This is a genomic window from Paenibacillus sp. FSL H7-0350, assembly GCF_038593195.1.
In the GTDB taxonomy this organism is placed as follows: Bacteria; Bacillota; Bacilli; order Paenibacillales; family Paenibacillaceae; genus Paenibacillus_AQ.
In genome coordinates this window covers 865,074-922,744 of sequence record NZ_CP151972.1, presented here as the reverse complement: position 1 = coordinate 922,744, position 57,671 = coordinate 865,074, and the positions used below count along the sequence as shown (strand labels likewise).

The 57,671-nt window shown below is 46.0% G+C and carries 50 protein-coding genes, 1 pseudogene and 1 other annotated feature (2 of these 52 cut by a window edge); of the genes and pseudogenes, 15 read left to right on the top strand and 36 right to left on the bottom strand.

Going from position 1 to position 57,671, the window contains the following annotated elements; all coding sequences use genetic code 11:
• A protein-coding gene (locus tag NYE24_RS04255) for a cytochrome P450 (RefSeq protein WP_342479198.1) crosses the window boundary here: on the bottom strand, positions 1 to 808 show its 5' portion. Its footprint begins 413 nt before the window's first position; 808 of the gene's 1,221 nt are visible here — the first part of the coding sequence; its start codon is at positions 806 to 808; the stop codon falls past the left edge of the window.
• A gap of 89 nt (positions 809 to 897) precedes the next feature.
• Between NYE24_RS04255 and NYE24_RS04250 the strand changes: the two genes are divergently transcribed.
• Positions 898 to 1,143 (top strand): hypothetical protein, encoded by a 246-nt coding sequence (locus NYE24_RS04250; protein WP_342478136.1) that lies wholly within the window; start codon positions 898 to 900, stop codon positions 1,141 to 1,143.
• Positions 1,144 to 1,183: 40 nt separating this feature from the next.
• Here the strand turns inward: NYE24_RS04250 and NYE24_RS04245 are convergent, their stop codons facing one another.
• Both NYE24_RS04245 and NYE24_RS04240 read right to left on the bottom strand, forming a co-directional pair.
• Positions 1,184 to 2,614: a glycoside-pentoside-hexuronide (GPH):cation symporter gene (locus NYE24_RS04245; RefSeq protein ID WP_342478135.1), complete on the bottom strand. Its 1,431-nt coding sequence runs from the start codon at positions 2,612 to 2,614 to the stop codon at positions 1,184 to 1,186.
• 205 nt (positions 2,615 to 2,819) lie between these two features.
• The gene (locus NYE24_RS04240) at positions 2,820 to 5,540 is read right to left on the bottom strand and encodes a glycoside hydrolase family 78 protein (RefSeq protein WP_342478134.1); all 2,721 of its coding nucleotides are present in this window, start codon (positions 5,538 to 5,540) and stop codon (positions 2,820 to 2,822) included.
• Between the two features lie 170 nt (positions 5,541 to 5,710).
• On the opposite strand from NYE24_RS04240, the gene NYE24_RS04235 reads away from it, so the two are divergent.
• From NYE24_RS04235 to NYE24_RS04225, 3 genes are all read left to right on the top strand, one after another.
• Positions 5,711 to 5,917, top strand: a complete 207-nt coding sequence (locus tag NYE24_RS04235) for a hypothetical protein (RefSeq protein ID WP_342478133.1) — start codon at positions 5,711 to 5,713, stop codon at positions 5,915 to 5,917.
• Positions 5,918 to 5,997: 80 nt separating this feature from the next.
• A protein-coding gene (locus NYE24_RS04230) for an IS3 family transposase (RefSeq protein WP_342476556.1) occupies positions 5,998 to 7,139 on the top strand; the annotation gives its coding sequence in 2 pieces (ribosomal slippage) (positions 5,998 to 6,271 and positions 6,271 to 7,139; 1,143 coding nt in all).
• Positions 7,140 to 7,238: 99 nt separating this feature from the next.
• The gene (locus tag NYE24_RS04225) at positions 7,239 to 8,219 is read left to right on the top strand and encodes a helix-turn-helix domain-containing protein (protein WP_342478132.1); all 981 of its coding nucleotides are present in this window, start codon (positions 7,239 to 7,241) and stop codon (positions 8,217 to 8,219) included.
• Positions 8,220 to 8,256: 37 nt separating this feature from the next.
• On the opposite strand, the gene NYE24_RS04220 is transcribed toward NYE24_RS04225, so the two are convergent.
• The 11 genes from NYE24_RS04220 to NYE24_RS04170 form a co-directional block, all read right to left on the bottom strand.
• Positions 8,257 to 10,503 (bottom strand): glycoside hydrolase family 3 C-terminal domain-containing protein, encoded by a 2,247-nt coding sequence (locus tag NYE24_RS04220; RefSeq protein WP_342478131.1) that lies wholly within the window; start codon positions 10,501 to 10,503, stop codon positions 8,257 to 8,259.
• Positions 10,504 to 10,624: 121 nt separating this feature from the next.
• Positions 10,625 to 12,562 carry an FAD-dependent oxidoreductase gene (locus NYE24_RS04215; RefSeq protein ID WP_342478130.1) on the bottom strand — a complete coding sequence of 646 codons (1,938 nt, stop codon included), beginning with the start codon at positions 12,560 to 12,562 and terminating at the stop codon, positions 10,625 to 10,627.
• Between the two features lie 169 nt (positions 12,563 to 12,731).
• A complete protein-coding gene (locus NYE24_RS04210) occupies positions 12,732 to 13,316 on the bottom strand; it encodes a TetR/AcrR family transcriptional regulator (RefSeq protein WP_342478129.1) in 585 nt (194 codons plus the stop codon).
• Positions 13,317 to 13,415: 99 nt separating this feature from the next.
• Positions 13,416 to 14,879, bottom strand: coding sequence for a 4-hydroxyphenylacetate 3-hydroxylase N-terminal domain-containing protein (locus NYE24_RS04205; protein ID WP_036701427.1), 1,464 nt, complete (start codon positions 14,877 to 14,879; stop codon positions 13,416 to 13,418).
• A gap of 564 nt (positions 14,880 to 15,443) precedes the next feature.
• Positions 15,444 to 16,292 (bottom strand): hypothetical protein, encoded by an 849-nt coding sequence (locus NYE24_RS04200; RefSeq protein ID WP_342478128.1) that lies wholly within the window; start codon positions 16,290 to 16,292, stop codon positions 15,444 to 15,446.
• A 273-nt stretch (positions 16,293 to 16,565) separates the two neighbouring features.
• Positions 16,566 to 18,590, bottom strand: coding sequence for a serine hydrolase domain-containing protein (locus NYE24_RS04195; RefSeq protein WP_342478127.1), 2,025 nt, complete (start codon positions 18,588 to 18,590; stop codon positions 16,566 to 16,568).
• A 56-nt stretch (positions 18,591 to 18,646) separates the two neighbouring features.
• Positions 18,647 to 19,723, bottom strand: a complete 1,077-nt coding sequence (locus NYE24_RS04190) for a DUF5808 domain-containing protein (RefSeq protein ID WP_342478126.1) — start codon at positions 19,721 to 19,723, stop codon at positions 18,647 to 18,649.
• A complete protein-coding gene (locus tag NYE24_RS04185) occupies positions 19,720 to 20,121 on the bottom strand; it encodes a GntR family transcriptional regulator (protein ID WP_342478125.1) in 402 nt (133 codons plus the stop codon). Before NYE24_RS04185 ends, NYE24_RS04190 begins: the two co-directional genes overlap by 4 nt.
• A 193-nt stretch (positions 20,122 to 20,314) precedes the next feature.
• Positions 20,315 to 20,770 carry a GNAT family N-acetyltransferase gene (locus NYE24_RS04180; RefSeq protein ID WP_036701417.1) on the bottom strand — a complete coding sequence of 152 codons (456 nt, stop codon included), beginning with the start codon at positions 20,768 to 20,770 and terminating at the stop codon, positions 20,315 to 20,317.
• Positions 20,771 to 21,021: 251 nt separating this feature from the next.
• Positions 21,022 to 22,893, bottom strand: coding sequence for an alanine--tRNA ligase (locus NYE24_RS04175; RefSeq protein WP_342478124.1), 1,872 nt, complete (start codon positions 22,891 to 22,893; stop codon positions 21,022 to 21,024).
• Positions 22,894 to 22,962: 69 nt separating this feature from the next.
• Positions 22,963 to 23,206: a binding site (T-box leader), on the bottom strand.
• Between the two features lie 53 nt (positions 23,207 to 23,259).
• Entirely contained in the window at positions 23,260 to 23,841 is a 582-nt protein-coding gene (locus NYE24_RS04170; protein WP_076153767.1) for a TetR/AcrR family transcriptional regulator, read from the bottom strand.
• Between the two features lie 164 nt (positions 23,842 to 24,005).
• Here NYE24_RS04170 and lpdA point away from each other — a divergent pair, with 164 nt between their 5' ends.
• Positions 24,006 to 25,382 (top strand): dihydrolipoyl dehydrogenase, encoded by a 1,377-nt coding sequence (gene lpdA / locus NYE24_RS04165; RefSeq protein WP_342478123.1) that lies wholly within the window; start codon positions 24,006 to 24,008, stop codon positions 25,380 to 25,382.
• Positions 25,383 to 25,525: 143 nt separating this feature from the next.
• Here lpdA and NYE24_RS04160 read toward each other — a convergent pair whose 3' ends face one another.
• The 4 genes from NYE24_RS04160 to NYE24_RS04145 all read right to left on the bottom strand — a co-directional run bounded on the left by NYE24_RS04160 (position 25,526) and on the right by NYE24_RS04145 (position 29,065).
• On the bottom strand, positions 25,526 to 25,933 hold the full coding sequence (locus NYE24_RS04160; RefSeq protein ID WP_342478122.1) for a MerR family transcriptional regulator: 408 nt from the start codon (positions 25,931 to 25,933) through the stop codon (positions 25,526 to 25,528).
• Positions 25,934 to 25,955: 22 nt separating this feature from the next.
• A complete protein-coding gene (locus NYE24_RS04155) occupies positions 25,956 to 26,900 on the bottom strand; it encodes an aldo/keto reductase (RefSeq protein ID WP_342478121.1) in 945 nt (314 codons plus the stop codon).
• A gap of 180 nt (positions 26,901 to 27,080) precedes the next feature.
• Positions 27,081 to 27,764, bottom strand: coding sequence for an MBL fold metallo-hydrolase (locus NYE24_RS04150; protein ID WP_342478120.1), 684 nt, complete (start codon positions 27,762 to 27,764; stop codon positions 27,081 to 27,083).
• Positions 27,765 to 28,024: 260 nt separating this feature from the next.
• Entirely contained in the window at positions 28,025 to 29,065 is a 1,041-nt protein-coding gene (locus NYE24_RS04145) for a M23 family metallopeptidase (RefSeq protein WP_342478119.1), read from the bottom strand.
• 207 nt (positions 29,066 to 29,272) lie between these two features.
• Here NYE24_RS04145 and NYE24_RS04140 point away from each other — a divergent pair, with 207 nt between their 5' ends.
• From NYE24_RS04140 to NYE24_RS04105, 8 genes and pseudogenes are all read left to right on the top strand, one after another.
• Positions 29,273 to 29,998, top strand: a complete 726-nt coding sequence (locus NYE24_RS04140; protein ID WP_341025394.1) for a response regulator transcription factor — start codon at positions 29,273 to 29,275, stop codon at positions 29,996 to 29,998.
• Between the two features lie 17 nt (positions 29,999 to 30,015).
• Entirely contained in the window at positions 30,016 to 31,764 is a 1,749-nt protein-coding gene (locus NYE24_RS04135) for a HAMP domain-containing sensor histidine kinase (RefSeq protein ID WP_342478118.1), read from the top strand.
• Positions 31,765 to 32,021: 257 nt separating this feature from the next.
• Positions 32,022 to 32,333 (top strand): annotated as a pseudogene (locus tag NYE24_RS04130) (alpha-N-arabinofuranosidase); the annotation flags it as partial.
• Positions 32,306 to 32,506 carry a hypothetical protein gene (locus NYE24_RS04125; RefSeq protein ID WP_342478117.1) on the top strand — a complete coding sequence of 67 codons (201 nt, stop codon included), beginning with the start codon at positions 32,306 to 32,308 and terminating at the stop codon, positions 32,504 to 32,506. The pseudogene NYE24_RS04130 and the gene NYE24_RS04125, both read left to right, overlap by 28 nt.
• Before the next feature lie 356 nt (positions 32,507 to 32,862).
• Entirely contained in the window at positions 32,863 to 33,483 is a 621-nt protein-coding gene (locus tag NYE24_RS04120; RefSeq protein ID WP_341025392.1) for a TetR/AcrR family transcriptional regulator, read from the top strand.
• Complete coding sequence (locus NYE24_RS04115) at positions 33,476 to 34,330, top strand: ABC transporter ATP-binding protein (RefSeq protein WP_341025390.1); 855 nt, start codon at positions 33,476 to 33,478, stop codon at positions 34,328 to 34,330. The genes NYE24_RS04120 and NYE24_RS04115 overlap by 8 nt, the downstream gene beginning before the upstream one ends.
• Complete coding sequence (locus NYE24_RS04110) at positions 34,327 to 35,037, top strand: ABC transporter permease (protein ID WP_341025389.1); 711 nt, start codon at positions 34,327 to 34,329, stop codon at positions 35,035 to 35,037. Before NYE24_RS04115 ends, NYE24_RS04110 begins: the two co-directional genes overlap by 4 nt.
• A 10-nt stretch (positions 35,038 to 35,047) precedes the next feature.
• Positions 35,048 to 35,764 carry a hypothetical protein gene (locus tag NYE24_RS04105; RefSeq protein ID WP_342478116.1) on the top strand — a complete coding sequence of 239 codons (717 nt, stop codon included), beginning with the start codon at positions 35,048 to 35,050 and terminating at the stop codon, positions 35,762 to 35,764.
• A 247-nt stretch (positions 35,765 to 36,011) separates the two neighbouring features.
• Here NYE24_RS04105 and NYE24_RS04100 read toward each other — a convergent pair whose 3' ends face one another.
• The 3 genes from NYE24_RS04100 to NYE24_RS04090 all read right to left on the bottom strand — a co-directional run bounded on the left by NYE24_RS04100 (position 36,012) and on the right by NYE24_RS04090 (position 38,143).
• Complete coding sequence (locus tag NYE24_RS04100) at positions 36,012 to 36,146, bottom strand: hypothetical protein (protein ID WP_342478115.1); 135 nt, start codon at positions 36,144 to 36,146, stop codon at positions 36,012 to 36,014.
• A 95-nt stretch (positions 36,147 to 36,241) separates the two neighbouring features.
• On the bottom strand, positions 36,242 to 36,916 hold the full coding sequence (locus NYE24_RS04095) for a helix-turn-helix domain-containing protein (protein ID WP_342478114.1): 675 nt from the start codon (positions 36,914 to 36,916) through the stop codon (positions 36,242 to 36,244).
• Positions 36,917 to 36,970: 54 nt separating this feature from the next.
• Entirely contained in the window at positions 36,971 to 38,143 is a 1,173-nt protein-coding gene (locus NYE24_RS04090; protein ID WP_342478113.1) for an NAD(P)/FAD-dependent oxidoreductase, read from the bottom strand.
• A gap of 403 nt (positions 38,144 to 38,546) precedes the next feature.
• Here NYE24_RS04090 and NYE24_RS04085 point away from each other — a divergent pair, with 403 nt between their 5' ends.
• The gene (locus tag NYE24_RS04085) at positions 38,547 to 39,017 is read left to right on the top strand and encodes a GNAT family N-acetyltransferase (protein WP_076153797.1); all 471 of its coding nucleotides are present in this window, start codon (positions 38,547 to 38,549) and stop codon (positions 39,015 to 39,017) included.
• A gap of 122 nt (positions 39,018 to 39,139) precedes the next feature.
• Here NYE24_RS04085 and NYE24_RS04080 read toward each other — a convergent pair whose 3' ends face one another.
• Positions 39,140 to 39,550, bottom strand: a complete 411-nt coding sequence (locus NYE24_RS04080; RefSeq protein ID WP_342478112.1) for a hypothetical protein — start codon at positions 39,548 to 39,550, stop codon at positions 39,140 to 39,142.
• Positions 39,551 to 39,553: 3 nt separating this feature from the next.
• Positions 39,554 to 40,000, bottom strand: coding sequence for a hypothetical protein (locus tag NYE24_RS04075; RefSeq protein ID WP_342478111.1), 447 nt, complete (start codon positions 39,998 to 40,000; stop codon positions 39,554 to 39,556).
• Positions 40,001 to 40,229: 229 nt separating this feature from the next.
• Between NYE24_RS04075 and NYE24_RS04070 the strand changes: the two genes are divergently transcribed.
• Positions 40,230 to 41,129, top strand: a complete 900-nt coding sequence (locus NYE24_RS04070; protein WP_342478110.1) for an AraC family transcriptional regulator — start codon at positions 40,230 to 40,232, stop codon at positions 41,127 to 41,129.
• Here NYE24_RS04070 and NYE24_RS04065 read toward each other — a convergent pair.
• The 13 genes from NYE24_RS04065 to NYE24_RS04005 all read right to left on the bottom strand — a co-directional run.
• Positions 41,126 to 41,293 (bottom strand): hypothetical protein, encoded by a 168-nt coding sequence (locus NYE24_RS04065; RefSeq protein ID WP_342478109.1) that lies wholly within the window; start codon positions 41,291 to 41,293, stop codon positions 41,126 to 41,128. The genes NYE24_RS04070 and NYE24_RS04065 overlap by 4 nt on opposite strands.
• Before the next feature lie 103 nt (positions 41,294 to 41,396).
• Positions 41,397 to 42,860, bottom strand: a complete 1,464-nt coding sequence (locus NYE24_RS04060; protein ID WP_342478108.1) for an alpha/beta fold hydrolase — start codon at positions 42,858 to 42,860, stop codon at positions 41,397 to 41,399.
• 188 nt (positions 42,861 to 43,048) lie between these two features.
• Positions 43,049 to 44,263, bottom strand: coding sequence for a GDSL-type esterase/lipase family protein (locus NYE24_RS04055; protein ID WP_342478107.1), 1,215 nt, complete (start codon positions 44,261 to 44,263; stop codon positions 43,049 to 43,051).
• 17 nt (positions 44,264 to 44,280) lie between these two features.
• Positions 44,281 to 46,497: an FAD-dependent oxidoreductase gene (locus NYE24_RS04050; protein WP_342478106.1), complete on the bottom strand. Its 2,217-nt coding sequence runs from the start codon at positions 46,495 to 46,497 to the stop codon at positions 44,281 to 44,283.
• Positions 46,498 to 46,585: 88 nt separating this feature from the next.
• On the bottom strand, positions 46,586 to 48,211 hold the full coding sequence (locus NYE24_RS04045) for an AraC family transcriptional regulator (RefSeq protein ID WP_342478105.1): 1,626 nt from the start codon (positions 48,209 to 48,211) through the stop codon (positions 46,586 to 46,588).
• Positions 48,208 to 49,905 carry a histidine kinase gene (locus NYE24_RS04040; RefSeq protein ID WP_342478104.1) on the bottom strand — a complete coding sequence of 566 codons (1,698 nt, stop codon included), beginning with the start codon at positions 49,903 to 49,905 and terminating at the stop codon, positions 48,208 to 48,210. The genes NYE24_RS04045 and NYE24_RS04040 overlap by 4 nt, the downstream gene beginning before the upstream one ends.
• A 159-nt stretch (positions 49,906 to 50,064) precedes the next feature.
• Entirely contained in the window at positions 50,065 to 51,651 is a 1,587-nt protein-coding gene (locus NYE24_RS04035; protein WP_341025370.1) for an extracellular solute-binding protein, read from the bottom strand.
• Between the two features lie 64 nt (positions 51,652 to 51,715).
• Positions 51,716 to 52,585 carry a carbohydrate ABC transporter permease gene (locus NYE24_RS04030; RefSeq protein WP_076153806.1) on the bottom strand — a complete coding sequence of 290 codons (870 nt, stop codon included), beginning with the start codon at positions 52,583 to 52,585 and terminating at the stop codon, positions 51,716 to 51,718.
• Positions 52,586 to 52,598: 13 nt separating this feature from the next.
• On the bottom strand, positions 52,599 to 53,546 hold the full coding sequence (locus NYE24_RS04025; protein ID WP_076154114.1) for an ABC transporter permease subunit: 948 nt from the start codon (positions 53,544 to 53,546) through the stop codon (positions 52,599 to 52,601).
• Between the two features lie 177 nt (positions 53,547 to 53,723).
• Positions 53,724 to 55,280, bottom strand: a complete 1,557-nt coding sequence (locus NYE24_RS04020; protein WP_342478103.1) for a BCCT family transporter — start codon at positions 55,278 to 55,280, stop codon at positions 53,724 to 53,726.
• A 109-nt stretch (positions 55,281 to 55,389) separates the two neighbouring features.
• A complete protein-coding gene (locus NYE24_RS04015; protein ID WP_076153808.1) occupies positions 55,390 to 55,578 on the bottom strand; it encodes a hypothetical protein in 189 nt (62 codons plus the stop codon).
• Positions 55,579 to 55,810: 232 nt separating this feature from the next.
• Positions 55,811 to 57,259, bottom strand: a complete 1,449-nt coding sequence (locus tag NYE24_RS04010) for an MFS transporter (RefSeq protein WP_076153809.1) — start codon at positions 57,257 to 57,259, stop codon at positions 55,811 to 55,813.
• A 110-nt stretch (positions 57,260 to 57,369) separates the two neighbouring features.
• Positions 57,370 to 57,671 carry the 3' portion of a MazG-like family protein gene (locus NYE24_RS04005; protein ID WP_341025366.1) on the bottom strand. 1 nt of this gene lie beyond the right edge of the window, so only the last 302 of its 303 coding nucleotides appear in the window; only part of the start codon is in view: it crosses the right edge, with 2 bases visible at positions 57,670 to 57,671; the stop codon is at positions 57,370 to 57,372.

The window sequence follows — 57,671 nt, the reverse complement described above, 5'->3', positions numbered from 1 at the left end:
GCATTTGTTTCTGTTCCGGATGCTCCAACAGTGCCAGCACGCCATTTCCAATCAAGTTAACGGTTGTCTCATGACCAGCAATAATCAGCACAAATACAAGCGCGTACAATTCTTGCTCTGTCAGGGCTTCCCCTTCTTCCTCAACGCTGATTAAAGAACTGATAAGATCATTTTGTAAATGCTTGCGCCGCTCGGCAATAAGTTCCTGTAAATAATCCACGAAGGCCTTCATGACCTCATCGCTAGCCTGGTCAAGCTCCGGATTATTGAATCCTTCCATAATAACATCGGACCATCCTCTGAATCTATCCTGGTCCTCCAGAGGCACACCCAGCATTTCACAGATGACTATAATGGGGAGCGGGAAGGCATACTCTTCGATTAGATCCATTTTCCGGGTGCCTTTTCCAGCAATAGTATCCAACAACTCCTCGCTAATCTCCTCGATCCGCCCACGAAGTCCTTCAATCATCCGGGGTGTAAAAGCTTTTTGAATTAAACGCCGCAATCTGCGATGATCGTCAGGGCCAACGCTAATCAAATTTCGAGAAATAACTTCCTGGTGCGAAGGCAAAAAAGCTTCTTCATTACCGGCATTCGGGGGATTCGTCACAAAACGTGAGTCCTGCAAAACCTTAACCGCATCCTCATACCTGGAGACTAACCAGGCAAATTGCCCGCCCGGCAGCAGAAAACGATGTACCGGCTCCTCTTCGCGCAGCCGTTCATAAGCTGCAAAGGGCTGCTGGATAAAAGCCTTGTCCATAAAATCAACTTCAGGTCTGGTTGGGTTGGCATTCTCATTCATGGTCAATCGAGGCACCTCCAAAATGATAATATTGGTATCATTACAATAATAAGAAAATCGTTCGCGGCGAAGGAAACTGCTATGACAAGTTGAGCCGTATCTTTGACTCATTCATTTTTTTCGGTATTACCGGACACCAGCAGAGTTCAAAACTGATAGAAGCTTTTGAATGTTACGTGGCCTTATCAAAAGAGCCGTTGGAGGATATCGCTCTCTATCAAGCTCAATATAACCGGTTAGTCGCCTTGTTTAGCGAATTGGCTGACCTTGGAGTTAAGGAAGCGGAGCAGCTTAATATTCTGAAAAAGATGTTTTTAAGTCAGATAAAAGCATAAGAAGGACACCGTCCTCATTGGTTAACAGAACCAATTCAGTTTATTGTTGACTACGGCGTTCTTCCAGTTCCTTTACAATCTGAGGATACTTCGCATCCAGGTCATACTTGCGCAGGCAGAGATACGTAAGCACGAGTATTGCCACAGGAAGATATACAGTAAGAACAAGAATACTGGTTATTGCGGAATCCGGCTGTGTGGTTAATGTTCCATCATAATCCCCCATGGCCAGAATCCACCCAATCATCGCTGCGGCTAGGCCCATACCAATTTTAACGCCAAAGCTGTTTGCACTATTGACCATCCCCACCAGACGCTTACCTGTCTTCCATTCACCGTACTCTACAGTATTATTGACGAGCACCCCGCCCACAGCCATCATGGGGATGGTTGCCAGAGTTGTTATTCCACCGAGCACTAATGCAGCGACAAAGCTATATGGCATGAAACAGCGGATACCCAAGGCAGCGATTCCGACGATCAGCCCGATACGTGCAGTGCTGGAAAGGCCAAACTTTTTAATCATTGGTCCCACAAGAGCGAAGCCGAGAAATACCGGAATCAAACCAATAGCACCCATGATTCCGATCAGATCCTCATTACCTAAAATATATTTGGTATAATAGATCCCCGTTGAGCCGTTAAGCGTATACATCATATTAATAAATAATTGAGCAAACAACATGATGATCCAATATTTGTTCTGTAGCAGGAGCTTTATACTTTCCCAGAAGGGTACGTTATCGCTTTCATTCAAATTGACGTTAGCATTGTTCTCTTTGGAGGAAAGGAAGGTCAGGACCAGTGCAATGGCTGATAATAATCCAAGCACGACGGCAACGATGATCCAAGCCTTCTGATCTCCACCCAGCATATTGGTAACCGGAATTAATACAACAGAGACAACGATTCCAATCATGTATCCGAAGATGGTACGGGTAAGGCCCATCTTACCGCGTTCTTCTACGCTTTTCGTACGAATGGCCATTAAGCTTCCGTACGGAATAGCAATTCCCGTGTAGACAATGGCAGAAGCGAATATTACTGTAGCCAATGCATAGATCGTTTTCACCGTGTTAGATGCATCGGCAGGAACTGTAAATAGCAAAATGATAGCGGCCAGTGCCGGGAGAGCCATCCACAGCATCCAAGGCCGTGCTTTCCCGTACTTCGATTTAGTACCATCAACGATACGGCCCATTAGCAGGTCCGTGAATGCATTAACTAACTTGGTGATCAGCATAATTGTGCCTACTGTTGCAGCTGCAATACCCACCTTATCTGTATAAAAGTAAGTAACCATCCCAATAAGTCCGCTAATGGAGTTCAGTGCAATTTGTGCTACACCGTCACCTAAGTAATGATGAGGCCGCATCGTTTTCTGGATACCCTGGGCATCAGTACCTAATGGTTTCGATTTTTTGGTTGGTGTTACAACCTCTGTACTATAAAGATCCGTTGTTTCATTCATTATTTTACCCCCGTTTGCCTTATAATGATAACGCTTTCTATTCCTTATTTTAATCCTCTATTATAAATAGATATGGTATCGTAATTGTTTTTTTGGAAATATGATTGCTATCTCAACATTTATTTCAAGCGCTTTCATCCCTGCAGTTTCTAGGTTACATTAAAATAAAAAGGGCATTGCAGTTATCCTGCAACGCCCTCTTGTTTCAACGCATAGCCCCCTGCTTTTTCGGTTCATTTAATGTTTTCAAAACCAGTTTAAACAACATTGCTGTTTCCTCAGGGGTATTGGTCAACAATTCGCTTATAGAGAAATCATATGCATATTTAATCATCGGATGATCCAGCATACCGGGTGCGTGTTCTTCAATCATCAGAAGAGCTATCGGCTCTTCGATGACTTCCTTAAGCGTGGAGTCCAAAGTAAACCGCTCTATGTCCAGATTGGTCTGTGTAGGATATCTAAAACAGTAATCTCCAGAACCGACTTCAATCGGGTCTTCCTGCTCAGGCAATATAATGACCGCAGCAGTATTGGCAGGGATCGTCACATTGACGATAATTTCCCCATTCCGGCAAGACCATGAGCTCTTGATTTCTCCATATACTGAATGATAAATACCTTCTACTGCACTTATTCCTTTTATGAACTGAGGGTGTATCAGGATCTTTTTAAACCCGGGTTCGATCTGATTAATACCAGCCAGCTTCCTGTACATCCATTCCCCAATAGAACCATACGCATAATGATTTAAGGAGTTCATGCCTGATGTATCGAAATCTCCATTCGGGAGAATGGAGTTCCACCGTTCCCAGATGGTTGTAGCTCCCTTCTTAACTGCGTAGAGCCAGGACGGAAAATCTTCTTTCAGGAACAAGGTGCCCGCAAGCTCATGCATTTGATTCTCAGATAATACATGACACAGATATGGAGTGCCCACAAAACCGGTCGTAAGGTGATTCTTATGCTGGGCTATGCTAGACTCCAGGGTCTTGCGGACTCTCTCCCGGTGCTTGTCCTCCACCAGATTGAAATGAAGAGCTAATACGCAAGCCGTTTGAGTCTCACTGACTAATCTGCCGGTTGCGGAAATATACTCTTCCTGGAACGCTGATTTGATTTGGCTATGAAGCGTTTCGTATTTGGTGGCATCCTCAGATCTGTTTAACACGCTGGCAGTCTTGGCCAGCAGCTCTGTGGAATAGGCATAATAAGCGTTAGCCACCAGATACACATCCGTAGCCCCGGTCCGCTCATTACTGATCTCTTCCTTATCAAGTCCGAGCCAGTCTCCGTATTGAAATCCTGTCTGCCACAGCCCATTAATCCCGCAGCGTCCAGAGATGTAATCAACCCAGCCCTTCATGCTGTCGTACTGTTGCTCCAGCAGCCTAAGGTCGCCATACATCTGATACACGGTCCAAGGAACAATAACCGCAGCATCGCCCCATGCAGCAGCTCCTTCCTGATTCCCCAGGATATTTGGGATTACATGCGGAACGCCATATTCTTCAGTCTGCTCAGAAGCAAGATCACGCAGCCATTTCGTGAAGAAGGAGGCTACATTCATATTAAAGGCAGCCGTTCCGGCAAACACCTGAGCATCTCCTGTCCAGCCAAGACGTTCATCTCTTTGCGGGCAGTCCGTAGGGATGTCAAGGAAATTACCGCGCTGGCTCCATTGAATATTACTGAATAATTGGTTAACCATTTCACTCGAGGTGGTCAGACTGCCTGTTTCCTCCAGATGTGAATGCAGTACGCAGGCGGTGAACAGCTCCGGTTGAATGACCTCTAAGCCTTCGACCGCAATGTAACGGAACCCATGAAAAGTAAAATGCGGCCGGAAGACTTGCTCTTTCCCATTACAAATAAAACGGTCAATAGAGATTGCTTGCCGCAAGGTCTCAGGGTACAGGTTCCCTTCTTTATCAAGTACCTCGGCATGCCGGATAGTAATGACCTGGCCCTCACGCCCGGTAATCTGCAGCTCTACGAATCCGGTCAGAATCTGTCCGAAATCAATAACCTGCTCTCCTTTGGGTGTCGTAAAGAGCTTCACTGCGGGCAGCCTTTTGGTAATCCTGACCGGTTCACATTCCTGGGCGACAAGACGCTCGTTATTATAGGAGAATGGGACCACTTCATATTGAGTATCGTCTACATAACAGGAGTCATAGGTCTCTCCCATGTAGATTTCGCTGGAGCGGATCGGTCCCTTCGTCACCTTCCAGCTCTCATCTGTCACAATTACTTCTTTCGATCCGTCTGTATAGACGATGTGCAGTTCGGCGATAGCGGCCACTCTGTCCCCGTAATGATTCGGAGTACAGGTGAAGCCAAAGATCCCTTTATACCAGCCATTTCCAACTGTGATCTCTATTTTATTTTGCTGCTCCAAGAGTCCGTCTAAGTTATAGGTTTGATATTGCAGCCGCTCCTTGTAATTCGTCCAGCCAGGAGCAAAATAATGATCCCCTACCCGATTTCCATTAATAGAAATTTCATAAACTCCTAATGAGGATGCATAGAGACGGGCTGACTGTATATCCTTTTCTGCAGTGAAGATCTTTTGGAAAACGGGAGGTGCAGTTTCATCATCCGGGAAGGTATGCGTAATCCAATCTGCTGTAAAGTTACTTCCCTTCAGAAGACCTGTTTCGAAATGTCCTGCAATACTGGCTTGATTGCCTTGATTGTCCCATGCAGTGACATGAATCTGATACAAACTAGAGGCCTGAAGCGGGAGGCCAGCATACTCTACCAGAATTGAAGTGTCCGCCTCCACCTTACCTGAATTCCAAACCTCCTCAGTATCCTTGGTTACAGTGATCTGATAGGCAGTCTGCATGACTCCTTGCGCTGAAGAAACCAAATGCCATGAGAAGCGCGGGCTTGGTGTATCCAAGCCAAGGGGATTGTCCATGTATTCAATGCGAAGATTGTTTAACTCCATCTGTATCCGCCTTTCGATAATTCCAAAAATTTTATGATACCGCTTACTACTCTTATTGTAATGAAATAGCAGTGAATATTATGGTATTATGATTGTAATTTTAGAAGCTTAATACTATGAGGCAGTCATAGGAGGTTTTTATGGAACAAAGCGTTGCAAGCCATTGCAAGCTCATATCCGGGCTTTTTGAGCTGTCCGTGTTTTTTATTGGTCGTGCCGGTGACGTTCTTGTTGAATGCTTGGATGATCGGATGTTAAATCCTCTATATGGAAACGATAAACAATTATTCTTTAATGTTTTGGAATTAGAGCCTGCGATTTGTAAAGAGATGGGACTGACCCCCTAATGTGAGACAAATCAAAACACCTTCAAGAGAATGAAACTCTGTCGTAAGATAGGGAGATATCCTTGGAGGTGTTTTTTGCGTTGGCAACCAGAGTGAGTTACCCCGTAGAAATAAAGATGAAAGCTATAGAAATGAGATTGGCAGGAGTACCCGTGAGCGATGTTATGAGACAGTTGGGCATACGAAATAGGACACAACTAAAAGTCTGGATGAAATGGTATCGCGAAGGCGAAATTCATCGCATGGAGCAACCTGTAGGTAAGCAATACAGCCTTGGAAAAGGTCCGGAAGCCACTACGGAGCTGGAGAGACTAAAGGCAGAGAATCGATTCCTGAAGCAACAATTGGACCTGCTAAAAAAGTACAAGGAACTGGAAAGGGGGTGGAACCAGAAGTTGTCGTTGCCTGGATCGAATCCATTCGGGCAGAAGTGAAGGTGTCGGAGGCTTGTGCGTGGCTTGGGGTCGCGAGAGCTACCTACTACCGCTGGAAGGCTGCCAGGACTCAACGTACAGATCGGATGGTGGAAAAGATAAGGCAGCTTTGCACTCTGCACAAATTCCGGTACGGTTACCGTAAAATCACGGCACTCCTTCGGGCAGAAGAGCCTATAAACCATAAACGGGTCCAGCGTATCATGCAGCGTGAGGGATTACAGTGCCGTGTGAGGATGAAGAAACGAAAGACTACGGGGCAACCGGCACAACCTGCAGAACATCTGTTAAAGCGGCAATTTCATGCAGCAGCTCCCTTGCAAAAACTGGTCACAGATATTACGTATTTGCCGTTTGGCGGCAAGATGTTGTACCTTTCAAGTATTTTGGATCTGTACAACGGAGAAATTGTCGCTTACAGTATAGCGGACAAGCAGGACACGTCCTTTGTATTGGATACGCTGGGCCAACTTCCAGAGCGGGCCAACATGCTGCTCCACAGCGATCAGGGCAGTGTGTATACGTCTCAGGCGTACCAGGCGGCAGTCAAAGAAAAAGGCATTACCATGAGCATGTCCCGTAAAGGAACGCCCGCGGATAATGCCCCCATCGAATCGTTTCATTCCACCCTAAAGTCTGAAACGTTCTACCTCGAAGATCTCATGTGTACAACGACAGCAATCGTTGAACGGACCGTTCGAGACTACATCACCTACTATAACTCAATTCGGATTCAGGCGAAACTAAATAACCAGTCGCCGGTGGATTTTCGGCGACTGGCTGCTTAAACTTGCAAGGTGTTTTGACCCCTGTCTCACAAACAGGGTGCAGTCCCGATCCCTGTCATTAGAAAAACGCTCTTTTTTGAAAATTACATATCCATGAGTGTGGTCAGTAACCAGAGCTTTGAAGGAACCATTATTGTCGGCCCCTCTCTGCCCTTCACGCTATTCGACCACAAAATAAACGGGCTAATCAACGATACGAATCTCTTCGCCAACCGGGAGCAGGTGTTTCATTATTATCAGTCTCTTCCTGTCATCACCTACGGGAAGCTGGTGAACATTGCCGTTCTGATCTATCAGATGTTCAGCGGCAAGTTCATTGCAGCCGATCAGATACAAGATCAACTGGAGCTGCAGGTTGAAGAAACCAAGATGCCGGGTGCCATCCGCTTTGCACCAAACGATGAGCTGGCCCCTCATCATAATCCCCTTTATGAAAAGAAATTGTTAACGATCATAAGAGAAGGCCAAACGGAAGCGCTTAAGCGATTCTCGCAGCTTGGCAAGGAGAATACGGGGATACTGTCCAAATCAAGCCACATCCGCTCCAAAAAAAATCTAGGCATTATAGGCATTGCTCTAGCTGCCAGAGCGGCGATAGAGGGAGGGCTTCATTCAGAAATTTCCTTTTCGGTAAGCGATCTGTACATTCAACGCCTGGAGGAATTGCGGACGGAAAAAGAAATTGATCAGTTATGTTTAGTTGCATTTTTTGAGTTGACCGAAAAAGTAGCTCAGGTTAAGGAAGCCCGGTATTCTAAAACCGTTACCACATGCAAAAATTATATTTATGACCAGCGATTCTCCAGGATCACCCATGAATCCATTGCCGGTCACGCCGGCATCAGCCCGAATTATTTGTCGGTTATATTTAAAAAGGAGACGGGTGTACCGGTTAATGAGTATATCCAGCAGATTAAAATTGAAGAAGCCAAAAATATGATTCTGTTCTCGAATACACCTCTGTCCGAAATCGGGTCACTCCTGAGCTTTTCTGATCAGAGCTACTTTACTAAGGTTTTCAAAAAGCATACAGGGCTAACCCCGAAACAGTATCAGCAAACACAACACTTAAGCCAATAAGCCCGGTTCTACAGGGCTTATTGGACTTATACTCGAATTAGCTATTCACAGCGGCAAGAATGCTCTGAAGTGTCTCTTCAGTGAACAGCCCATTACTCATCATGGACGCGTTATGCAACGAAGTGTTCAGAATTAATTCGTCCATTCCTTCTCCCAAACCACTATCCTTAACATCATGTTGTCCCATTGCTTCCATAATAGCAGCGCCACGGGGATGCTGAAGCAGGTCCGCAAAGGTAGAATGCCTTGTGATGGTTTGGAGCAGAACAGTACTTGATTCCACCACTACCGTGTCTTTTAGTTCGATATTTCTGGAAGAGCTGCCGATGAGAATTTCGAATTCCCCCGTCTCAACAATCCAATCTTGATGCTTGGCATCGTAATACGCAAAGGATCGTTTATCCAGCTCAAATTGAACGGTTGTCTCTTCTCCTGGTTGAAGCGCAACCTTGGCATAGCCTTTTAACTCCTTTATTGGGCGGGGGAGTGTTGATTCAATATCACTTACATATAACTGAACGACCTCTTTTCCAGCCATACGTCCTATGTTCCTGATTTTAGCTGTAACGGACAAACGGTCTGTGTCCTGAATCGTATGATGACTGAGCTTAAGATCTGTATATTCGTATTGCGTATAGCTTAAGCCGAAACCAAAGGGAAATAGCGGTTCAACATCTCTAGTGTCGTAGTGGCGGTAGCCCACGAATATGCCTTCTCTGTATTCCGCTGTCTCCCCATCCCCCGGGAAGTTTAAGTAGGACGGGTTGTGAATTAGCTTTTTAGGGAAGGTCTCAGCCAGTTTGCCGCTCGGATTGACAAGCCCATAGAGCAGATCGGCTATGGCTCCTCCGGAAGCCTGACCGCCTAAATATGCCCCAAGCACAGCCTTAACGTTATCCAGCCAAGGCATTTCAAGCGGTCCTCCGTTGCTGAGTACAACTACAACATTGGCTTGTTCCGCAGCGACGGCTTCAATCATTCTCCGATGGTTATCCGGCAACTGAAGATGCTTTCGGTCAAACCCTTCCGATTCATAACGTTCAGGCAGACCGGCAACAATAACGGCAACTTGCGACTGTCTTGCAGCTTCAACCGCCTCCTGAATCAGTTCTTCGTCGATCGTATCGGTATCCAGCGGATAGCCGGCCGCATACCTTATACGGTCATCCGCTCCGGCAATCTTAACCATTTCTTCATATATCGTATCGAGCTTAGTAGGAAGAATGTGGGAGCTTCCCCCACCCTGATAACGCGCCTTCCGGGCAAAAGCACCGATTACCGCAACTGAATCCTTAATTCCGATAGGAAGGATAGCCTCTTCGTTCTTGAGCAGAACCATACATTCTCCGGCAATTTCACGGGCTTTAAGATGTTGAACCTCAGGATCAACTGTCCCCTTCTCTTTCCGGCTGTCGATCGCTTTAAAGATAAGTGTTAAAATTCTGTCTACCGTCTGATCAAGCGCAGCTTCACTCAGTCTGCCGGATTGGACAGCTTCAATAATCTTCTTGCTGCCGATTCCGTTACTGGATGGCATTTCAAGATCCATACCGGCAGCAACGCCCAGGTCCCGCTCGTTGACGGCTCCCCAGTCCGAGATCACTGCACCCTCAAAGCCCCATTCTTCGCGGAGGATGTCTGTTAATAGACGGGTGTTCTCTGAACAATACTCCCCGTTCACTTTGTTGTACGCAGCCATGACCGTCCAGGGCTGTCCTTGTTTAATGGCGTACTCAAAGCTGGCGAGATAAATCTCCCGCAAGGTTCGTTCGTCCACCTGGGCGTCGACTGACATTCTTTTAAATTCCTGATTGTTTACGGCAAAATGCTTAATGGAGGTTCCTACGCCCTGACTCTGTACACCTTGTATATAACTGGATGCCAGTGTTCCTGATAAATAGGGGTCCTCTGATAAATATTCGAAGTTCCGGCCGCATAACGGGGAGCGCTTGACGTTCACTCCTGGTCCAAGAACAATTGATATATCCTCAGCTGCCGCTTCAAGTCCAATCATGGAGCCCATTCTCTCTGCGAGCTCGGTATTCCATGAGGAGGCAAGACCGCTTCCGGAGGGATAGCAGGTAGCAGGAACACTTTGGTTCAAGCCAAGATGATCCACCTCCCCTTCTTGCTTCCGAAGTCCATGGGGGCCGTCTGTCATCATAATTGAAGGTATTCCAAGACGCTCGATGGGTATGGTATTCCAGAAATCTTGTCCAGAGCAGATTGCTGCTTTTTCTTCCAAGGTCATTTGGCTAATAATTTCTTTGATATTACGCTCCACGTGCTCTCCTCCAATGATAATCAAATCTAATGAGATCGCTTACTTTATTAGAATAAGGCAATTTCACCAAACAATATGGTAATTTGGTATCTTTTTTGGGAGCATAGTGTGGTGTTATTGCTTAGATCATTCTCGCCACTTCATGCGCTTCACTGACGGCGTTTAAGGCTCTGCGGGCACGCAAGGCATCACCGATCACATGGACAGGGATATCATGCTCGTTGCAAAAATGCTGGAGCCCCTCATAATTCCGTGACTTCGCCCCGATGGCAACAACAACAGAATCACATGGATACGATGAAACTTCACCGTTGCTCTCAATGACGACTCCATCCTCATTAATTTCAAGGCACTTGGTGTTGGTCATAATCTGGACCCCGGATTCATACAGGCTTTCCATGACACAGATCGAGCGTAGTTCGCCCAAGTCTTTTGCCACTTTATCCAGCATCTCAACTACAGTGATCTTAGAAGCCTTACCATGCAGGTATTCGGCAACCTCAAGACCAACGAGTCCCCCGCCGACAATAACGACTTCCCCGGACACCTCTGCTTCTCCTGACAATACATCATGCGAGTTCGTAACCTTGGTCAACTGGCTTCCGGGAATTCTCAGCTCCATGGGAGCTGCGCCTATAGCCACAATCACTTCGTCCGGTTGGAGTTCTTCCAGGAGCGATGCCGTAACCGGGCTATCGAGTCTGACCTCAATGCCCTCCCTGATTACCTGTTCTCCCCGGGATAGAGCGGCTGCTTTCATCTCTTCTTTTCTTGGCGCTTCCCCAGCCAGGGCAAACTGGCCGCCCAGCGCTCCTGCCGCCTCGCATACAATCGGCTGATGTCCTCTGCGTTTCAGCACCATGGCCGCTTCCAAACCGGCGATTCCGCCACCGGCAACTACAACCTTCTTGGGATGATCTGTTATCATCAGCTTGTATTCCGCTTCTCTGCCCAAAGCCGGGTTCCTTAAGCATGTAATGAATGGCACTTCACTTGAGACAAATCCGTCATAACAGCCCTGATTGCAAGCGACACACTCTATAATATCGTTGCTGTTGCCGGACTCTGACTTCAGGCAGAATTCAGGGTCAGCAAGCTGGGCGCGTCCGATCACCACCATATCTGCTTTGCCATCCGCCAGGATGTCCTCTGCCTGATCAGGAGCATTAATACGTCCTACCGCTACAGTCAGCATTCCGGTTTCCCGGCGGATTCTGGCTGCATTATCGACATTGAACCCTCTTGGCAGGTCGATAGGAGGCACCTCATATTTGATTGCCGCAGAAGAGAAATTACCTCTGGAGACGTCAAGCGCATCCACGCCGGCAGCTTGTGCCATTTTACAGAATGCGATAACATCCTCTATACTCAGTCCGCCCTCCAGATAATCATCGTGAGCATCAATACGCATAAACAACGGCATATCTGCCGGAATGTTACCGCGAATCGAAGTAATACATTCAATCAGGAATCTGGCTCTGTTCTCCAGGCTTCCCCCGTATTCATCGGTTCTCCGGTTAAAGAAGGGGCTCAGAAAAGAATGCGGAGTATAGTTATGGCCTGCATGAAATTCAATGGCGTCGAAGCCGGCTTCGACTGCCCGCCGTGCCCCTTCTCCGAAGGACTTAGCCGCAGCCTGTAAAGTCTCAATATCTGCTCCCGGTATGGTGTATTCTGTACCAGGCACAGGCACGGGACTTGGAATAATGATTATTTGCTCACTATCACTAGCAACGGCCAATCCACCCAGCCATAACTGAATTCCTGCCTTGCCGCCTGCATCATGGATGGCCTCTGTAAGCTGCTGTAGACCAGGGATATATTTATCATCAGAGATGGCCAGGAACTTCTTAGGCGCAGCTGGCCCATATACCGAACATACCTCAGTGAAATTTAAACCGCAGCCTCCTTCTGCTCTGGCTACATGGTAATCGATAAGCTGCTGGGTAACAAAGCGTTCCTCACTAGGCATTTTGGTGCCCATGGCCGGAAAGATAATACGGTTCTTCAACTCTAACCCTCTGATTTGAATAGGACTGAACAAAGCAGGATAAGCCATAATACATTCTCCTTCACATTCTTTTTCAAGACGCGAAACTTTGTTATATATTTCACATAATCAGTTCGACCTGATTACTGACACCTCAAATATACCTGAGCGAATGAGTTATGACAATATGTTTAAAACAAAATGTTTGAATTTTCTGCGGCGTTGTTCATACGATCTGTTAATCGGAAAATAACGAATCAATCAACAGGTTAAGGTATTCTATACGCGCTTCTTTGTCAGTCAGGAATAATCCATCTGTTTCCGTAATCCCTTCGTATTCCGTAGGATAATTAATAGATGAAGTGAAAATCAAATGCTTGAACCTGAAGTTATCATCATCTTCTGGTATTAGCTTACGTAAACACGCTTTGAGCAGGCTGCCAATCTCCTCTGACAGATCAATAACGCGTCTTGAAGTTTTATCATCATCTGAACACTCTAAGGAATGGGTGTAGATTACCCGGTTACCGGGAAAACGCAGCGAATATTCCATAATCTCGTTTGCTGCCAGCAGCAGCTTCTCTTTTGGACTGCAGGCTTCATCTCGTAAGATTGACAATACCGTAAGGATATTTTGAATATAGAATTCCTTAACCAGGTTGAGCATTTCGTCTTTACTTCGGAAATAATAATTGATGGCACTCACATTAACATCCGCTTCTTTGGCAATGGCGCGGATCGCGATATTACAGCTTTTGTTCTTCCCCATCAGATACAGCGCGCGGTCCAGGATACGTTCTTCAATATTTTTCAGCTCTCTCATATGATCCCCTCCATTACTTCTCTCTTAGCCATTATACTTTCACGGCTATCTGGCAGCAATTACGGCTTGTCGTTGAAATACAAAAGAAACCCAGAGTCTTTAAAAGACCTGGGTTTCTCCACGCTGCAGAAATTCATCAATCATCGTCTTGTATTTATCAAGACTGTACACGTTATACATCCGGGAAGTAAGCGCGCGGGTGTTTCCGAAGAAAAAGCGCTCAAACTGTCTTTGCCTGCCGCCGAAGGGGCCGATAGCCAGTTCCCAGCTTAGCCGGAAGAGCGAAATCCGGTCACAGGCTGATGAATCCTGTCCTTTAAGATAGAGACGGATAAAGCCGCCGGCATCAGATCCCAGGTCTGTCTCGGAAGGAAGCATCACCAGATTACTGGAGCTGATGTCCTGGAGCATACCCAGCATCTCCTGATAAAAAGAGGAATACTGCATCGTAGCCGCAATCAGCGGCTTGTGGGCCGGCACATAATAACCCTTGGCATCCGGTTCTGCCATCATTTCGGAAGCCAGGCGAAGAGCTTTTAAATTCTCAAGCATGGTCAAAATCCGGGATATCCGCTCCATCGTTACCGCTTCGAGAGCGATATTCTGTTCATCTGACAATTTAGAGATCAGGCCGAGCAGAAATTCCGTCTTGGCAATGTAGCGTGTAAGCACCTGATGGCCGGCATGGCTGTGAAAATTCCCTTCGCTGAACAGCCGCTCTCCAATCTCTTGATTCCCTAAGTAAAAGATACGGTTGCGTGGGATGAAGACGTGATCGAAGATCACCATGGCGTCCATTTCTTCAAATCTGCTGCTCAGCGGATGATCATATTGAGATGAGCCTGAGTAACTCTCACGACAAATGAAGGTCATCCCTTCCAGATCATTGGGAACGGCAAAAGCAAAGGCATATGGATTATCCTGTTCCATCATGGAAGGGAGAGGTGAAGGGATCACCAGTATTTCATCACAGGTTGCTGCCTGCGTAGCCATCATAAAAGCACCGTTTACCACAATTCCGTTCTCCTTGCGCTCGACAACTTTAGCTGTAATGGAATCCTCCACCTCGTCCACCACTTCGGACAACCGACTGGCAAACGGCTGAATGAATGCGTGGGATAAGGTAATGTCCTGGCTGCGGCAGTACTCATAGTACTTTTTAAGATTATCTTCATATTCCGGATTGTATTCTTGTAACAGATGCGCAGCGGTATATAAAGACATCAGCGTCGTGTTCATATAATCGGGTGATCTCCCTAAAAACCCGTGGTGCTTCCCAGCCCACAATTCCATCATGATCCTCCGGCGGACCAGGTCTTCCTTGCTTCTCGGGGCCAGGAAGGAAAGTCCGTAGCGCTCCCCATCCGTCCCGCTTTGAAAGGTCATTTGTTCGATGGTTTTCTGCTGATGCTGCATATCATACATTTCAGCTTGGGTCTTCATTAATCCGTTGAAGGCGGGATGGCTGGATAAAGGCCTTTGGATGGTTTTACCCTGGTACCATATTTTGATCTGCTGGCGGTCGATACGCTCGATATATTCCTTGCCGCTCTTAACTGCCATGGCCCACCACCCCATTCATGAACATTCAACGGTTTAGCCAAATTGACTAATACAGTTTCTGTAAAATATGTGGTGGTGTTAAAAGCAGTACATTGTCCTTGTTCAAACATTTACTTTTCTTCATCTATTTCAACGACTTGAGTAAGTTCTTTAGCGGACAATACTCAGACAGCCGCAGGGTAGCGGAGAGTATTGGTTGTTGCACATTTTGCAGGATTTCTCTATAAGAGTTACTGGCTGCGGTGCATTGTTGCATTAATTGCACAAATTCCGGTGTAGAGAGCCAGTTAGCGCTGGATTTGTTGCATTTCGTGCAGGATTTCAGCATAGGCCGCTTGTAGTAGGCGGGATTGTTGCATTTCGTGCATGATTTTTTTAAGAAAGTTACTGGCTGTTGAGCATGGGGACCCAATTTAAAAGACTCTATCACTTGACGATAGAGTCTTTCTTTAATATTCATTTCAGACAAATCAGTGGCCCATGCCGTGGCTATTGGTTGTCACTTTTGTGGTCTGAAGTGCAGTGATTTCCTCGGCGCTTGCGGCAGTCAAAATGGTTAATGAGCTAATCAGCAATACGGTTGTCAATAACAAAAGCTTCTTTTTCATAATTTTCATCATTGAACTCCCCTTCTAGAATATTTCGCATTATTGCATGATACTCTTGTAGCTGTGAAATATTGGCCTCAGCTCTAACAAGTTCATAAAAAGCAATAGCTTTTCTAAAGCCTGCTCTATCAAATAGTCTACCACTTAATACGATATTTTCCAGAGTTAGGGTTATTGCAATAGCTGACTTCTTCCGTTTAAACCAATAAATAGATAATAGATGAATATATTCTATGTAGTACCTAACATCTACAGCAGGTGAAGTATCATCAGGTTTCTCAACGTCACTCTGCAGTTCTTCCAATGCCCAGTCCACCTGGTAGTTGTATCTTAAAGCGGAGTCCAAGATATTTAGCAACCCAGCGGTCATTTCTTCCCTCGCACCCAGCTTTAAAAATTTCACGTATTCAGGCAATACCTCCTTCTTTCCCTCAAGTAAGTCAAGAACGAAGGCGTTTGCTCTAGCGGTATTTTTATAATATTCAATTTCTTCCAATGACTCTTCGTCAAAAAGCTGAACCCAGCTCAAATCTGAATACTTTTCTATACACTGTCGAGCACTTTTGTAATCGCCAAGTTTTTGAAGAGCAATGCCCTTCGCACAAAGACTAAACCCAAAGTAATAGACTATAGAACGCTTTAACCTCTGGGCCTCAAATCCTTTGGGGGCTGTAGCATGTATTACTGCGATCATTTCAATAAGCATGTCAGATATATCTATCATTGCTGTAAAATTGTCTAAGGTGAATGAAGCTTTTAGCATAGCTATTAAAGAGTCAGCATCCATACCGTCAAGTTCCAACAACTCCTATTTCACTCCTTACAAACCATTTTATAGAAATAATAAGTCTTTTCCATCCTTTGGTCAATTAATTTGTTGGCTCTTAAATTGCCATTCCCTCTTCTCAACCGAAAAAAACCTGCAATTTGCGCAGGTTTCAGAGAGTTCTATTATACAGACTGATGCATGGCGAAGTGTAAGGCCTGTTTAAAGATTGTTTGAAAGATTAAAAAGTGCCCTTTATTGGAGTGAAACCCAGATAAGGATTTTAAATCTTCCATTTTCCATTATGCGATATTATTGCGTGGAAACCTCAAACTTCGTGCCAGCATCTCCGGCGAAAACAATCGTTCCTCCCGCAGGCAGCGTGGTCTGATCCTTGCCGCCGATGACACTGAAGTAGAGGCATGTCCCCATGTCATCATAAACGGCGAAGGAACCATTCGAGGATACGCTCACCTTAAGCATTTTGCCCTCGTCTTTGTCGCTTATCGTATACCACCTGGCGTATCCGTTAGGCGGAATCGTAACAGTTGACTTCTTAGCATAGTTTAATGGCTTCAAGTTGTCCTCGTTCACTAAGACGAATCCACCATGATTCAAGTACTCAACGCCGTCTTGTGTAAAAAACGTAAGATTTGAGAGATCCCGTCCGTTCGATCCCGGAATTTGCAATTCGGAGACAGCCGTATTCGGGCCGGTTATTCGCTTATCCAATACGTACCCCGGCAATTGGTTAGACAGGTTCAATTGGGTGGGCGGGAACATCAAATAACCGAGCGATGTATACTTCTCATTCAGTAAATAATATTTCTTGCCGTCGCGCTGCATCCATGCTTCCCGGGTCTGCGCCGGAAGATCTCGGGGCTTGAGCTTCTCAGCGTTGTACATGGATATAGCTACCTGCCCAAGACCCGGCACCGAAGCGTATTGTCGAATCCATTCGTAAGTGCGTCCATTCTCCTCCGTCACAAAGCTGATCATCTCTTTTCCATCCGAACTATGGAACATGCCGTCCGCCGAATATTTGAGCATCCGGTTCGGATTAGCCGATGGCTGCTCCGAAGTGATGGACATGACACCGCCTGTGGATATTTTGATGTTCATTGTTGTACCAGTCGCGCCGTAGATTCCCGCATATTGCAACATGGACTCCGGCATATCAGCCTTTACCCGCACACCGTAAGATTTCTCTGGCTTGAATTCCGTAAGGGTCCCGTTCTCCTTCAGCGCCTGAAGCAGGATTTCGCTGGCCAGAAGCTGGTCGTATGTACTGCTTCCGCCGGAAGAGACGACAGCTGCCGCCATGTCCTGTTCGGGAAGCACAACGAGCGATGTGTGATAGAGAACCGTGTCCCCGCCTTTGGTCAGTGCCTTCATTCCGTATTCTCCGAAGGGATAGAGATCGACGCTGTCCCAGCCGAGACCGTATCCGATGGAGTTGTCCGCATCGTCAGGCCAGAGTGGCGTCTTGTACTCATCTTGCGCTGCGGCCTCAGCCGATTTACCAGACAAGACCTCTTCCTTTTCCCCTGTGAAAACTTGTGAGAAACGAACCAAATCTTCCGCGGTGGAATAAATGCCTCCGGTTCCGATCACGTTGACCGTCTCGTTAGGAAGTTGTCCTGTATAGGTAGGATAATAGAGCCCCGCCATCTTCGCCTCGTCCGGAGAATCGAGCGGCGTCTTCGTATTAACCATACCTAGAGGTTCCGTAATATATCGACGGATATAAGAGGTGAAGTCCATGCCGCTGACGCGCTCGACCACAATCTGGGCAAGTGAAAAGCCGTCATTGCAGTACACTGAATAAGCACCCGGATCAGCCTTTAAGGTCTCACCGGCTAGTTGTTCCAGCAGTGTGTCGTAGGCGTAAGTATCTTTATCATTGAATAAAAAGGCGTTAGTATACGAGGAACCCTGTAAACCGGAGGAATGATTCAGCAACATACGCGGTGTAATCTGATTGTAACGTTCATCCTTCATCGTAAACTCGGGGACATACTGGACGACCGGTGTGTCGAGACCGATATTCCCTTGCTCGACCAGTTGCATAACGGCAACCGTGGTAAACATTTTACTGGTTGAGCCGATTCCGTACATCGTGTCTTTCGTGAGCGGCCTCTGTCCCTCCTCATCATTCTTGCCGGCTTGGCCGGATACGGTGATGCGGCCATGATCGATAAGGGCGTATTGCACGCTGTTCGTGTCGTACGTATTTGTGAGGAGAGTTGCTTTCTCCTGTGCAGCTTTCAGGGTGAGTTCCACAGGTGGCTTGTCGTTGCAGGCGGTTAACAGCAGAAGCAGACACAACAATAGCATAGCTACATTTATCCAACGGTTTCTTAGCATTTGAACTTTCCCTTCACGATAATTCTTCATTTATTGAATAAAGGAAAAACTAGTATAGTTTCGATTATCGGAACAGCTATAATCGCGGCGGCTATGATCTTACTGCGCGGATTGGCCATATTGATCGCCCAGCCGAAACCGTGATTGTTAGGAATCATCAACGCCGGATCTTCAGGATTCACGTAAAAGAGGCCGAGCCACTTCCAGTGTCTTTCCTCCAACGATGGAACATCTCTTAGCTGATCCATACCCTTGATCCGTATGTAAAGTATTACGCCGATTAGTGCCACGAAAAGCAATGTGCAGAGCGCCATGCCGGAGAGAAAAAGCAGATTGCCCCTCCAGTCGTACAACGCTATGGCTTGCGCTACTCCATAGAATACAACCATTAGAAGTGAGGCTCCCCAAGCTAAGAGTGAATGGATTTTCTTGAGCTTCAACTGTTTTTGCAGCGAACCTTCCCGGTCCTGGGGATCCAGCGATGTTCTGGCACGGCTGATCAGTAGATTGCAGCAGACGAACACGGTGATATTCAGCGCTTGCACACTGTTCAGCATGAACACGGTCCACACGGATTTGTTGAAGTGGAAATTTCCGAGAATCAACAATTGCGGAATCGTATCCCATCTTGCAATAGCAAAGAAGATGCATAGCGCCATAACGGCAGCATTTGCCGAATACCACCAAGTGCGTAGCACCGGACTATGCATCCGGCTGAGTTTGAGACTTGCAGTGCGCTTCGTTTCCACGTCAACCTGCCAACCTCTGGCAGTCTTCAAGCGTTGCACGGACATCCGGCTGAGCCAAACTGCGAAGGATGAAGCAAACATTAAAAGCAAGATGGATGTTGTCAAAATCAGGAGACCCCGGGCCGGTTGATGGCGCAGCCATAACAAGCAAGCCCACCCGATGACGACCGCAAAACCACTGGTAAGCAAAGCGTAATTCCGGCGAATGGCACGGATGGATGGGTCATTCAGTACCTCTTCCGGCAGAGCAATGCCGAACAGAAAGGTCCTTAATCCGCGATAGGCCTGTAAGCTGAGCATCATAGTAATCATCAAATAACTGCCGAAAATAATAACCATCGGTTCTTGTGTCAATGTTGTTCCCCTCCGCGAATCCTGATTATATCCTGGTACACCGATCTGCTCTCTTGTGCGAATACCTCTTCCGCCATGCCCCGTACCGCAGCTGCAGCAGCAAGAGAACGCAGCTGCCGCCGGAGCTTCTCCGCGAACACCTCTGTCACACCAGGCATCCCGCCCGGCTGAACAATAACGCCCGTCTTCCTGTTCACTTGAAGCAAGCCCTCCTGCTTGAGCAAATTGTAGGCTTTATTGACGGTATGGAGATTGATCCCGAGGTTCTCGGCCAGGCTCCGAATCGACGGAAGCGAATCGCCGGGCTTCAGCTCGCCAGAGGCGATCCCTTCAACGATTTGGTCAACCAGTTGTGTGTAGATGGGGGTTTCCGATTGCAGATCAAGCTCTATGAACACGAATAACCCTCCTTCTTTATATGTTATATTACATGTATAACAAATATAATAATACTAATCAAGTTAAAGATGAAGATAATTCCATATTTTCTAGTATGGGTCCCTTTCTGGGTAGAAGGGATTGCGTATACACGCCAAAAAACAGCATCCTCTGTAACTGCAGAATGCTGTTCTTCAAGTGTTATATAATAAACTACAGTTCCTTCGTCATAAATCTGCTATTCGGGTCCGGGATATAATCTGCAAACGGCTCACAATACGTGAAGCCGAAATCTTCATACAGCTTGCGGGCGGGGATGAATGAATCCATGGAGCCAGTCTCGAGGCTGATCCGTTTGTATCCGCGTCTTACGGCTACTTCAATAATATGAGCAAGAATAGTTCTGGCTACACCTTTGCGCAAATGCTTCCTAGCGGTCCGCATGGATTTGAGCTCAGCATGCTCTTTGTTTAGTTCCTTGATCGCCCCGCAGCCCAGAAGCTCTTCATCCTCCCAAGCGCACCAGAAGGTAATTTCCGGCTGCTTCAACCCGTCCAGATTAAGGGCATGTATACTCTCTGGCGGAGAGTCCTCTGCCATTCCTTGCAGATGTTCTGCAATTAATCCAATCACTTGTGCCCTGCTCAAATCATCTACAAGAATCTTCACTGCAACCACTCCTAAGTTAATGTTAAGTATGAATTATACCTGTTATCCTACTGTATATCATATTACACCCATGGCAGGTTTTCTGACAAATCTATTATAATAACTGCAAATGAGGATGATTTAAGTACCACTCTACGCATTCTTTTGGCATACCAATGTTGACGATCCTCATTATCGTGCAAACTAGGTGGACACCAAAAAAGCCGCTACATTTAGCGGCTTTGATTGTAGTTTGTTTTTGACAACCTCAGCTATTGTTCCGCGTTCTGGAAATGACTGTTGATTACTCCTTTAATCCTTCTGACTCCCGCAGCAGAAGATTGTTCTTTTGTAATACGGAACGTTCCTAAGTTTGTGGTATCTTCTACATGAGGTCCTCCGCATACTTCCCGGCTCCACACCTTCCCTTCATGATCTTGGATGGTATACACCTTAACGATATCTGGGTATTTATCCCAAAAATTCCCTTCCACATTACTTTCTTTCGCTTCAAGCTTAGGCAGCTCCGAAATAGAGGTAACTGCTTTGGAGGAAATCGCCTCATTCACATACTTCTCCACCTCAGCTATTTGCTCGGGTGTAAGTTTGTCATCATGGTTGAAGTCAAACCGTAATCGTTCGGAAGTAATATTACTTCCTTGTTGGTGGACATGATCACCTAGCACTTCCCTTAAACCAGCAAGCAACAAATGAGATACCGTGTGCAGCGCGGTTGTTTCTGTGGAATGTTCAGCTAAGCCACCTTTAAATTTACCCGCAGAAGCAGTTCTGCTCATTTCAGCATGTTTTTTTGCCGCCTCAGTATAAGACGCCTTGTCTTCCATGCTATATCCACTTTCTGTTAGGTACTCTTCCGTCAACTCCAAGGGAAATCCATAGGTTTCGTAAAAATAAAAGGCATCTGCACCCGTAACGTTACCCTTATTCTTCAGATGTTTCTGTATTTCAAATTCTCCCTGCTGTAACGTTCTATAGAAAAGATTCTCTTCCTTATTTACGATTTCGATGACTTTCCTTTTATTGCGGATTAAATCTTCATAAGCTGTAGCTTCATCTATATAAACTTCAGACAACTGCCCCACAAAGCTTCCTTGTATCCCTATTTTTTTACCTGCACGAATAGCCCTTCTTAATAGCCTTCTTGTTATATATCCTGCATCACTATTAGCTGGCTCCGCACCGTCATTAATGAGAAAAGTAGCTGCTCTCACATGATCCAGTATGATTCTAAAGGACTTTAAGTCGTCCGTATAGGATTTACCGCTTAGCTCCATCAATTTGTTCTTGGGGTTATGGAAGAAAGCCGTATTATAAATATCCTTATCACCATTAAGAGCTGTTGCCACCCTTTCTAACCCGCCTCCATAATCCAGATTAGGCTTCTGCATTTTTACAAATCCTGTGTCTCCTTTGGTATAACACATAAATACGTTGTTCCCAATTTCCAGGAATCTGTCGCTTTCAGAAGCAGGATGGTCCAGTGAATCACCGCCCGGTTCAAGATCATAGAACATTTCACTATCAGGCCCACCCGGTTCACCAACCGGCATATGGAGCGGACTTCCGGCCCGGCTCCACCAGTTTTCTTGTTCATCGTATAAGAATATTTTCCCGCCTCTAGATGCCCCGTATTGCCAGGGATCATCTTCAATGATAGGGTCTATCCCGACGGATTTGAATTTTTCTGACCAGAGCTCAATGGCTTCTGTATCTTTCGGTATGTTCAATTCATCACTTCCTGCGAAAGCGCTGATATACAGCCTGCCTGGATCCATTCCTAATTCGATGATCTGCCAATGCCAAATAGCGTCGATTTGCTTCTGCTTATAGTTATGTTCATTTGCTTTGAACTCCCACCGGCCGATCATTTCGAAAAATGTCAGATGCGACGTATCCCCTACTTCCTCAATATCCACTGTCCTTAAGCACTTCTGAATATTAGCAATCTCATTACCTGTCGGATGCTTTTCTCCCAATAAATAGGGAACCATAGGTTGCATGCCACTTCCTGTAAACAACGTTGAGGGATCATTTTCTGGTAACAAGCTGGCAGAAGGCACTTGGCTAGCCCCAATTCCTTTCATAAAATCTACATACGATTGTCTCAACTCATCTGGTGTCATTCTAATACCTCCATCCAATATTATTTATGCTTAAAACAAAAAAGCCCTAAGCTGACATGTTTCTTGTCAACTTAGGGCGAACGATTATGTCCGTGTTACCACCTAACTTCAGATTGCTCTGCGCTCTATCAGTACGGGATTTCTCCGATACTGTTTCCTGAATAACGGTGGAACTCCGTTGAAGCCTACTAAGATTCCTCTGTTCGGTCCACAGCTCCGAGACTGCTTCACTATTAGATCAATGAAGATTCGCACCAACCATCTTCTCTCTGTGAGATCCTTAATAGTTACTATTTCTCATCATAGCCTTTTCGTTTTAAGTTAAAGCAATGCTAGCACAATCCGCTTGCTTCGTCAATTAATGAGTTACCTGGAGCCGGCGTTTACCATCTGCTTAGCCTGCATACGACTGGCCTGTAACAAAGCATCACTGAGCTTCGCATCACTAACTGCCCGTGCCAGTGCAACGGTACCCACCATACTGCTTACCAATGCATAACCATTAGAGGGATCGATCTCAGCCATATTTATAATAAACGCGATGAAACGTTGCAGCTCTTGTGTGTATGCTTGCCTGATATCTGCCGATAGCTGGGAGATCTCCCCCGATAAAGCAGGTAAGATACAACCGGCTTCCGTCTGATCCCGATGCAGGGGGCTTAAGTAAAAATCAATGACGGCCTCAATCGGCGTCTGATTTTCGTTTTTGTTATGGTCTGCAATTCTCTGCAGCATTTCAATGGTGTCACTAATGGCGAAATGACAGGTCTCCATCACAAGCTGATCTTTATTTTCAAAATGGGAGTAAAATCCTCCGTGCGTCAGTCCAGCACCTTTCATAATATGTGGAAGACTGATATTCCGCACGCCGTGGGTGCGAAATGCTTTGGCTGCGCTGGTAATGATATGGTTCCGAACCTTGAGCTTGTGCCCTTTCGGATAAGGCATCCTGCTCCCTCCCCTTTGTATAAGTCTGTATCTATTGAATGTCTTTTGAAATATTATAGTTATCATATTATTTAATGTCAATTGGTAATGGAGTGTTGACTCTTCTAAAATATGATGACTATAATATATTATGATTAACATATTATAACTTGGAGGTACCCATCATGAACTCATTAGAAGCTGTAGATACCCTGGTTATTGGATCGGGGCCTGGCGGTTATGTGGCTGCATTACGTTCGTCACAACTGGGCATGACAACAGTCCTTGTGGAACGCCACCAGATCGGAGGGGTATGTACGCATGTAGGCTGTATTCCGTCCAAAGCGCTGATTGCTGAAGCGGAGCGTATTCATTTGCGCAGACACTGGTATGCTGTTGACGAAGCTTCTTCTTTTCAGGAGGCTCAGTTGTTTAAGCAAGCTGTGGTGGATAAGCAGTCTGGAGGGGTTCGGTTTTTGCTTAAATCGGCAGGTGTGACTCTTATTGAAGGAGAAGCCAGCTTGATAGATGCGAATACCGTTGAAATTCATCACAATGAACAGATTGAGCGCCGAATGGGCTTTAAGCATCTCATCCTGGCAACCGGTTCCCGTCCGATTGAAATCAGCGCGCTTCCTTTCGGCGGACGGATTCTTTCATCCACGGAGGCGCTATCGCTGGCCGACATTCCTAAGAGCCTCGTTGTAGTTGGCGGCGGTTATATTGGTGTGGAACTGGGGCAGATGTTTGCGAGATTTGGAACCGCAGTTACGATACTCGAGGGGGGTGAACAGATTTTACCCGGATTTGAAGCAGAGAATGTTGCACCTGTCGTTCGTCAACTGAAGAAGGACGGGATAACAATCCTAACGGAAGCTAAGGTTACAGGAGCAGACCCATATACGAGTCACATTGATCTACAATATATGCGTCAGGATCAACTCCATGTTGTTCAAGCTGAATATGCATTAATTACGGTTGGCAGGAAACCGAATACAGATGGAACCTTGGGTCTTGAAAAGATTGGTTTGTCCCCTACTCCGCAAGGCTTGATCGAGATTGACAAGCAGTGCAGAACATCCATTCCGAATATCTATGCCATTGGAGATATTGTTCAAGGCCCTGCCTTGGCCCATAAAGCTTCATATGAAGCAAAAATTGCAGCAGAAGCGATTGCGGGTAAACCCTCTGTAATCGACTACAAAGCTCTTCCGCTGGTTGTGTTTTCTCACCCGGAGATTACGAGCGTTGGTCTTAGCGAAACGGATTGTAAACACAAATCCATTCCTGTTATCGTTGGAAAATCTATTTTCTCTATTAACGGCCGTGCGCTGGCTCTGAAGGAAACCGAAGGATTTGTCAAAATTGTTGCTCATGCTGCGTCTGGACTTGTATTAGGTGCACAGATTGTAGGCGCTGAAGCATCTACGCTTATATCGGAGCTTTCCCTTGCGATTGAGATGGGAGCAACCGTAGAAGATATAGCCATGACCATCCACCCGCATCCAACGTTAGGTGAAATTGTCATGGAGGCCGCAGAACAGGCCCAACGGAGGCTATAACAAACGAAACTGATTTCAAAAGAAACTAAACGTTCATTCTCCGGTATGTTGGCGAACAAAACGCAGCCGGACCTTTAGCCGGCTGCGTACAGCATCTCCAGCTTCGCGCCATGCACCATCAATAGAGCTCGCTGCTGGACTGGTCAGCGAGCTGACTTCAAACTGGCTTCCTCTCGCGTGATATCATCTTCCCAAGAACGGTAGTAGTCAATTTTACCCCGCAGAATATCCAAAGTCTGCTGAATCGTTTGAACCTGCTCAATTAATTTCTGCTCATGCTCTTCTAGAAGTTTCCTGCGCTTGGGGATGCCATCATTGCCAAGTCGCATCATATCAGCGAACTGTTGCATAAGAGCGATCGGCATTCCTGTAGTCTTAAGTTTTGCGAGTAATATAATCCATTCTGAATCATGCTCCCGATATATCCGATGACCATTCCCGGCACGGGGGATGGGGTCCATCAGACCGATCCTTTCGTAATAACGAAGGGTATGTACGCTTAACCCCGTCATCTCAGCTGCCTGCTGAATGGTCAGTTCTCTACTGGTCATAACGAGTCCGCTCCTTTCAACATCAGTTCAATGGATCAAGCTGTTCTGAGCTAATTTGTAGCTTAAGTGCCCCCAAATTTTCTTCTAATTGCGTTAGACCGCTCGCAGCAACAATGGGAAGAGCTCTCGGGTGCTTGTGCAGCATCCAAGCAAGGATAAGCTGATTCGGTGTCGCTCCCAGCTCTCCAGCAACTTTCCTTAGTGTATCCAATCGGGTCATCTGATCTTCTCTCCGGTATGCATCAGGTAGGACAGCATCCTTTTTGTTGTATAGGCCTCCAAGGAGGGGGGAATAAGCCATGAGCGTAAAATTATCGTGTTGCCTGCAGTAAGCAAGTAAATCCTCATCAGCACTGACCTGCACTCCGAAATTCGCATCCGCTCTAGGCTGCAAATACGTATATCGCTGCTGGATGCAGCAATAGGACTCCCATCCTTTTGACATACTGATTGCCTTGGCCTCAAGGAGCCTGGACACCCGGTAATTACTGCAGCCTATAGCCCTTACTTTGCCGGCTTTGACCAAGGAATCAAAGGTCTCCAAGGTTTCCTCGAGTTCAGTTTCGTTATCGTCAACATGAGCATAATATAAATCTACATAATCTGTACCAAGCCTCAGCAAGCTTTCGTCAATTCCCTTCTCAATCGCTTGGCGGCCTAAGCCTTCCATTTTTTCGCTTTTCGGCACTACCGGTTTCGCTCCCACTTTGGTGGCCAAAATGATCTGATGTCTGTTTTTTCTTTCTTTCATCCATTCGCCAAGCAAAGACTCGCTTTCTCCGCCAACACAGCCTTCGTTCCATATCGCATAATTATTGGCTGTATCCAGAAAGTTTCCACCTGCCTCAAAAAAATGATCCAGCAACTGGAATGAGGTTGTTTTATCAGTTCGCGATCCAAAATTCAGACAGCCTAAAGAATAAGCACTTACCTGCATTCCTGTATTCCCCAACGGAAAATGCTTCACACGATTTCCTCCCTTTAACAAACTGAATGAACTTTCGCTTGCTTGCATCGTACGTGACCAGTATAAGAGTTTAAGTGCACTCTAAGTCAATACTCCAAAACTTCGGATCTTTCGATACTAAGAACAGAATAACAGGCCAATGATCCTCAAGATCATTGGCCTGTGTGATGTAAATAAGCATTATAGTGAAGTATTGCCTGTTGTATTTACTATTTTTTGGAGACTTTCCTTAATTCGATGAGTAGCTTCGTTACCATGATAGGTGATTACTTTTTTAATATCCAGCTCTAGCAGCTTGGCAATCGACTTCAGCGCAGTAGAATGATCCAACGTGTAATAGTTGTCAAAGGGCAGGAGCTTATCATCCTTTGAGTTTAATGCATCGCCGGCAATTAACGTTTGCGTCGGGATATGATAGAGCGACATATGATCTGGCGTGTGTCCTGGGGTGAAAACGACTTGAATGCCACCGGCCAGGGGCAGAATGTCTCGATCCTTAAGTGCCGTATGAACGTGCACGGACGGTGCAAAAGTTCTACCTCTAACAAGCGGAATGGCTCCCGTCAAATAGGGTACAGTCTCCTCATGTGCGAGCACCCTCAACTCGTTCCCCCTGGCCTGAACTAGCTCCGGCAGACTGCCAATGTGATCGCTGTCTTGATGCGTAATGATGATATGCGTCAGCTGATCTAGTCCAAAGCCTTCCCTTTCAAGCAACGTTCGAATCCTATCCAATTGTCCGGGAATGCCAGTATCCACAAGTACAAGATTCCGTTCATCCCACAACAATGTCGGATATACAATAAAAGATCCCATTCGAAGCTCTATTGCTGTAATTCCGGTATTCGGCCGAGACGTGGACATTCCTTCATCTTCCTTTCCTATAAGTAGGTATATTATATTCCTTATAGGAAGCCGCAAGTCAACACTATTTTCACTCTTGAAAGAAGTAGCAATGTTGCACATTTTGCAGGATTTCTTTTATAAATGTTATGGGCAGTGAAGCATGGGACCCATCCCTCGGCGCAGCAGCACCTATTTACTTTGACCACGACAGCGCGCGGTTTGCGCTTGGGAAGGCCGAAGCACATGCACGTTACTTGGAACGGCAAAAACTGACGCAATTAATCGGGCAGTCCCTGAAAAGAATTCCCCCGTGTCAGCTTCTGACTCTGATCGGACCAACGGATCTGAACCGAACGGGAAGTGAAGAGGTCTGGCCCGTCCGATACCTGAAAATGCAAGTGTGCTTCGCTGGAATTCCCTGAATTACCGAGATGTCCGACGAGATCTCCCTGCTTAACGGTATCCCCTTTTTTGACGGCTACACTGCCTTTCTTGAGATGTGCTGTGATGCTGTGCTCCCCGTTTCCATGATCAATGACCACGACATTCCCTTCCGGTTCTTCAGCGTTCATCACGCCCGGCGTGTTATCCGGGATGTCATTTTTGACTTCAACCACCTTGCCATCTGCTGCTGCATAGAGCGGTTCACCAAAAGCATAATAGTCCTCGTTGTCCTTTCCCTCTCCTTGATAGCTTGCATCATTCTGAGTGCGGATAATGTCGAGTGCGTAACGCTGGGTTTCATGAGCATAATGATAGTTGGATAACACATCATTCCCGCCCCAGAACACAAACCATTCGCCCTTCAGCGGAAACTGGAATTCAGTTTTGGTCAACGCCTTATCCGTTGCTTCATGTGTTACAAGCGGCTGAATAAGGAGCCCCACAATCTGGTGATCTTCAGCAAAAGAGGCCTGAATCCCCTTAGTCCCCGTCTGATCCTTCCACGAACGATCAACCAGCTTGTTCAGTTTAACTTCCGTAACCTTGTTCCATGAAGTAACGCCTTCCATAAAGCTATCGGCAGTCGTCTTGAATTCGTCAAGCGTTATGATTTTCTGTAGCTCCGGACTCATCTGCTCGTAAATCTTCTCCTTCGGTCCATTCATTAAGGTATCCAAGAAATTATCAGGTGTAATCATTGCGTCCTCCCCGGCTCCATTTGCAGCTTCCTCTGATGGTGCTGCAGTGGCTGTCTGTGTTACCGGTAATTGCTCTTGTGGTTCAGCTGATTCCGGGGTGCCGCAGGCAGACAACATTATACACATACCAAGCACTGCGGCAAGCCCCTTCCAGCTTTTCGAATATACTCTAGTCATTTCCCTGCACTCCTTTGTTAGAACGGTATTTTTCTAGTTCAGTGTACGAAATCAATCTTACCTGCCGTCTAACCTACTCTTACGTCTATCTTAACTTTGCGGCCTGTTATATCTCCAAAATTAAGCATCCGTTAAGGTTGCCGGCACGCTGTCAGCGTTTCAGAATGGTATGATACTTATAAAAAAGCTGGGAGGCTCTATTTCGTCATGGATGAAGTTTCAATCCTGCTTGTTGATGATGAACAGGCGATTCTGCATATGCTCCGAACGGTATTGCTCAAAGAACAATTCCTGGATATCGATACGGTCACTAGCGGTGAAGATGCGATTGCTGCATGTAAAAAGAAAACCTATCACTGCATCGTGCTGGACGTGATGCTTCCAGGCCGAAGCGGGCTGGAAATCTGCCCTTTCCTGCGTCAAATGACCGATGCCCCTATTCTCTTTCTGACTGCAAAAACAACTGATTACGACAAGCTGACCGGCTTCGCGGTTGGCGGAGACGATTATGTCGTTAAACCCTTTAACCCGCTGGAAGTAGTTGCACGGATCAAATCCCTGCTGAGACGATATTTGCCCAGACAGACGGAAGCAGAAAGACTGCCTCAGGAAGGTATCTATGATTTTGGGCGCTTTCAGGTCATGGAGCCAGCCGGTGAGCTCAGAGTAGAAGGTGAACTGGTGTATTGTCCTGCTCTGGTATACCAGTTACTGCTATTTTTTTGCAAACATCCGAATCGTATCTTTACCAAGTCAGAATTATATGAGCGGGTATGGGGATCGGAGGCCATTTCGGATGACAACACCGTTATGGTACATATTCACCGGATTCGCGAGCGTATTGAGGCTGATCCCTCCGCGCCTGAGCTGTTGGTGAACGTTCGCGGGCTAGGGTATAAGCTCATTCAGTCCGGCATGGGTCCTGGGCGATGAGTGTAAGACGCAGATTGATGACGAGATTCATTGGCTTGCTTGCGGGTACGGTGGTTCTGATCCTGGTTATCGGCGGAAGTATAGCTTACTGGGTCATTCAGCAGTTGAATGAGGCCAGCCTTGTTGAAGATTTTGCCACTGTCGGGCTCGACCAGCTAATCAGTACAGCTGATATTTTGCCGGACGGCAGTGTTAAGTATGATCCCGATCTGCTGAAGCGAATCGAAGAGAACAACGGTTGGCTTCAGATTCTCGATGAGCAGGGCCGTGTGCTGGATGCTTTCCATACCCCTCCCGATGTGCCGGATCACTATAAACCTGGAGAGCTTATATCCTATTGGCAAGGAAAAAAGCCCTTTCCCTACGAGCTATATCTGCTTATCCGGGAACGGCAAGGGATCAATTTCACCCTGCTGTACGGAGAGAACAACCAGGCCGTAACCATGCTGGATCAAGCATATAACGGGGGACGTTATGCAAACAACAAGCTCGAATTGGCATCCAGGCAGCAGGACATCATCCGCGCGGCGGATGCCTATCTTCAGATTTTGGACGAACAGGGACAGGAGATGGCTTCTTTCAACAAACCCGCAAGCGGCATCCCGGACAGCTACAGCATCCAGGATCTGATTCTGCGTACACACTACCCCTCCCGGTATGGAATGACTACAGTGACCAGCTATGATGAGCAGAACCATTCCACCTGGATGCTAAGTGTTCCTCTTGCGGGCAATCCGGCGGGGAGCAACGTGAACCCCTTCGGGTTTATTTTTGGACCTGCCCTGATTGCACTTCTGGTATCCATTATCGGCTTGCTGATCCTGCTTGCTGTCTGGTATGCCAACCTGTTCGGTTATCCGATGCTCCATATGCTCCAATGGCTGCAGCGGCTTGAACGCGGACAATATGAGGAGCCGGCCGGACCCCGCGGCAGGCCGCTTAGCCGGAAGAAGAACGGGAAATGGCGGCGGAACTATCGGGTATATACGGAAGTGTTGCATTCTATCCAAACGTTATCCGATACCCTGAAGCAGGATAAGGAACTCCGCAAACAGACCGACTCTCTGCGGGAGGAATGGATTGCTGGAATTACCCATGATTTAAAGACACCCCTATCCTCGCTCCAGGGTTATGCACATATGCTGGAAGCAGAGAAATACGAGTGGGCTTCTAATGAAGTACGCGAATTTGCGGGCATTATGTTGGATAAGTCGATGTACATGGACAGGCTGGTAAGCGACCTGGCTATGACCTATCGTCTGCGCAGTGGCGGGTACCAGCCCCCTATTGAGTTAACGGATATCAATGCCCTGCTTCAGGATTTGGTACAGCGTGCTGAACGTAACCCGGCATATGGAGAGGGCCGCATTACGTTCCAGCCTGCCCCGGCTCAGGTACAGGGTTATGTACACATTCCCTCCTTTGAACGAATCGTTGATAATCTGACCGCCAACGCCCTGCTGCATAATCCGCCGGACACGCAGCTGATTGTAAGTGTGCAGCCAGGTAAAGAGGCAGGCGATTTCATCGTTCAATTTGCCGATAATGGACGCGGGATGGATCAGGAGACGGTGTGGAAGCTGTTCGAACGATACTATCGCGGCACAGATACAGGTGCGCCCGATGTCGGCTCAGGCCTGGGTATGGCGGTAACCAAAGGGCTAATTGAGGCGATGCAAGGGCGGATTGAGGTTCGCTCCAGTCCCGAAGAGGGAACGGAAATACGTCTGATATGGGATGTTCGTGCGAGGACTGGAACAGAATAATCCAAATGATATATTATTTGATATAATATGGCAAATAAGAACTGTATACCTTCTCAGTTGGCCATTGCACGACGATCTCCATCGGGGCGCTGCCGATCCTGGGTACAAAGCGTATCAAGTACCTGGAGGAAAATGCGGCCGCTGCTGATGAGCTGTCTACGTCCAAACACCTTTCTATTTTCGTGTCAACGTATTGTATGCTTGTTTCAACACCAGATATTTACCGATTGGAGCCTATGATTATGTGATTATGTTTCATTAATGCAGGACGGAAGCTCTCAACTATAATCAAAAACATCTATGGACATTTTGCGGAACATCTGGGAAACGATATTTGTGTCGGAGAAGACAGCATAATCCCCAATGTCCGGGGAAGTGCTTTCGTGGAGGATAATTCTTTTGGCACGCATGGATTCCTCGATCTCTGTGAGCAGGTCGGATGTTCGCCTTATATAGCCGCTAATGTCGGCTCCGGTACTCCCCGGGAGGTCAGCAAATGGATTGAATATATGACCTTCAGCAGCGACTCGCCTATGGCGGATTGGAGAAGGCAGAACGGCCGGGACAAGCTCTGCATCTCAGTGCCTCTGAACGGGCAGACGGCAGGATTCATGTCACTCTGGCTTACCTGTCCATGGATGAAGCTCAGCCAACCAATTGGAAGCTGGACGGTAAAAGTTTCTCGAATGCCTCCATCCACTGCATCAGTGGTGATATGAACAGTCATAATCAATTCGGGTAGCCGCCTCAGGTAGAAATCCAGGCGTTGCCGGACAGTAAGATACAGGATAATTCCCTGGAGCTTACCCTCCCTGCCTGCTGTGTTGCAGAGATTATTTTGGAATGAACTAAAGAAGAGCTAGACATGAGCTGTGCCTAAGCCATACTCCATAACTTAGGCTCAGTCTTTTCACGTTTTATTCTGATCCTTTAGGATTCGTGTGGTACTAACCAATAAGCAATTTATCCTCTGGATACCGATACTTCTGCTTTACACTTTTTTTGCGCCAATGCAGAGGTTTTTCATCTTGCTAATTGTAAATTTTAAATGAATGAAATATAATATTATTCATAAATTCATAATGAGGGGTCTGGCAAATGCCAAAAAAATTCAGCGAAATTGAAAAAACTCATATCAAACAAAAACTTCTTGAGTCTGCACGAAGCCTCTTTACCCGATATGGAATTAAGAAAACTAGTGTAGAGAAATTAACAAAAGGGGCAGGAATTGCAGTAGGTACCTTCTATGCCTTTTACCAGACTAAGGAAGAACTGTTTTTTGAGCTTCTGGAAGTTGAAGAAAGTAACATAAGGACCGTTCTTTTTAAGAAAACAGAAGAAAGACCTCTAAATAAAGAATCTTTTCAATTATTTTTGTTGGAGTCTTTCAAGCTCATGTCGGAAAATCCAATCATTCAGCAAATTTTATTGACTGATCAATTCGAAGCCTTGATTCGTAAAGTGCCTCCCGAACGATTAGAACGTAATTACAACCAAGATCAGGATTTCTTCTATCCGTTGATTCAGAAATGGCAAGCAGAAGGTTTGCTTAAAAAAAGTCCTCCCGAGCTAATCATTAGTATGATTCGTTCACTCGTATTGCTCTCTCTACACCGGCGGGAAATCGGGGAGAACGTGTATGAGGATACGCTTGAGATGCTTATATCTACTATTGCTGAGGGCTTATCCGTACGAGAGGAGCAAAATCCTAATGATTAAAGTGAAGGAACTATCATATACCTATCCAGGCAAAGACAGCCCTGTTTTAAAGGGGCTCAATTTTAACATCAGGAAAGGAGAAATTTTCGGTTTTTTAGGTCCATCAGGCGCCGGCAAAAGTACGACACAAAATATATTGATTGGCAAGCTAAAACAATATAGTGGTTCGGCTACCGTTTTAGATCAAGAAGTGAAATCGGTGGGTTCGGAATATTTTGAACGAATCGGCGTGGCATTTGAATTTCCCAATTTCTATAACCGTTTTACTGCCCTGGAGAATCTGAGACATTTCGGATCACTATACCGCGAGCGTTGTTCAGACCCTATGGATTTACTCCAGCAAGTAGGTTTGAAGGATGCTGCAAATATGAAAGTTGGAGATTTTTCAAAAGGAATGAAGATGAGACTGAATTATTGCCGTGCTGTGCAGAATAATCCGGACGTATTATTTCTGGATGAACCGACCTCCGGGCTGGATCCTACCAATGCCGATATGCTTAAAAAACTCATTAAACAGCGTAAAGACGCTGGGACGACAATCATTCTGACCACCCATAACATGCAGGCAGCTGAGCAAATATGCGACAGAGTTGCTTTTGTCGTGAACGGTGTAATCAAGTTAATTGACTCCCCAAAGAATCTGATGCTGCGAAGCGGAGAACGTAAACTCAGAATTGAATATCAGATGCAAGGAACAAAAAAAACGGCAGAGTTCCCTTTAACTAATATTGGGGATAACAAAGAATTCCTCTTGATTATTCGCTCATATCCCATTGTCACCATTCATTCCTTAGAGGCTACCTTGGATCAAATCTTTATGGATGTTACGGGGGAATGCTTAGTATGAGAATATGGAGATTATTTCTTTTTGATCTTCGCTTCCAATGGAAGCATGGACTGTATTTTGTATATTTCCTTGTATGTATGGTTTATATAGGAGGGCTCAGCATCGTTCCCGATGCTTACCTAGACAGCACATTGTTATTGCTTACTTTTTCAGATCCAAGCGCACTTGGTTTGATTCTGGCAGGAGGGATTCTGCTCTTGGAGAGAGATCAGGGTATTTTTGAGAATCTTTTTGTTACACCTGTTCATACGCTGGAGTACATTCTGGCCAAATGTTTTTCTTTAAGCTGCTTATCGCTTGCTGTCGCTTATGCTATACACCTGAGTTCTGCAGGATGGCCTGTGTCTGCGGTGCAATATGTTATAGCTATTGTTTTGACCTCTTCTTTTTTTACCTTAATCGGCTTAGCTGCGGCCATTAAAAGCCGTTCGATCAATAGCTTCATATTATTGTCCCAATTATACTCTCTCATCTTTATATTACCTGTACTGGGTTACTTGAATTTATTTATAACATCTCTCTATGCTATCCTGCCGGTTCAAGGAACGTTAATGCTTCTGCAAGGCGCCTCTCAACCTCTGGCCATATCAGATTTCTTATATGCGGTGTTTATCCTACTGTTTTGGATCGGTCTTGCAGTCTGGTGGGTCTATTCCCTAATACAAAGGACCGTGAGAAAACAGGACGGAGGTGGAAAATATGTTTAGGTATAGAACGATGCTCCGGCAAGATTCCCGAAATGCAATAAAAGATCCGATGCTTCTGCTCATTACGCTTGGTCCGCTTCTGCTTACCCTTGTTGTAAGATATGGCTTGCGTCCCTTAGCAGAGTGGATAGCTTTCCTCTCGTCCTTCGATCTTCTTTCCTACTCCAGTTTCATTACTGTTTTTCTAATGCTTCTTGTTCCTCAATTAGCGGGAATAGCAGCGGGCTTATTAATCCTGGATGAACGGGACGAACATTTGATTGGAATCTATGCAGTAACCCCCTTGATGAAAAGTGGGTATCTAGCTTACCGGCTGATTCTTCCGACCTCTATCAGCATAATCATGACAGCTGTTTTTCTACTTTTCAGCGGTGTTTCACGGTATGAACCAGCAAATATCGCAGTACTCCTGTTGCTCTTATTAGAGACACCTATCCTTGCAATGTTCTTGGCTACATTTGCGGCTAATAAAGTAGAAGGCCTTGCCTTATCCAAAATTATTGGACTAACTCTTCTGGGAGCAGTTTTCGCCTATTTTGTTCCTGCTCCCTGGCAGCTAATAGCAGGGGTGTTTCCAACATATTGGCCGGCTAAGCTATATCTTGAAGGCATAGCCGGTAATCCTTCTGCATCTACAATAACCGTGATTTTTATTGTAGGGCTCCTCTTTCACCTGCTGCTCTTACAGCAGATGTCTAAAGTTTTTTGGAAGAAAATTGAGCAATAAGTGTAAAGTTAAAAGCCGGTACCTAGGTCCTCAACCTGCTTCCGTCTTAGATTCCTCACCTTATTCGCAGATTTTGGGCTTATATTCCGAATAAGCATCCTTAAGATGAAAAGGCTTAAGCGGATTGTCATCGATAATTGCTTTTCACTTCGCCTGGAGAATGATCTGTTCCATATCAGTGAAGCTGCAGCCCGCAAACAAAGATGTTGTTAGCTCATGGAGGGGTTCAGCATGCTCAAAATCATCTTTATTTAGCTAGGAAAAAACGCTGGGGATCTTCCCCATCAGCTGATACGGCCCGGGCGAAGTTCGTGAACTGTCTCTTCTCTTCGTCCTGCTCGTGTTTAAGCTTCAGAAGCTCCTGCTGGTCCTGAGTTGTCATAGATTAACCTCTTGTGAAATCAAGTCATGCGGTGTATCTGCACTATAGAAGTTTTCCCATGAACCCGCGGTGCTTATGCAAGAAATCCAAGGTTATCAATCCTGCTGTTTGTGCATTATCCCCTGGAGTATCACTTCAATGGCCCAGAAGAACCTCTCCTTGGAGGCGCTATCCCCCGAGAATAAATCAGTCTTCAGACTGTTCATCAACGGAAAACGTACCGGATCTGCTTCATTATAATAACTCTGGGCGGTTTCCATCAACTCGCTTGCTCTTTTAGCCTTCTCCAACGCAACGGAAGACACGTACAAGAGCAACAGGTCCGTTCCCCAAGCAGCGGCCGTAGAGGTGATTCCGCCCTTTTGCAGGACGGTAAGTAAATACTCATTCAGACGAAAAGCATTATTCCCGATAGGAATCGTCTGTAGAGACAGCTCCGCTAATCCAGGTTGCTCGATAAGTAGCTCGGCATAAGCATGCAGCGCTTGAAATAACTGCTCCTTCCAATTATCGTCCGTATGCTCCGGCAGATTCAACTCACCGAGACCAAGGTCAAGCACATATGAACTCAATTCCTGCAGATTTTTAACGTAAACATAGAGGGAGGAAGGTCCGGTGTCCAGTTGCTTGGCTACCTTCCTCATGCTCATGCCGGAGGTCCCTTCCTGCTTCAGCAGCTCATACGCGGTCTTGACAATGATTTCATGACTAAGGGGTTCTTTGGCTGGCCGGTTACGGCGGCTCACAATTTCACGTTTAGGTTTCATCATAGTTTTCTTATAACATGCCGGAAGCCAATAGTAAATACATCGCGGAAGATAACCTCATCCTTGCTGCTCATACAGGTCTTGATAAGATTGCATGAGTGCTGCAAACTTTGGAGCCGCATTCTCTGAGAAGCTCAGGATGAGATTGTCGTTAGACACATGTGCTTTCTCTGAGGCATACTGGAACATTTTCTCCTCATATTCTTCAATGGCCACAGATGTCTCCTTGTTCCTTACTATGGCAAGGGCCAGCTCCAGCGCATCCAGCATTGCAAGATTCACCCCTTCTCCGGCAAAAGGAGACATGACATGTGCTGCATCTCCAATCAACGTCACACCAGCACTGCGTTCCCAGCGAAACCCGACGGGCAGCATGTAGATCCGTCTGGGCACAACCGCATCTTCCGCATACCGGATATAATTCTTGAGCGGTTCACTCCAATCATGAAACAGCTCAAGCAGCTTTGCCTTAATCTCCTGTGGCTTATCATTTCGAATTTCGTCTAACCAGTCCCGCTCTACCTTGAAGCTCGCATATACTTTGATCCGTCCGTTGCCGTTCAACTGGCCCAGAATCCCTTTGTGATCGTCCAGCGCGAACATCTTGCCACGTGCATTGAATGCGGCCAGATCCGGGTGATCGGCGGCAATAACGTTAAGCTCCAGCATAGTCAAACCTGAATATTCCACATCTGTATCCGTAAGCAGAGGACGAACCCGGGAAAAGGCACCATCCGCACCAATTACAAGATCAGCCACAACGATATGACCATTTTCAAAATGCAGCTCCGTCTTCCCCTCACCCAGAGACACAACCTTCTCCAGTTTATAGCCATACTGTATGGTAGACGGATCTAATTTGTTTATAAGCAAGTCACAAAGCACCCCACGGTCAATCTCCGGGCGTCTCTGCCCTTCCGAGCTCTCTTCGTCGGCCACTTCGTCCAGGTATAGGGTCCCCATCTTATCCATGAGCCGGAAGTCTTCGCCCTCAAACCGTGCTGCCTGCAGAAAAGCTTCATATAATCCGGCTTCCTTCAAAGCGAGTTGCCCGGATTCTTCATGGATATCTAAGGAACCTCCGCGTTCATGGCTTAGATCCACATGCTCACGTTCGTAGATCGTCGAGGAAATACCATGCTTTTGCAGAATCAGGGCAAGCGTTAGCCCCCCTGGTCCACCTCCAATAATTGCGATCCGGCGTTGTTCGGTAGAATTATTTGTTGTCATGTATAGACATCTCCTTCGTTTGAAAGTTAATAAGCGTATGAATTAGTTAAGGTGATACATTTATAACATAACGAACGGTGTTCGTCAAGAATGTCGTTCGTTATTGATTGTGCGTCCCCCCCCCTTCTTCAACGCCCCGAAAGCGAGGCTGCAAATCTAAGTATTGAGGCATCAGCAATGTCCAAGATGTGCTTTGTACCGACTCGTGTTTATCTGGCTTGGTTGCAATATTCAGACAGCAAGGAATACGAGAATACAATGTCGAATAAGAAACACATGTTGGTCAATTCTTGCTTGTTTACAGTAGCGGACACGAACACCAAACTTCGATGTTCAGCGTATTCTTTCTGAATATATTGACAGGTAGTCCTACTCTAAAAAAGTTGAGAAAGGAAGTGAACTAATGAATATTCGAAAAGCTACGATTGAAGAGCAGTTAACTCTGCAAAACTTACTTCAATTTTATATGTACGATTTTACTGAATACACTGAGGTCGATACTCTATCTAATGGTCTTTACCAAGAAATGCCAGATTTCAATTTGTATTGGAATGAGCCACAAAGCCGCCATCCTTTTTTAATAATGGTTAGTGATAAAATCGCTGGATTTGCCTTCGTGAAAAACAAAGAAACTGGTAAAGATATTCATATCCTGTCACATTTCTTTATATTGAGAAAGTACAGAATGAATGGATTGGGTACAGCGGCAGCCAAACAACTATTTACCCTCTTTAAAGGTAATTGGGAACTCTACCAACTTGAGAAGAATATACCAGCACAAAAATTTTGGCTACGGGTTATTTCTGAAATTACTGACGGCAATTTTGTAGATGAATTTGATAATGGAAAAAGATATCAATTCTTTTCTGTATAGAGGCAAATAAGCATTTTTTATAAGCCCTTCCATGGGCGGCTTTCCTTTTATCGAAAAATCAACATTCTATCTAGCATAGCCTAGAATAAAAAATAGAACCCTATAAGGGTTCTATCTTTTATTTATTTGATGTATTTTCTTATATAATTGTCTAAAAGAAGCTCCGCTTTATCCAATTGCTTGACTCCTTCTCCAACCTTATTGTAACCTGCTTCGAATTTGGAATAATTTATTTTGGTTGTCTTCAGACTGTCCCGCATTATAGTCATCCCCTCTAACTGGAGTTTTGCCCCTGCTAGATAATGGCTATGTATTTCTTTTATCTCCGCATTATTCACTTTTAGGTACTTCAATCCGGATACAAACTTAGTATAGTTCGGTACTACAGTGTTATTTAATGACAGAAAAAATGTTTTTCTTGTTGAGTCTTTTATTCCTAAATCAATTAGCTCATTATACGAAGTGATAGCTTTATTTTCATACTTTCCTATAAGCTGCAATTGCTTGCTATACTCTTCTATATCCTTACTCATGATTTATTCATGAGTAGGTTCCTTTATGACCACTGGACTTGTTGGTGCAGGAGTTGGTGCAGGAGTTGTTTCAGGTATAACGGTATAATCATCGACCACTTGAACAGTGAACACATAAGGTTCAAACTTTTCTCCAATATTGACAGTTAAGGTGGCAGTCCCTTTATTTAAGGCATGAAGTTCAGACACCCATTTCGTTTTCCGGATAACCTTTATAATATTCTCATCTGAAGAGACTGGAGTAAAATCATGGTCTGTAACGTCTCCATCTGTCCAGTCAGTGATGGCTATTTGGTATTCCTTCCACTCCCCAATTTTAATCTCCGTAGGCTTGGTCACTTTGACAATGTCGGTGATGTTCCGTGCAGCCGCACTTATATTACCAGCCCCTGATACGACCGATAATATAAGTGCTAATAATAGAGAATAAATCAAACTCTTTTGTTTCATAGATGCTTTCTCCCCGCTTGTATACACATAGTAAAGGCCTCAACCAATTTTGCCAGCATAGTTCCATGAGTAGGTTGCACGTAGCAAAAACAGAAAAGTTCTTTCCAAGCTTTATTATACAACTATCCTCTGCTTTGGAAATCCCATCCTCATGACATTTTTTTGTTTTCCCCTCCGCAATCAGTTATCATTATGTCAAAATCGTATAATCCACTAATGAGGTGTAGCCATGGATAAATTCGCCCTGGAGGTATTCTCTGATTTATCCGAAAGACTGAATTATAATCTGCCGGGTTTCCCTCTGTATGCTAAAAAAGGAGCGCTGCATCAATTCGACCGGTTCGCGGCCGCTTATCATTGGCATCCGGATCTAGAGTTCATTGTGGTGCTGGACGGGACAATGGAATTTTATGTGAACGGGCAAACGGTTCATCTCGATAAAGGGAATGGAATTTTCGTTAACAGTAAACGCCTCCACTATGGCTTCTCTGCTGCGAAGAGCGATTGTACTTTTCTGGTCATCGTCATTCATCCTGCACTTCTCGGCGAAAACACGCTTGCAGGGAAAGCATATCTGGAAGAAAAATTCGGTTCCGGCACCGGCGATTTTTTACTGTTATCTTCTCAAACGTCTTGGCAGCATGAGATTCTGCTCGCGCTAACTGAGTTATATGATGAGATGCATAGCCATGAAGGTAACCTGCTCCGCTTATTATCCCAGGCTGTGTCCATATGTGCGGGTATAGCTGATCATATACAGCAAGCACCGGGCAATCCGAATAATGAACAGATATGGATAACGATCCGTAAAATGACCGGGTATATTCACCAGCATTATGAATCTAAACTAACCATTGATGAGATTGCCGCCGCCGGTTCAGTATGCAGAAGCAGATGTTGTGAGCTATTCAAAAAGCATGTTGGCTGGTCACCCAATAATTATTTAACCCGCTATCGTCTTCAAAAAAGCTGTGAGATGCTGAAAGAGACAACGATGCCTGTGGGAGAGATCGCCATGGCCTGCGGGTTTCAAACGGCAAGTTATTTTTCGCATGTGTTCGGTAAACAATTAGGACAGATCCCGCAAGACTTCCGCAAGCAATCTGCTGCTGCCGGCAACGATTTCTAATCGCCGCCTTCTTTGCCGTCATCGTATTCTTGACTGATATAATAAGTGAACCGTTTATCCTGCTGTCTGGCTAGGTTGTCACACCATTTAGAATGTACTATTGCCCGTAGTCCAACGAACAGGAATGGAAGCAACAGAATTCCTATAGCAACTTGAAAGATCATAAGCAGCACCCCCTTCTTATTTCTATTCTCAGAATAGTATAAAGAAGGGGGTGCTGCTCCCGAAATCGTTTGTAATTATATCAAAATCGTATATTGTTTCATATTAAAGATCTTCCGGTTTTATAAATTTCACCTCGGGATAGCTGTCGTTTGGACCCTGAAGCAGTTGTCCCCCTTCTCCTTTCAATTCCTTATTAAAGAAATCGAGAACATATTGATTTACGACGTCTGATCCTCTTTTACCATTGATATCTCCTGTGATTCCAGTCAGTTTGATCAGCTCAGAATAGAACTGAAGGTCCGTGAAATTGAAGTGTTGGGTACCCTCAATATAAATCGCAGGCCCTCCCTGATTAATCACATTTTTAATAATGTGCAGCTCTTCTTCAAGCTGTTTAGTGACTTCGTTATCCAGATGGGTATCCTTCTTGAAATCGGTCAACCAGTCTTTAAAAACACCCGATCTTATGAACATAAACGGCTTGTCTAGATCATCTCTATTGTCCACTTCGATCAGTGACCCGTCCATATTGACTCCGGCCTTGATTCTAGGATCTAAATAAGTTGTGTTAAACGCTGTGGCCCCCCCGAAGGAATGCCCCATTACGCCTAGATGGTTTAGATCGATTTTTCCTTTAAATTGACTTTCGATTGCACCTGAATTTAGCCTTTCCATTTCGTTAATTACAAACTCCACATCTTTCGTCCATATATTTCCAATTATTCTGCGATCTTCTACGGTAGTCATCTTGGTGGTATAGTCCGTTACACGGCCATCCGGAAAAATAGTAGCAAAGGTGCTATACGTATGATCGATGGTGACCACGATATACCCGTGACTGGCGAGATTCTCGGCCTGTGATGCATGGAGAACTTTACTGGTTCCCATACCATGCGATAGCAGTACCACAGGATAAGGGATTGTAGAAGGCAATAGTTCTACATTTTCATAAGAGTTGGTTTTACTATATTCCCAGTAATCGAAGACAAAGTCTGGAAGGTTTAATGAATTAGAATAGGTCTGGATATACTTTTTGAACATTTCTTTATCTTTTGGAAAAAGAGCTTCACTCTTCTTGTTGCTGCTATTTGCTGTAGGGTACCACACTTGAACCATTAGTTCCCTCTTATCGCTTGGATCTGCAGTTAAGACTTCATCTCTGTTCTGATCCGTAAAATGAAAGGCTTGAGTACCCACTTTCTCCGGACCTTCAAGCTTCGGCAAATGAAAGACTGGCAAATATGCAGACAAGCCGGCAGATATAACAAGCAGAATGACGATGATGGAAGATGAACTATATTTCAACAGCTTCCCTGCTTTTATATTCTCTATATTCCCTATCTTACCTAAATGTCTGAGTATAACGATGAGTATAAGCAGCGCCGTCATCATATATACCAAAAGCAACTGCCATCTGTATCCCTCTACCCATAATTGAACTGTCAATATAACGCTGCTTTCTATCCCCAATACCAGCCCTGTTGTCTTTGCACCTCTTCTTATAAACAATAGATCTGCGAGCAGTGTGAAACAGGATAGAACTAAAAGTATCTCGAATAATCTCATTTTACTCCCTCTCTTTCTACTTCTTCTTTCGCTAAAATGAAATCTTAACCAATGAAAGTGTACTCCCCGTGACGTCAATATGAACTGAATATGAACGTACAAAAGAGATGAATCCAAAGCTAAAAACCCTCAGCACGCTAGGGTCGCGTTCCTGAGGGTTCTTCCATTGTCCAATGTCTAATCATCCATTATAAGGGCGGCTGCACCAGTAACAGCTTCCCGAGCCGGATCACCGTTTGCTCATACCACTCTGGATGCTGCCGGATATGCTCGATACTTCGCTCATTGCCGACTGCCTCGAACACGGCTGCTTTGTCTGTCTTCTCATGATCGATTTCAAAGCGAACCGTATGTTTCCCGTTCGGGAGCTCCGGCAAGAATACATACTGATTACGATTATGATCGTTGTAATGGGTGAACCGATCGATAATAAAGGGTTCCCCTCCATCCACCGACACCTTCAATCTGCCAGAATCCGGCCCCCCGATATCGAATAACCCGATACGGGTTCCTTCGAACTGAACCGTGACCGCCTCTCCAGGATCGGCAGCCAGCCATAGGCCCGGGAACAACCAATTGTACTCGCGTACTACAGCAGATTCCTCGGGCGTCAGGTAAGACCATCCTGCAGTAAAATGGGTATTAGGCAGACTATCCGGTGACAGCATGGTCGCATACTCCCAAGGGTTAGCCGGAACCAACGGATGCCGGGGCAAGTGATGGACTTGCCTTCCCGGATGACTTCTGAGTTCGCGTATGATCTCAAATGACCGGGTGATCGTATCCGTGTATATCTGGTGTCCTTCGGGAATGGTCGGATGGATCGAATCATGCGTGAAAATAACAGCTCCGGGAACGGATAGGTCCTCCCTTGAGGTGAACACGAGCTTCCCCTCAGCTACCAGGCGGCAGACCTCTACGCCCAAGTGAATTGAAGGAATACCATAATAGTCAGCCACTTCCTCTTGCATGATAGCCCCTTTCTGGTATTCTCCCGACTGAAATCCGGCCACATCCCGCTCCTTCACCGTATACACAAACAGGATATCGGTAAACCGGCTCCGCTTGCGGATCTGGCGGACAATTCCTTCGATCCGTGCCTTGGATTCGGGATCTCCGCCATCGTTACCTACAAATTCAACGAATACCAGATCGGGATGATGACGCAGTACATCGGTCTCCAGACGGGCACAGCCCAGATCCGAGCCGGTCCCGTTAATGCCTGCATTCACCGTACGGATCTCCGCCTGGGGGTATTGCTCACGAAGCCAATCCGCCGTCATGACTCTGTAGCCTTCAGAACGGGTATTGCTGCCGCCGAAATAAACGATGGTTACGGTATCGCCATTTTCCAATTTCTGAATGATATTGGGGAGCCCTCTACGAGGGTATAATTCCTTCATCGTGACTTCACCTTGCCTCATTTATCGATTTTCGGAGCAAACCATTTTACAGCAAACACTTCAAAATAAGGCGAACCATACGTTCTGCTGAAATTCATCCGGACTCGGGTTACACGTTCCGCGTCCACCTGATGCTTATTCAGCGTGAGATAATTCCCGCGTGTCAGGATGGTTCTCTCGGCTCCATCTTCTAGAGTCAAGGTCAATTCATAATCTTGCACAAGGGACTCGATCGGGTCGTTGAAATGCTCTAAATCAAGCTGTGAATTGAACACAAGATGAATTTCCTCTATATTTTTAGGGCCTGCAAAACAGAATTCCAGCCATTCCTGTCCTTCCGTACGCTCCGAAATCCAGCCGTTCGGCAGGCCATAAGGTCTGGAGAAGCCGTTGACAACATTCTCGGGAGTATACATACTCTGGGACGGGAGCAGGTCCTTGAAGCAAATGCTCTTATTCATTTTTTTCAGCCTGGACGGCTCTTCCGGCCGATAATGGAAGCTAACCGCACCTGTCAGTTTCTCTTCATTGCCGTATACGGCAAGACTAGCCGGGCCCTCCAAGACAATGTAGATTTTGTCGTCAGCCGGTGTCTTGCAGTCCAAGACCAGCGTAATCCAGTCGTCATGACTGGCAGCAATCTCCAAGCGATAATCTTTTAACCTGCTGGAGGGAATATAATTTTCCTTCCGTTCTCCTCCAAACAGCTTGACATGCATGGTTTCCGGATGACCGGACCTGTTTTTAATTTTGACCCGGACACTTTCCGCCGCGGATGTCTGAATCGGCAAGACCATGCATAACCCGTTCTCCAGAGAGAGCTCTCCGGTTGGCAGAGGATTGTCATAGCTGCGCTGAGACGAGGCACGAATCGTTAATCCATCAGCGAAGTAAGGACTTAGTTCCTCTTGAAGCCCTACAATCGTTTGGCCGTCCCGAAGCAGCAGCGCCTGCAGCTCCTCCATATGAGCTAGGGTGATGGCCGCAGGGTCTGCCTCATATTTCACGCATAACGAAGCAGCCGTTCCAACCGCCTGCCCCATACAACCGCAGGTGGCCATGACCCTTGTAGATCCGAAAGCCACATGTGTAGCGCTTATATTGCGTCCGGCAAACATGAGATTAGGAATATTGCTTGAATATAAACTGCGGAAAGGGATATTGTACAAGCCAGGTACGAAATTCCATGCCGTAGCCGGCCCCTCATCGTACACCCCCTTATTCGCATGTAAATCCATGTACCAGCCACCGACGGATACAGCATCTTCGAAATGCGGCTTGGCTGTAAGATCGTTCTGGGACAACATGTGGTCCCCTATGAACCGCCTCGACTCCCGCTTCCCCGGAATCGGGCATACATAATCCAAGATGAGATTTTCTACATCGTCAAATTCGCCGCTATTTTTGATATAATCCCAAATTCCGTACACCAATTTCCGCAGTTCCAAGGCGATGTCTTCATTATTCTTGACCGTATCCAGATGTCCGCCGTATTCCAGCCACCACAATCCGCCAAGTCCGTTGATTTTTCGGGGGAAAGCCCGATGGTTCAAGCCTTGTCTGATACTGTCGAAAAAATCCAGCTTCGTAATGTCATAGGCAAAGTCAGGCCTTGTGTATGGAACGGAATATTCTACGTCGCGGGCTTGAAACAGGATCGTATCGCCCATGGTGTAATGATCCGCCGCGTCAGGAGCCAATTCTTCATTGTATTCATGCTTCGCTTCTCTCCCCCGGCGGAAGTGCGCACCTGCCTGATATCCGACCACTCCATCACCAGAGCAATCGATGAAGGTTCGGCTTTCGAACCGGAATTTTCTCTCGGAAGCCAATTGAAGGCCCTCTACCCATTTAATTCTGCCGTTCTCCATGCCCGTATCATGCACGCATGTATTCAGAAATAGAGAAAGGTTAGGCTCCGCATAAACCATGTCGAGCAAGACCATATCCGACAACGACAGCATCAGCTTCTTGTTGTATAACGGGTTATAGTGAAAAATCTTCAGCTTGAGCTCTTCCACTAATCCACCCTCGCGTGCATAATAGGATGGACTGTTTCCGAGATATGCCGACCCGTTGATATGAACCCTGACCTCGCTGCTCGCATTTCCTCCCAGAACCGGCCGGTCATTAATAAGTGAGACCTGCAGCCCTTGGCGTGCGGCAGCAATGGCAGCGCATACCCCGGCAATCCCTCCGCCTACGACGGTTACATCTGCATTAATTAGCTCCATTTTGATAACCTCCATGATTTGATCCTGCTATCATGGTAAGCCATTAGATGTCCTTTTTTTTATAGGATTTCGCGAGGAATTTATACGTTTATTTGGATTCATACCGTGTCATTTTTATCCGGTATTGCTTAGGGGTAACACCTGTGTACTCTTTGAATAATTTGCAAAAGTAACCTTCGTTCACAATTCCCACTTCCTCACACAATTCCAATAAAGAATAATCCTGAATATTTAACAGCTCGAGAGCTAATTTGATTTTTTTACGGTTAATGTAGCTGATAACGCCTTCATTCATTGTTTTTTTGAACAAGCTGCTGAAATATGATGGGGCCAGATTCACTTCCTCGGCAATAGCCTCAAGCGTTATTCTCTGTTTCAGGTTGTGCTCTATATACCGCAAAGCACTCATAATTTCTATACGATGTAAAAGTTGGCCAGCTTGAACATATTCGAAGGTGAAGTCGCCAATATAGGCAAGCTGCTCCCGAAAGGTCATGAATTTTATGGGAAGCTCCGATACATCCGCGGTCACCGCGTTTCGGGATTTAAATTTCGCAGTAATACCTCTGTACAAGTCTTGGAGCATAGGTGCCATGACCGACTTATGAATTTTATAATTCTTCACCCATTGGTTCAGATCAGAGAGTCCTTGCTCCAGCTCTTCCTTGGATACTTGTCGTTGCACCCATCTGAGCCAATCATCCAGCTTCAGCTGAAAGTCCTCTTGTTTGTCATTATGATAATGTAAGCGATGCATGGGCGTTGTGACGACTCTCTCTTCATGATAATAGAAATCCTCACTCACGCTATTAGCTTCCATGTAAGCCTGTTTGATGGATTCCCAGCCCCGGTGGGGGCCTCCAAAAGCGACGGAAACCCTTTGATTCAAATATTGATGTAAATGGGAGATGATTTGAGTCCCCAATGAATGGCAAGCATATTCTGTGTCCATATCGCTGCGATGATTCTCCCAGGACAGAAAGCCGATAAAACGATTATCGGATAGATCCGCAGCTACGCCTCTGCCCCCATTCACCACCGTTTCTTCGATGATATTCGTAATCGCATATTTCAGGATGTTCTGATCTGACGCGGAATAATCGTTCCGGAAGCTCTCATACCGGTTCATTTCCACAATGAAGCAACAATAGCTTGCTTGAAAGAAATGGAATTGCATGCGATTGGCAAAATCCGATGCCCGGTGAGTAGGAATTTCCCCGCGGATAAGTTCATTAAAAAACTGCTTGCGGACTCTATATTTATTCTCAAGCACGGATATGTGTAACGATTGAAATTCCGCTTCTTTGGTCTTCACCTCATTTAGAATCCCGGCTGCCTTAGCTAAAGCGCGATCCAAATCCGCTTCCCTGAGCGGAACCTTAACAATGTACTCCAATACGTTGGCTTGAATGGCCCGCTGCGCGTATTCAAAGGATGAATAGGCAGTCAAAAGAATGTACTGGGTATGAGAAAGCGTTGGCTTTAGCTGCTCAATCATAGAAATTCCATCCATTCGCGGCATCACGATATCAGAGATCACGATATCCGGCTTAAGCTTTACGATCGCCTCTAACCCCTCCACCCCATTATTCGCTTTTCCCACTAACCGGAATCGTTTATCCCTATGGGAGAGCTCCTCAAAAAACAATTCCAACCGCTGAATGATTAGATCTTCATCGTCAACAATAAAACAGGTGTAGTCTCTCACCATCATGCATCTCCTTTAAACAAGCCTGCCGGGAATTCGGCGCGAACACGGGTGATTTCCTTCGGTATGCTTATGATTTGGAGCCCGAATTGTTCTCCGTAGTGAAGTCTTATCCGGTCATGAATATTATTTAATCCGATTCTTTTCCTTCTCACTTCCACATCACCCGGTTCTGAAACCAGAAGGTGTTCTATGATCCCGGTTGGAATTCCCTCGCCTTGATCAATTACTTCTATGATGACGGTGCTGCCCTCCCGGTAGGCATGAATAGTAATAGGGCCTTCGATCCCCCCTCCGTTATAGCCATGGAAGATACTATTCTCCACAAGGGGCTGCAGCAGCATCCGGAAAACAGGGAAATCTATTAATCCTGCTTCGATCTCTTCAATTAAGCGAAAGCTTCGGTTATAACGGATGTTCTGGATTGCGATATAGTCCGCTACATTTTGCAATTCCTGACGCAGGGAGACCTTCTCCGCAGCATCGGCCATCCCATACTCCAATATTGAAATGAGCGACTCGATGACCACATCTACTTTCTCTATTCGTCCGAGCCGGATGACGTTGCTGATCGAACCCAGCGTGTTATACAGAAAATGAGGGTTTATTTGCGACTGAAGCACTTGGATTTCCAGCTTCCGCTCCAGTTCATGATGAAGCTCCGCTCCCTGGATCAGCTCCACAATCTGCTGCAGCATACGATCAAATGTCCGGGAGAGATCTCCAAACTCATCGTTCCGGTTAATCGGGATTGGAGTTGTAAGAATACCTTGCTCCACCCGCTTCATTTTTGTTTTGAGCGCAAGGAGAGGGGTTCTTATATATTTGGCTATTAACAAAGAAATGAACAGACTTAACACAAAGCCTGCAGCCAGAAGCCCGATATAATAGGTTTCCAATCGGGACAACCCAGCTTTCAAGCGGGATTCATCGTTAATCGAGATCAGCGTCCAGTTGAATTTCTCCGTCGGTTTTTTCAGCAGGGAGACGGGCAGGCCTTCCTTGGTATGCAGTTGAAGGCTGGTTTCTGTAGTATCCAGAATTTGCTCCGCTGATGTATCACCGATTGAAAACGTATGATCTTGAATATTAATGGGTCCTTTATTTTCTGAGAATCCGGCAATGATTTTTCCCGAGGCAGTGAGCAGAGCCAGATTCATTTGTTCTTGGGTATTAATCTTGAACAAGGCTTCTTCAATGGCATTGAGATCCAGATCCACTGCAATGGCCATAGGAAACGGAGCGTTGTTCAGATAACGGACCATCGTAACGGTCCAGCCGGAATATTTAGATTTGTAAGGATCACTGACAAAGGTAATCCTTCTATTCTTGTCAGCCGCGTCAAACAATGGCTCTCTTTCCGCTAAAGATTCATCGAATATCCGGGTAGGCGCACTTCCGCCTAGAATGGATAAATCGCTTTTGATCAGATAAATATTACTGACGTAATTACTGTTGAGTTCATACAGCTCTCTTAATTGCTTTTTAATCACATCCAGATTGCCAATATTGGCTTTCACCGATGACTCGACCGAGAACAGGATCGTCTGGAAGGAGGAAAAATTAACAGTGAAATACTGATCCACCTTGTCAAGTATTTGGTTCGTGTAATACAGGTCAGAGGTTCTTATTTCCTTTTGGACATAGCGGTAAGACAATTGGCTGATCAGGATAATGCAGCTTAATACAAAAGCAAACACGAGTAAAAATAATTTTAAGGGCAAGCTGATTCTTCTTCGCATTGATCCTCTTCCTTTGAAATCCGGATGAAAGAAAGCATAGCCTATGACAATAAAGAGAGGGGCTAAGGATAGCCGCTCTCTTTTTAATAAGACAAGAATGTATATGCTTCGCGCGTTCTACTTGATTAAGCCCGCTTCTGTAAATTGCTTGATGACTGTGTCCTTATACTTCTGCATGTCAAACTTGGTCTCTAGCGTATGGAGGAACTTGTCCCAGTTGTCCAGCGGATCTTTGCCGGTCATAAATTTAACCAGGCTTTCATTAATGAAACGTTGGCGGTCTGTTGCCAATGTATCGTTCGGGTCCTCGGTCAATAAATTCCCGGGTAACGTAGGCGCTACGTATTGCTGATTGTTCTTAAAAGCTTCAGCCGTCTTAGGATTCTGGAAGCTGAAGTACTCAGCATCATCGCCATGACGCGGCATTCTGTAATGATCAACCCATAGATATTTTTCTTTCATTTCCTTCGATAATTCGGAGGTTTTATTCTTGATCTTACCATCTATCACATCCCAGTGAATCCCTTTAATTCCGTAGGCGAAGTTCGGATAGGCTTCCTCGTCCGTAAAGAGATAATTCAGCATGGCCAAGATCCGTATGATTTTGTCCTCATCCGCTTTTTTGGAGATGGCCCATGAATTACCCTGGAACGATTTTCTCTCTACAATCTGATCGCCATAAGGACCTGTCATTGGAGGAATGACGATCCATTCCGGGACTTCTCCGCTGATTTCTTTCATTTTCTGCTGATAATCCGGCTCCAGCCTGCGGGCATCTCTGATCATGAAGCCGACTTTGCCCTTAAATAACTTTTGGTCGAGCAAATCGGGAGTATTCATCGTCACCCAGTCGGGATCTACCACTTTGGCTTCCATCATTTTATGAATATAAGCGAGCGCTTCTTTCATTTTGGGATCGGTGAACAGGAACACCGGTTGATTATCCTTCACATCAATGGCTGAGGGAGGATTAACGCCGAACATCCACATCAGGCTATCGAAGCCGTAGGTTTGCAGATTGCCTTCTTTATTCATACCGCCGATGAATCCGTACGTATCGTTCTTGCCGTTACCGTCCGGGTCCTTTTCTGTAAAGGCTTTCATAACTTCAAATAACTCGTCCGGGGTCGTTGGCACTTCCATGTTCAGCTTTTTCAGCCAATCATTGCGGATAAAAAAGCTTCGGCTGATCCCATTTACGTTATCATAACCTGGAACGCCAATGGTTTTGCCTTGATAGGACATCGCTTCCCATGAGTCGCTGCTGAATCGTTTCTGTAATGCCGGAAATTGATCCAGATACGGTGTCAGATCGGCAAGGACGCCTTGGTCATAATATTGTGCGAGATCAGACCGGCTTTTTAAGAAGATCAAATCTGGAATATCTCCTCCGGCAATCAGCGTATTTAATTTAGTCGTTGCTTGCCCGGATTGCGGAATCATCATTTCAAGGTCGATATTCACTGCTTTTTCCAGCATTTGGCGCTGGATATCTTCATCACGGGGAGGAATCGGAGCAGCAGCGTTGAAGGTGCCTTGGTTAAACATCGAGATTTTTAATTTGGTTCCATAGGGATTAGACTCGTCTTGCGAATTATTCACGGCTGTCGATTTCACTTCTTTTTGTTCCCCGCATCCTGACAATACCGTTCCGACCCCCACGATTGCTGTCAGAATAGCTGATGTAATGACTCTACGCTTCATAATGACCTCTCCTTTGCTTCTATATTATCACGGTTTCCCCGTAACAACTCAGGTTGGAATGCTTTTACCCTTTAACCGATCCCAGGAGCACACCTTTAGTAAAATGCTTTTGCATGAATGGGTACACGATCAAAATTGGAATTGTCGTCACAACAACTGCGGCCATTTGCACAGCGAACGTACTAACCGCCCCGGAATTGGCAAGCGAATCAGCGCTTTGGGTTGCGACATTAAGCAGGATGTTGCGCAAGATCACTTGCAGCGGCATTAAGCTGGAATCATTGATATATACAATAGCGTCGAAATAACTGTTCCAGTGACCGACTGCGTAGAATAAGGAAATGGTGGAGAGAACGGGCAAGGACAAGGGTAAAATGATCCGCCATAACGACTGAAGCTCACTTGCACCGTCTACCCTTGCGGATTCCTCGATTTCAGCAGGCAATTGCTCGAAGAAGCCTTTGATGATCACCAGATTAAATGCACTGATGAGCTGCGGAATAATCAATACCCACGGACTGTTTAGCAAGCCCAGTGAGCGGATTAATAAATAGGTCGGAATTAAACCTCCTCCAAACATCATCGTAAAGACAATGAATAGTAAAAATGGGCTTCGTCCCGGTAAATATTTTTTGGATAACGGATAAGCCGCTATTACCGTAAAAAACACATTCAGCAGGGTGCCGACAATCGTTCGAAACAAGGTGATTTTATACGCCTGCCCGATCCCATGAGAAATGAATACTTCTTTATAGGCTAGAAAGGTAAAGGTCTCTGGAATAATAACAATGCCTCTTCTTAGCACTTCCGATTCTGGCGTCATAGACACAGCAACTACATAAAGAAAGGGAAGTAAGCAAAGTAAGGATAGCAAAATAAGAAGACAATAAACGACAGCTTGCCAGACCTTTTCCCCGGTTGTCATATGAATCATATTGAATACCACCTCACCAAATTTGCCCGTCGAATTTTTTTGCAAGCTTATTCGCTGCCAACACTAGACCAAATCCGATGACAGCTTTGAACAATCCCACAGCGGTAGCGAGCCCGATCTTAAGCCGCTCTAGCCCTTCACGGTATACCCAGGTGTCGATAATGTCGATCTTCTCTTGATTAAAGGTGTTAGCGAACATAAATATCTGATCAAAGCCTGCATCCAGAATATGGCTTAATTTAAGGATCAGCATCAGAATCATGACTCCGCGAATACCGGGAAGTGTGACATGCCATAACTGCCTCAGCTTGGAGGCGCCATCCATTCGTGCCGCTTCATATAGACTGGGATCGATTCCTGCTAATGCGGCAAGGTACAATATCGCTCCCCAGCCAATATCCTTCCATATTTCAGATAAGATGATCAGCAGTCTGCCCCAGGCAGGTTCCGTTAGAAAGGAGATGGGTTCAACACCGAAATCCTTCATAATCATGTTAATCAGACCATCGCCTGGGGCTAATAATGCCACCATCATTCCATAAACAATGACCCACGACAGAAAATGGGGCAAATACGTGATCGTTTGGACGATTTTCTTAAACCATTGGGTATAGACTTCATTAAGCAGCAAAGCGAGCAGGACAGGAGCGGAGAAGCCGAACAATAGCTTATACAGCGAGATGATAATCGTATTTCTCATGATGTCCCAGAAATAAACGCCGTTTATGAAATCTGTGAAGTTTCTAAATCCCACCCATGGGCTATCCCATAGACCCAATGCAAGATTGTAGTTTTTAAACGCAATCACGATTCCCGCCATAGGAATGTATTTGAATACGGCAAAGTACACTAATGCCGGGAACAAGAGCGCGTACATCACTCTATACTTTTTTATCGCCCTTATCCATGAATTCCGCTGTTTGGGGAGGGGAATGGCGTCCGCTGCCAATTTTGCTTGCATCTCATCACCTCGTCTTTGTTTATAGGGGTATAATAGCATCCCCCAGCCCGGGTGAATTTCTGTGATTTCAAGAATTTCTTATAAGATATTAATCTGAATTGTGAAGGAAGGCGGATTACGAAAAAACCCTCAGGACGCTAGAATCGCGTTCCTGAGGGTTCATGCATTGTTTATTGATCATATGGAATCAACATTAGGCTGGGTGACTTCATGTTCCTCCAGCAGCCGTTTGAGCTTTTGGCGTTGGTGTTTTTCCCGTTGACGGCGTTCTTTGTCCTCCTCCTTGAGTGCCTTAAGCAGGGAGAAGCACATGCCGATTAATACAATGGCAAAGGGCAACGCTGCTACAATAGAAGCGGTCTGAAGACCGCTTAATCCGCCGCTAAGCAGCAGTACTACAGCGATGGCGGATTGCAGAATGCCCCAGGTTAATTTCACTCTTGCACTTGGATTCAGCTTGCCGTCTGACGTCAGCATACCCAGTACAAAGGTAGCCGAATCGGCTGACGTGATAAAAAAAGTAATAATCAGAAGCGTAGCTATAAACGCTATAATAGTTCCTAAGGGGAGCTGCTGCAGTGTGATAAATAAAGCGGTAGTTGTATCTTGTTTAACAGCTGCTGCTATCTCGGCCGCATTAAACAATTCGAGATGCAGGCCCGTTCCGCCAAATACCGCAAACCAGATAAAACCGAACAAACTCGGTATCAGCAGGACGCAAATAACAAACTCCTTGATCGTCCTTCCCTTGGAAACTCTGGCAATGAATGTTCCCACAAAGGGCGCCCAGGCAATCCACCAGGCCCAATAGAATAATGTCCATGCTCCGATCCAGGTTTGCTTGGAAAAAGGCGTTAATCTTAAGCTCATGTTGATGATATTTTGCAGATAGCTGCCTAACGTGGTGGTAAATGTATCAAAAATAAATGAGGTTGGACCTGTGATCCATACGAACAGCATCAACAGAACGGCGATCACTAAGTTGGTGTTACTGAGGATTTTGATTCCTTTGTCCAGACCGGTAGTCGCAGAGATGAGGAACAGCACGGTCACTACAGCGATAATTACAATCTGAGCTGCTGTCGAGTTAGGAACTCCAAAGATATAATGCAATCCTCCATTAATCTGCAAGGCTCCAAGACCAAGTGAAGTCGCTACCCCGAAAATAGTGGCAATGACCGCCAAGATATCGATGGTCTTGCCCAGCCAGCCGGCAACTACCTGTTCCCCGAGTAAAGGGATAAAAGCTGAGCTGATCAAGCCCTTATATCCTTTGCGGAACTGGAAATAAGCAAGCGTCAAGCCGATGACGGCATAGATGGCCCATGGATGCAGTCCCCAGTGGAAAAAAGAATACCTCATGGAGATCCGCGCTGCAGCGGTCGTCCCTCCTTCTACGCCTTCTGGCGGAGATAAATAGTGGGACAGAGGCTCAGCAACTCCCCAGAAGACAAGCCCGATCCCCATCCCTGCGCTGAATAACATCGACAGCCAGGATATCGTGGAATATTCCGGTTCATCATCGTCGTCTCCCAGACGAATCCCCCCAAACCTGCTGAAGGCTAAGTAGAAAGTAAAGATTAAGAAGAATAAAGTCGCCAGCAAATAGAACCAGCCGAAATTATGAATGGAGAAATTGTACGCTGCATTAGCTGTAGTTGCCATCTGATCAGGCGCTAGAGCTCCCCATAATGCAAAAATGGCTACAATGGTAATTGAGATGATAAAAACCATAAATGAACCTCCAGTGATTATATATGTATAATGGGCAGAACGAAAACCCTCAGAACGCATTAGAGGCTTCCTGAGGGTCTATCCATTGTCTTTTCCTTCAGGGTCCTGCTCAGTTCTGTCTGTTCTCCACCGATTTCATCCGGTTCTGGTCGTCAGGCACCCGGTCATTGCTGAATTCCTGACCTGCTTCCACTTCCCCGCCTTCGGATACAGCCCGGGCAAAGTTAGTGAACTGTCTCTTCTCCTCATCCTGCTCATGCTTCAGCTTCAAAAGCTCCTTAGGGTCCTGAGTTGTCATTGTGCCAACCTCCTGAGAAATCAAATCTTCTTGTATACTTGCACTATATAAGTTTTTGCATTATACCCCTGTACTTATGCACGAAATTCTCCGAAAACTTAGACCCCGGATCTTTCCAATTATTCATTAACCCTATGAAGCAATAAGGAATCAGGAAGACCCAGTAAGAAAGAGCCCGCTCATTGCAGGCTCTCACTCCTTCAAGTGTTCGAGTATAGCACAAGGCCGGCCGTCAAATATAATATTCGATATGGGCTTCATCGTACTTCGTCGGATTGGGCTGCGGAATACAGGTAACGGCCAATGCTGCGAGCCCCATAACGCTTATACAGACGAACGACGCCCGAAACGCGGTAAGTAGTCCTGCCTCCGGGAAAATATTCTGGGCCAGACGGTATAGTGTCCCGCCCAGCGTGACGCCCATGCCCATGCCGATGGTCCGGCTCATATTAAGCGTTGCTCCAGCTACGCCAAGCCGTGCCGCCGGTACGTTGCCCATGACATTACTGTTGTTGGGCGGCGTAAACAGGCCCATGCCTCCGCCCACCAGCCCCAAACCGAGCAGGAGCCGGGCAATGTCGCCATCACTGCGAATCGACGCCAGAGCGGCACAGCCTATCAGTAGCGCAACAATACCGGTAATAGCGGGCAGCCGGATGCCGAACCGGTCCGCGAGATAGCCCGAGACCGGCGTCATTAGCGTCATCCCGATCGGAACAAACGACAGATACAGTCCCGCACGGATAGAATTGGCATGGAAGACAGCCTCCATCAGAAACGGACTGAGCAGCAGCACGCTATACATGACGGTAAAGGCTAAGAACCCTGTCAGATTTCCACGGATAAAGATGCTGCTGCGGAACAACGCCAGGTCCATCAGCGGAACGGGCGCATGCTGCTCTTCCCGGATGAATGAGGTCAAGGCCAGCAATGCACTGAATGACCCGATTAATATAACCGGTGAAGCCCAGCCGAGAGCGGTTCCGTTATTAAGGATATAGACCAGAAAAACCAGAAACGGAATGAGGAATATCATCCCCCAAAGATCGAACGATTCCCTCTTCTTGGCATTATCTTGCGGAAGCAGCAGAATCCCGAGAATCGTCCCGATGATCCCGATGGGAATGTTAATGTAGAATAGCCAGCGCCAATCTCCCATGGCCAAAAGTCCGCCGCCGATAACCGGCCCCAGACTGAGACCGATGCCCTGTGCACTGGCCTGGATTCCGATCGCTTTGCCCCGATGCTGCGGCGGGGTCGCGGCCGTAATGATCGCTACGCTGTTCGCCTGGAGCATCGCTGCGCCTACAGCCTGCAACACCCTGGCAAGCAAAAGAACGCCAAAGGTTGGCGCCAGCCCGCAGAGTAATGAACTGATCAGGAATACTGTGAATCCGCCGGTGTACATCCATTTGCGGCCCAGCATATCTGCTAACCGGCCGAAGGGAATGACAAGCGATGCTAGTGTGAGCAGATATACGAGGCTGATCCACTCCACCGTTGCCATGGATACATTCAACTGCGCAACCAAGGACGGCAGAGCCAGATTGATGATGCTTGCGTCAAGCGCCGCCATGAATGCGCCGATGCATACGGTTGAAACGACAAGCCAGTGATAGCCCTTGCGGGCCGACAGAGACTTAGGAGGGCTATTGTGGATGAACTGGGATGGACTGATCAAGCTGTTATCCTCCTTTTTGTAGTGAAAATACCACTTGGATTGTTTTCACACTTTAATGATTTTAACATGAATTACTTTGCATTAGGACTTAAGGAGGAACAAAAGATTGATTATTCCGTCACTTTTAACAGCACGCCATCTTTATTCTCATAGCTCCTCTTTTCATTTTTGACGATCTTATTCATAATCTCTTCTTCCAGGTTAATCCCCAGAATTTCCGCCAGCCCAATCAGGTAGATGGCAACATCCGCCAATTCTTCGCCGAGGTCGTCTTTCTTCTTCCGGTAAGCATCGCAGGCTTCTGACAGTTCGCCGTGGGTCAGGCAGAATTCCTGATAAATATCAGTTACATTGAACCCCTTCTCCAGCTTGTTCTGATACACTCTCTTTTGAAGTTGTAGTAAATCAATCA

Bases quoted from the DNA above. Each gene is read 5' to 3' on its own strand.
- NYE24_RS04245 (WP_342478135.1), bottom strand. From the start codon at position 2,614: ATGAATGAAACAACGGATCTTTATAGTACAGAGGTTGTAACACCAACC.
- NYE24_RS04240 (WP_342478134.1), bottom strand. From the start codon at position 5,540: ATGGACAATCCCCTTGGCTTGGATACACCAAGCCCGCGCTTCTCATGG.
- NYE24_RS04235 (WP_342478133.1), top strand. From the start codon at position 5,711: ATGGAACAAAGCGTTGCAAGCCATTGCAAGCTCATATCCGGGCTTTTT.
- NYE24_RS04215 (WP_342478130.1), bottom strand. From the start codon at position 12,562: ATGGCTTATCCTGCTTTGTTCAGTCCTATTCAAATCAGAGGGTTAGAG.
- NYE24_RS04210 (WP_342478129.1), bottom strand. From the start codon at position 13,316: ATGAGAGAGCTGAAAAATATTGAAGAACGTATCCTGGACCGCGCGCTG.
- NYE24_RS04205 (WP_036701427.1), bottom strand. From the start codon at position 14,879: ATGGCAGTTAAGAGCGGCAAGGAATATATCGAGCGTATCGACCGCCAG.
- NYE24_RS04195 (WP_342478127.1), bottom strand. From the start codon at position 18,590: ATGCTATTGTTGTGTCTGCTTCTGCTGTTAACCGCCTGCAACGACAAG.
- NYE24_RS04175 (WP_342478124.1), bottom strand. From the start codon at position 22,893: ATGACACCAGATGAGTTGAGACAATCGTATGTAGATTTTATGAAAGGA.
- NYE24_RS04170 (WP_076153767.1), bottom strand. From the start codon at position 23,841: ATGCCTTATCCGAAAGGGCACAAGCTCAAGGTTCGGAACCATATCATT.
- lpdA (WP_342478123.1), top strand. From the start codon at position 24,006: ATGAACTCATTAGAAGCTGTAGATACCCTGGTTATTGGATCGGGGCCT.
- NYE24_RS04160 (WP_342478122.1), bottom strand. From the start codon at position 25,933: ATGACCAGTAGAGAACTGACCATTCAGCAGGCAGCTGAGATGACGGGG.
- NYE24_RS04150 (WP_342478120.1), bottom strand. From the start codon at position 27,764: ATGTCCACGTCTCGGCCGAATACCGGAATTACAGCAATAGAGCTTCGA.
- NYE24_RS04145 (WP_342478119.1), bottom strand. From the start codon at position 29,065: ATGACTAGAGTATATTCGAAAAGCTGGAAGGGGCTTGCCGCAGTGCTT.
- NYE24_RS04140 (WP_341025394.1), top strand. From the start codon at position 29,273: ATGGATGAAGTTTCAATCCTGCTTGTTGATGATGAACAGGCGATTCTG.
- NYE24_RS04135 (WP_342478118.1), top strand. From the start codon at position 30,016: ATGACGAGATTCATTGGCTTGCTTGCGGGTACGGTGGTTCTGATCCTG.
- NYE24_RS04120 (WP_341025392.1), top strand. From the start codon at position 32,863: ATGCCAAAAAAATTCAGCGAAATTGAAAAAACTCATATCAAACAAAAA.
- NYE24_RS04115 (WP_341025390.1), top strand. From the start codon at position 33,476: ATGATTAAAGTGAAGGAACTATCATATACCTATCCAGGCAAAGACAGC.
- NYE24_RS04110 (WP_341025389.1), top strand. From the start codon at position 34,327: ATGAGAATATGGAGATTATTTCTTTTTGATCTTCGCTTCCAATGGAAG.
- NYE24_RS04105 (WP_342478116.1), top strand. From the start codon at position 35,048: ATGCTCCGGCAAGATTCCCGAAATGCAATAAAAGATCCGATGCTTCTG.
- NYE24_RS04100 (WP_342478115.1), bottom strand. From the start codon at position 36,146: ATGACAACTCAGGACCAGCAGGAGCTTCTGAAGCTTAAACACGAGCAG.
- NYE24_RS04095 (WP_342478114.1), bottom strand. From the start codon at position 36,916: ATGATGAAACCTAAACGTGAAATTGTGAGCCGCCGTAACCGGCCAGCC.
- NYE24_RS04090 (WP_342478113.1), bottom strand. From the start codon at position 38,143: ATGACAACAAATAATTCTACCGAACAACGCCGGATCGCAATTATTGGA.
- NYE24_RS04085 (WP_076153797.1), top strand. From the start codon at position 38,547: ATGAATATTCGAAAAGCTACGATTGAAGAGCAGTTAACTCTGCAAAAC.
- NYE24_RS04080 (WP_342478112.1), bottom strand. From the start codon at position 39,550: ATGAGTAAGGATATAGAAGAGTATAGCAAGCAATTGCAGCTTATAGGA.
- NYE24_RS04075 (WP_342478111.1), bottom strand. From the start codon at position 40,000: ATGAAACAAAAGAGTTTGATTTATTCTCTATTATTAGCACTTATATTA.
- NYE24_RS04070 (WP_342478110.1), top strand. From the start codon at position 40,230: ATGGATAAATTCGCCCTGGAGGTATTCTCTGATTTATCCGAAAGACTG.
- NYE24_RS04065 (WP_342478109.1), bottom strand. From the start codon at position 41,293: ATGATCTTTCAAGTTGCTATAGGAATTCTGTTGCTTCCATTCCTGTTC.
- NYE24_RS04060 (WP_342478108.1), bottom strand. From the start codon at position 42,860: ATGAGATTATTCGAGATACTTTTAGTTCTATCCTGTTTCACACTGCTC.
- NYE24_RS04055 (WP_342478107.1), bottom strand. From the start codon at position 44,263: ATGAAGGAATTATACCCTCGTAGAGGGCTCCCCAATATCATTCAGAAA.
- NYE24_RS04050 (WP_342478106.1), bottom strand. From the start codon at position 46,497: ATGGAGCTAATTAATGCAGATGTAACCGTCGTAGGCGGAGGGATTGCC.
- NYE24_RS04045 (WP_342478105.1), bottom strand. From the start codon at position 48,211: ATGATGGTGAGAGACTACACCTGTTTTATTGTTGACGATGAAGATCTA.
- NYE24_RS04035 (WP_341025370.1), bottom strand. From the start codon at position 51,651: ATGAAGCGTAGAGTCATTACATCAGCTATTCTGACAGCAATCGTGGGG.
- NYE24_RS04030 (WP_076153806.1), bottom strand. From the start codon at position 52,585: ATGATTCATATGACAACCGGGGAAAAGGTCTGGCAAGCTGTCGTTTAT.
- NYE24_RS04025 (WP_076154114.1), bottom strand. From the start codon at position 53,546: ATGCAAGCAAAATTGGCAGCGGACGCCATTCCCCTCCCCAAACAGCGG.
- NYE24_RS04020 (WP_342478103.1), bottom strand. From the start codon at position 55,280: ATGGTTTTTATCATCTCAATTACCATTGTAGCCATTTTTGCATTATGG.
- NYE24_RS04015 (WP_076153808.1), bottom strand. From the start codon at position 55,578: ATGACAACTCAGGACCCTAAGGAGCTTTTGAAGCTGAAGCATGAGCAG.